The organism is Pseudomonas sp. FW305-3-2-15-C-LB1, from assembly GCF_058787615.1.
On sequence record NZ_JBYSZX010000009.1, the window covers coordinates 165207 to 219947 of the forward strand.

The 54741-nt window shown below is 62.2% G+C and carries 54 protein-coding genes (1 of these 54 cut by a window edge); 33 read left to right on the forward strand and 21 right to left on the reverse strand.

The annotated features are described in order from the left end of the window. Both amn and AC3WP7_RS18975 read left to right on the forward strand, forming a co-directional pair. On the forward strand, window positions 1-1286 hold the 3' portion of the coding sequence (gene amn / locus AC3WP7_RS18970; protein ID WP_172963337.1) for an AMP nucleosidase. 187 nt of this gene lie to the left of the window's left edge; the window shows 1286 of its 1473 coding nt (coding positions 188-1473); the start codon falls outside the window, past its left edge; it ends in the stop codon at window positions 1284-1286. A 71-nt stretch (window positions 1287-1357) separates the two neighbouring features. Beyond that, window positions 1358-1993 (forward strand): pseudouridine synthase, encoded by a 636-nt coding sequence (locus AC3WP7_RS18975; RefSeq protein ID WP_071489914.1) that lies wholly within the window; start codon window positions 1358-1360, stop codon window positions 1991-1993. Here the strand turns inward: AC3WP7_RS18975 and AC3WP7_RS18980 are convergent. Beyond that, the gene (locus tag AC3WP7_RS18980) at window positions 1988-2197 is read right to left on the reverse strand and encodes a DUF2788 domain-containing protein (protein ID WP_025999909.1); all 210 of its coding nucleotides are present in this window, start codon (window positions 2195-2197) and stop codon (window positions 1988-1990) included. The two genes, AC3WP7_RS18975 and AC3WP7_RS18980, sit on opposite strands and share 6 nt — an antisense overlap. A 199-nt stretch (window positions 2198-2396) precedes the next feature. Then, window positions 2397-2876, reverse strand: coding sequence for an Lrp/AsnC family transcriptional regulator (locus AC3WP7_RS18985; RefSeq protein WP_003194418.1), 480 nt, complete (start codon window positions 2874-2876; stop codon window positions 2397-2399). A 397-nt stretch (window positions 2877-3273) separates the two neighbouring features. On the opposite strand from AC3WP7_RS18985, the gene AC3WP7_RS18990 reads away from it, so the two are divergent. Beyond that, window positions 3274-4302 (forward strand): DUF6515 family protein, encoded by a 1029-nt coding sequence (locus AC3WP7_RS18990; RefSeq protein WP_102592435.1) that lies wholly within the window; start codon window positions 3274-3276, stop codon window positions 4300-4302. On the opposite strand, the gene AC3WP7_RS18995 is transcribed toward AC3WP7_RS18990, so the two are convergent. Together AC3WP7_RS18995 and AC3WP7_RS19000 are read right to left on the reverse strand one after the other, a co-directional pair. Continuing rightward, a complete protein-coding gene (locus AC3WP7_RS18995; RefSeq protein WP_102592434.1) occupies window positions 4299-5192 on the reverse strand; it encodes a cation diffusion facilitator family transporter in 894 nt (297 codons plus the stop codon). The two genes, AC3WP7_RS18990 and AC3WP7_RS18995, sit on opposite strands and share 4 nt — an antisense overlap. A 9-nt stretch (window positions 5193-5201) precedes the next feature. Continuing rightward, entirely contained in the window at window positions 5202-5621 is a 420-nt protein-coding gene (locus AC3WP7_RS19000) for a polyribonucleotide nucleotidyltransferase (RefSeq protein ID WP_071489917.1), read from the reverse strand. Between the two features lie 124 nt (window positions 5622-5745). On the opposite strand from AC3WP7_RS19000, the gene hrpB reads away from it, so the two are divergent. Further along, the gene (gene hrpB, locus AC3WP7_RS19005) at window positions 5746-8256 is read left to right on the forward strand and encodes an ATP-dependent helicase HrpB (protein WP_102592433.1); all 2511 of its coding nucleotides are present in this window, start codon (window positions 5746-5748) and stop codon (window positions 8254-8256) included. A gap of 122 nt (window positions 8257-8378) precedes the next feature. On the opposite strand, the gene AC3WP7_RS19010 is transcribed toward hrpB, so the two are convergent. Beyond that, window positions 8379-9467, reverse strand: coding sequence for an endonuclease/exonuclease/phosphatase family protein (locus AC3WP7_RS19010; RefSeq protein ID WP_102592432.1), 1089 nt, complete (start codon window positions 9465-9467; stop codon window positions 8379-8381). Window positions 9468-9507: 40 nt separating this feature from the next. Further along, window positions 9508-10167 (reverse strand): DUF7847 domain-containing protein, encoded by a 660-nt coding sequence (locus AC3WP7_RS19015; RefSeq protein WP_093514403.1) that lies wholly within the window; start codon window positions 10165-10167, stop codon window positions 9508-9510. Between the two features lie 175 nt (window positions 10168-10342). Here AC3WP7_RS19015 and AC3WP7_RS19020 point away from each other — a divergent pair, with 175 nt between their 5' ends. The 3 genes from AC3WP7_RS19020 to AC3WP7_RS19030 all read left to right on the forward strand — a co-directional run bounded on the left by AC3WP7_RS19020 (window position 10343) and on the right by AC3WP7_RS19030 (window position 12312). Continuing rightward, a complete protein-coding gene (locus AC3WP7_RS19020) occupies window positions 10343-11080 on the forward strand; it encodes a DUF2076 domain-containing protein (protein ID WP_068932002.1) in 738 nt (245 codons plus the stop codon). Between the two features lie 118 nt (window positions 11081-11198). Beyond that, on the forward strand, window positions 11199-11675 hold the full coding sequence (locus AC3WP7_RS19025) for a LabA-like NYN domain-containing protein (RefSeq protein ID WP_025858209.1): 477 nt from the start codon (window positions 11199-11201) through the stop codon (window positions 11673-11675). Between the two features lie 25 nt (window positions 11676-11700). Beyond that, complete coding sequence (locus tag AC3WP7_RS19030) at window positions 11701-12312, forward strand: 3'-5' exonuclease (RefSeq protein WP_092248204.1); 612 nt, start codon at window positions 11701-11703, stop codon at window positions 12310-12312. 91 nt (window positions 12313-12403) lie between these two features. Here the strand turns inward: AC3WP7_RS19030 and AC3WP7_RS19035 are convergent, their stop codons facing one another. Beyond that, complete coding sequence (locus AC3WP7_RS19035) at window positions 12404-12700, reverse strand: DUF6124 family protein (RefSeq protein ID WP_093529661.1); 297 nt, start codon at window positions 12698-12700, stop codon at window positions 12404-12406. A gap of 490 nt (window positions 12701-13190) precedes the next feature. On the opposite strand from AC3WP7_RS19035, the gene AC3WP7_RS19040 reads away from it, so the two are divergent. Further along, window positions 13191-13757, forward strand: a complete 567-nt coding sequence (locus AC3WP7_RS19040; protein ID WP_093529663.1) for a hypothetical protein — start codon at window positions 13191-13193, stop codon at window positions 13755-13757. Beyond that, window positions 13747-14010, forward strand: coding sequence for an acyl carrier protein (locus AC3WP7_RS19045; RefSeq protein WP_093529665.1), 264 nt, complete (start codon window positions 13747-13749; stop codon window positions 14008-14010). The genes AC3WP7_RS19040 and AC3WP7_RS19045 overlap by 11 nt, the downstream gene beginning before the upstream one ends. An 88-nt stretch (window positions 14011-14098) precedes the next feature. On the opposite strand, the gene AC3WP7_RS19050 is transcribed toward AC3WP7_RS19045, so the two are convergent. Next, window positions 14099-14560, reverse strand: coding sequence for an Lrp/AsnC family transcriptional regulator (locus tag AC3WP7_RS19050; RefSeq protein WP_058427742.1), 462 nt, complete (start codon window positions 14558-14560; stop codon window positions 14099-14101). Window positions 14561-14720: 160 nt separating this feature from the next. Between AC3WP7_RS19050 and yedA the strand changes: the two genes are divergently transcribed. Together yedA and rhlE1 are read left to right on the forward strand one after the other, a co-directional pair. Next, entirely contained in the window at window positions 14721-15617 is an 897-nt protein-coding gene (yedA, locus tag AC3WP7_RS19055; RefSeq protein WP_092248213.1) for a drug/metabolite exporter YedA, read from the forward strand. A 48-nt stretch (window positions 15618-15665) separates the two neighbouring features. Then, entirely contained in the window at window positions 15666-17000 is a 1335-nt protein-coding gene (gene rhlE1, locus AC3WP7_RS19060; protein ID WP_102592431.1) for an RNA helicase RhlE1, read from the forward strand. Between the two features lie 121 nt (window positions 17001-17121). Here the strand turns inward: rhlE1 and AC3WP7_RS19065 are convergent, their stop codons facing one another. Both AC3WP7_RS19065 and AC3WP7_RS19070 read right to left on the reverse strand, forming a co-directional pair. Further along, window positions 17122-18348, reverse strand: a complete 1227-nt coding sequence (locus AC3WP7_RS19065) for a TIGR03862 family flavoprotein (RefSeq protein WP_102592430.1) — start codon at window positions 18346-18348, stop codon at window positions 17122-17124. A gap of 166 nt (window positions 18349-18514) precedes the next feature. Then, on the reverse strand, window positions 18515-19435 hold the full coding sequence (locus AC3WP7_RS19070; protein ID WP_102592429.1) for a histone deacetylase family protein: 921 nt from the start codon (window positions 19433-19435) through the stop codon (window positions 18515-18517). 75 nt (window positions 19436-19510) lie between these two features. Between AC3WP7_RS19070 and AC3WP7_RS19075 the strand changes: the two genes are divergently transcribed. The 3 genes from AC3WP7_RS19075 to AC3WP7_RS19085 are packed head-to-tail and all read left to right on the forward strand — an operon-like array spanning window position 19511 to window position 21584. Then, entirely contained in the window at window positions 19511-20080 is a 570-nt protein-coding gene (locus AC3WP7_RS19075; RefSeq protein ID WP_071489928.1) for a GNAT family N-acetyltransferase, read from the forward strand. 38 nt (window positions 20081-20118) lie between these two features. After that, window positions 20119-20988, forward strand: a complete 870-nt coding sequence (gene tesB, locus AC3WP7_RS19080; protein ID WP_102592428.1) for an acyl-CoA thioesterase II — start codon at window positions 20119-20121, stop codon at window positions 20986-20988. Continuing rightward, window positions 20985-21584 carry an HAD family hydrolase gene (locus tag AC3WP7_RS19085; protein ID WP_102592427.1) on the forward strand — a complete coding sequence of 200 codons (600 nt, stop codon included), beginning with the start codon at window positions 20985-20987 and terminating at the stop codon, window positions 21582-21584. Before tesB ends, AC3WP7_RS19085 begins: the two co-directional genes overlap by 4 nt. Window positions 21585-21683: 99 nt before the next feature. Here the strand turns inward: AC3WP7_RS19085 and AC3WP7_RS19090 are convergent, their stop codons facing one another. The 3 genes from AC3WP7_RS19090 to AC3WP7_RS19100 are packed head-to-tail and all read right to left on the reverse strand — an operon-like array spanning window position 21684 to window position 24016. After that, the gene (locus tag AC3WP7_RS19090) at window positions 21684-22658 is read right to left on the reverse strand and encodes a hypothetical protein (protein WP_102592426.1); all 975 of its coding nucleotides are present in this window, start codon (window positions 22656-22658) and stop codon (window positions 21684-21686) included. Next, complete coding sequence (ypfJ, locus tag AC3WP7_RS19095; protein WP_092248227.1) at window positions 22659-23546, reverse strand: KPN_02809 family neutral zinc metallopeptidase; 888 nt, start codon at window positions 23544-23546, stop codon at window positions 22659-22661. A gap of 53 nt (window positions 23547-23599) precedes the next feature. Next, window positions 23600-24016, reverse strand: a complete 417-nt coding sequence (locus tag AC3WP7_RS19100; protein WP_071489932.1) for a membrane lipoprotein lipid attachment site-containing protein — start codon at window positions 24014-24016, stop codon at window positions 23600-23602. A 184-nt stretch (window positions 24017-24200) separates the two neighbouring features. On the opposite strand from AC3WP7_RS19100, the gene AC3WP7_RS19105 reads away from it, so the two are divergent. Next, window positions 24201-25079, forward strand: coding sequence for a DMT family transporter (locus AC3WP7_RS19105; protein WP_071489933.1), 879 nt, complete (start codon window positions 24201-24203; stop codon window positions 25077-25079). Between the two features lie 13 nt (window positions 25080-25092). Here the strand turns inward: AC3WP7_RS19105 and AC3WP7_RS19110 are convergent, their stop codons facing one another. Continuing rightward, complete coding sequence (locus AC3WP7_RS19110) at window positions 25093-26427, reverse strand: MFS transporter (protein ID WP_092248230.1); 1335 nt, start codon at window positions 26425-26427, stop codon at window positions 25093-25095. Between the two features lie 219 nt (window positions 26428-26646). Here AC3WP7_RS19110 and quiC point away from each other — a divergent pair, with 219 nt between their 5' ends. Continuing rightward, window positions 26647-28548 (forward strand): 3-dehydroshikimate dehydratase QuiC, encoded by a 1902-nt coding sequence (gene quiC / locus AC3WP7_RS19115; RefSeq protein WP_102592425.1) that lies wholly within the window; start codon window positions 26647-26649, stop codon window positions 28546-28548. A 78-nt stretch (window positions 28549-28626) separates the two neighbouring features. Then, window positions 28627-29268 (forward strand): TetR/AcrR family transcriptional regulator, encoded by a 642-nt coding sequence (locus tag AC3WP7_RS19120; RefSeq protein ID WP_033897904.1) that lies wholly within the window; start codon window positions 28627-28629, stop codon window positions 29266-29268. A gap of 138 nt (window positions 29269-29406) precedes the next feature. Here AC3WP7_RS19120 and AC3WP7_RS19125 read toward each other — a convergent pair whose 3' ends face one another. Next, on the reverse strand, window positions 29407-30255 hold the full coding sequence (locus AC3WP7_RS19125) for a shikimate dehydrogenase (RefSeq protein WP_092248235.1): 849 nt from the start codon (window positions 30253-30255) through the stop codon (window positions 29407-29409). Next, window positions 30252-30701 carry a type II 3-dehydroquinate dehydratase gene (gene aroQ, locus AC3WP7_RS19130; RefSeq protein ID WP_010206717.1) on the reverse strand — a complete coding sequence of 150 codons (450 nt, stop codon included), beginning with the start codon at window positions 30699-30701 and terminating at the stop codon, window positions 30252-30254. Before aroQ ends, AC3WP7_RS19125 begins: the two co-directional genes overlap by 4 nt. Window positions 30702-30907: 206 nt before the next feature. Between aroQ and AC3WP7_RS19135 the strand changes: the two genes are divergently transcribed. The 9 genes from AC3WP7_RS19135 to AC3WP7_RS19175 all read left to right on the forward strand — a co-directional run bounded on the left by AC3WP7_RS19135 (window position 30908) and on the right by AC3WP7_RS19175 (window position 41559). Further along, window positions 30908-31429 carry an RNA polymerase sigma factor gene (locus tag AC3WP7_RS19135; protein ID WP_102592424.1) on the forward strand — a complete coding sequence of 174 codons (522 nt, stop codon included), beginning with the start codon at window positions 30908-30910 and terminating at the stop codon, window positions 31427-31429. Between the two features lie 63 nt (window positions 31430-31492). After that, window positions 31493-32491 carry a FecR family protein gene (locus tag AC3WP7_RS19140; RefSeq protein WP_093529671.1) on the forward strand — a complete coding sequence of 333 codons (999 nt, stop codon included), beginning with the start codon at window positions 31493-31495 and terminating at the stop codon, window positions 32489-32491. 150 nt (window positions 32492-32641) lie between these two features. Then, entirely contained in the window at window positions 32642-35299 is a 2658-nt protein-coding gene (locus AC3WP7_RS19145; RefSeq protein WP_102592423.1) for a TonB-dependent receptor, read from the forward strand. An 81-nt stretch (window positions 35300-35380) separates the two neighbouring features. Further along, on the forward strand, window positions 35381-36001 hold the full coding sequence (locus tag AC3WP7_RS19150; RefSeq protein ID WP_102592422.1) for a heme acquisition protein HasA: 621 nt from the start codon (window positions 35381-35383) through the stop codon (window positions 35999-36001). Window positions 36002-36163: 162 nt separating this feature from the next. Then, window positions 36164-37900, forward strand: a complete 1737-nt coding sequence (locus tag AC3WP7_RS19155; protein WP_102592421.1) for a type I secretion system permease/ATPase — start codon at window positions 36164-36166, stop codon at window positions 37898-37900. Further along, a complete protein-coding gene (locus AC3WP7_RS19160) occupies window positions 37897-39222 on the forward strand; it encodes an HlyD family type I secretion periplasmic adaptor subunit (protein ID WP_102592420.1) in 1326 nt (441 codons plus the stop codon). Before AC3WP7_RS19155 ends, AC3WP7_RS19160 begins: the two co-directional genes overlap by 4 nt. Continuing rightward, window positions 39219-40532: a TolC family outer membrane protein gene (locus tag AC3WP7_RS19165; RefSeq protein WP_102592419.1), complete on the forward strand. Its 1314-nt coding sequence runs from the start codon at window positions 39219-39221 to the stop codon at window positions 40530-40532. Before AC3WP7_RS19160 ends, AC3WP7_RS19165 begins: the two co-directional genes overlap by 4 nt. A gap of 134 nt (window positions 40533-40666) precedes the next feature. Then, a complete protein-coding gene (locus AC3WP7_RS19170) occupies window positions 40667-41095 on the forward strand; it encodes a DUF4160 domain-containing protein (RefSeq protein WP_093125823.1) in 429 nt (142 codons plus the stop codon). Further along, on the forward strand, window positions 41092-41559 hold the full coding sequence (locus AC3WP7_RS19175; RefSeq protein ID WP_093125831.1) for a DUF2442 domain-containing protein: 468 nt from the start codon (window positions 41092-41094) through the stop codon (window positions 41557-41559). The genes AC3WP7_RS19170 and AC3WP7_RS19175 overlap by 4 nt, the downstream gene beginning before the upstream one ends. Here AC3WP7_RS19175 and trmA read toward each other — a convergent pair. Beyond that, a complete protein-coding gene (gene trmA, locus AC3WP7_RS19180; protein WP_093125837.1) occupies window positions 41542-42621 on the reverse strand; it encodes a tRNA (uridine(54)-C5)-methyltransferase TrmA in 1080 nt (359 codons plus the stop codon). The genes AC3WP7_RS19175 and trmA overlap by 18 nt on opposite strands. After that, window positions 42618-43913, reverse strand: coding sequence for an NCS2 family permease (locus AC3WP7_RS19185; protein WP_058427718.1), 1296 nt, complete (start codon window positions 43911-43913; stop codon window positions 42618-42620). The genes trmA and AC3WP7_RS19185 overlap by 4 nt, the downstream gene beginning before the upstream one ends. 173 nt (window positions 43914-44086) lie before the next feature. Here AC3WP7_RS19185 and AC3WP7_RS19190 point away from each other — a divergent pair, with 173 nt between their 5' ends. From AC3WP7_RS19190 to AC3WP7_RS19205, 4 genes are all read left to right on the forward strand, one after another. Continuing rightward, window positions 44087-44533, forward strand: coding sequence for a DUF4879 domain-containing protein (locus AC3WP7_RS19190; RefSeq protein ID WP_102592418.1), 447 nt, complete (start codon window positions 44087-44089; stop codon window positions 44531-44533). Between the two features lie 96 nt (window positions 44534-44629). Then, window positions 44630-45136, forward strand: a complete 507-nt coding sequence (locus AC3WP7_RS19195; protein ID WP_071493627.1) for a (2Fe-2S)-binding protein — start codon at window positions 44630-44632, stop codon at window positions 45134-45136. After that, window positions 45133-46122: an FAD binding domain-containing protein gene (locus AC3WP7_RS19200; RefSeq protein WP_071489949.1), complete on the forward strand. Its 990-nt coding sequence runs from the start codon at window positions 45133-45135 to the stop codon at window positions 46120-46122. The genes AC3WP7_RS19195 and AC3WP7_RS19200 overlap by 4 nt, the downstream gene beginning before the upstream one ends. Then, window positions 46119-48302 (forward strand): xanthine dehydrogenase family protein molybdopterin-binding subunit, encoded by a 2184-nt coding sequence (locus AC3WP7_RS19205; protein ID WP_102592417.1) that lies wholly within the window; start codon window positions 46119-46121, stop codon window positions 48300-48302. The genes AC3WP7_RS19200 and AC3WP7_RS19205 overlap by 4 nt, the downstream gene beginning before the upstream one ends. Before the next feature lie 120 nt (window positions 48303-48422). Here the strand turns inward: AC3WP7_RS19205 and AC3WP7_RS19210 are convergent, their stop codons facing one another. Further along, entirely contained in the window at window positions 48423-49673 is a 1251-nt protein-coding gene (locus AC3WP7_RS19210; RefSeq protein ID WP_093125849.1) for an MFS transporter, read from the reverse strand. A 319-nt stretch (window positions 49674-49992) separates the two neighbouring features. On the opposite strand from AC3WP7_RS19210, the gene AC3WP7_RS19215 reads away from it, so the two are divergent. The 3 genes from AC3WP7_RS19215 to AC3WP7_RS19225 are packed head-to-tail and all read left to right on the forward strand — an operon-like array spanning window position 49993 to window position 52621. After that, on the forward strand, window positions 49993-51432 hold the full coding sequence (locus AC3WP7_RS19215; RefSeq protein ID WP_071489952.1) for a cytochrome ubiquinol oxidase subunit I: 1440 nt from the start codon (window positions 49993-49995) through the stop codon (window positions 51430-51432). A 1-nt stretch (window position 51433) separates the two neighbouring features. Further along, on the forward strand, window positions 51434-52441 hold the full coding sequence (gene cydB, locus AC3WP7_RS19220) for a cytochrome d ubiquinol oxidase subunit II (protein ID WP_092248277.1): 1008 nt from the start codon (window positions 51434-51436) through the stop codon (window positions 52439-52441). Between the two features lie 12 nt (window positions 52442-52453). Then, window positions 52454-52621 (forward strand): DUF2474 domain-containing protein, encoded by a 168-nt coding sequence (locus tag AC3WP7_RS19225; RefSeq protein ID WP_010206690.1) that lies wholly within the window; start codon window positions 52454-52456, stop codon window positions 52619-52621. A gap of 66 nt (window positions 52622-52687) precedes the next feature. Here the strand turns inward: AC3WP7_RS19225 and AC3WP7_RS19230 are convergent, their stop codons facing one another. Together AC3WP7_RS19230 and AC3WP7_RS19235 are read right to left on the reverse strand one after the other, a co-directional pair. Then, window positions 52688-53812, reverse strand: a complete 1125-nt coding sequence (locus AC3WP7_RS19230) for a methyltransferase (RefSeq protein ID WP_093529689.1) — start codon at window positions 53810-53812, stop codon at window positions 52688-52690. A gap of 160 nt (window positions 53813-53972) precedes the next feature. Beyond that, the gene (locus AC3WP7_RS19235; RefSeq protein ID WP_092248284.1) at window positions 53973-54683 is read right to left on the reverse strand and encodes a helix-turn-helix transcriptional regulator; all 711 of its coding nucleotides are present in this window, start codon (window positions 54681-54683) and stop codon (window positions 53973-53975) included. Window positions 54684-54741: the final 58 nt, after the last annotated feature.

Consider the following 54741-nt stretch of genomic DNA (forward strand, 5'->3'; position numbering starts at 1 on the left):
ACCACTGCCACGGCGAAGTCCCACAGACCACCCGGGCGTATGCCAAGGTTCAACTACCAGGAACCTACAGTGTCACCGTCACCCATCCTGCAGCGTTCCGTAAATACCTGCTGGAGCAACTGGTGCCGCTGATGCACGACTTCACCGTGACCGTGGAAGTCGGCGTGAGCCAGCAGAACATCCCGTACCCCTACGTGGTGGAGCAGGGCGATGAACTGGCCGGCTCCGGCGTTACCGCTGCGACCTTGGCTCGCGTATTCCCGAGCACCGACCTGTCGGCCGCCACCGATGGCATCGCCGATGGCTTGTACGACTGGGAAAACACCGACCCGCTCCCCCTGGCGCTGTTCGATGCGGCACGCGTGGACTTCTCCCTGCGCCGCCTGGTGCATTACACCGGCAGCGACTGGCGCCATGTGCAGCCGTGGATCCTGCTGACCAACTACCACCGGTATGTCGACCAGTTCATCCTGCATGGCCTGGAGCAACTGCGCAGCGACCCGCGCTTTATCCGCATGGTGCTGCCGGGCAACGTGGTGATCGACAAGAGCATGGATCACGGCGAGGCGTCGGCAATTGCCGCCGGTGTGGTGTGGCACCGTTACCAGATGCCGGCCTATCACCTGCAGGCCACTGATGGCCATGGCGTGACCCTGGTGAACATCGGCGTCGGCCCGTCCAACGCCAAGAACATCACCGACCACTTGGCCGTGCTGCGTCCGCATTGCTGGCTGATGATCGGCCACTGCGGCGGCCTGCGCCAATCCCAGACCATCGGCGACTACGTACTGGCGCACGCCTACATGCGCCGCGACGGTATTCTCGACCGCGTGGTGCCGCCGAACATCCCGATCCCGGCGCTGGCTGAAGTGCAGCTTGCGTTGCAGCAAGCGGCGGCTAACGTTACCGGCGAAAAAGGCGAAGAGCTGAAAAAACGCCTGCGTACCGGCACCGTGTTGACCTACGACGACCGTAACTGGGAACTGCGCTGGGCCCAGGAACGCCCACTGATCAACCTGTCCCGCGCCGTGGCCGTGGACATGGAGAGCGGCACCATCGCCGCGCAAGGCTATCGCTTGCGGGTGCCGTACGGCACCTTGTTGTGTGTATCGGACAAACCGCTGCACAGCGAAATCAAGCTGCCGGGTTCGGCCAACGCGTTCTATGAGCGTGCGGTCAGCCAGCACTTGAAGATCGGCATCGAGGCGGTGGACCTGTTGCGCACCGAACTCAACTCGCTGCACTCGCGCAAACTGCGCAGCTTCGACGAGCCGCCGTTCCGCTAAGCGGTTGGGATGGTCATTTAACGGTCAGGCCACTAGCATTGTCGGTCCTGACCGTTAGATGTTCCTTTGCCATGTCCCGTCCCACCCGTCCCGATTCGCGCCGCCCTGGCGTGAAACCCCCGTATTCCGCTGCGCGGCGTGTCGCCAAGGCGCCTCCGGCCGAACCGAAGTTGATCCTGTTCAATAAACCGTTCGATGTGCTGACCCAGTTCAGCGACGAAGGCGGCCGCGCGACGCTCAAGGATTTCATCGATATTCCCGGCATCTACCCGGCGGGCCGTTTGGACCGTGACAGCGAAGGCCTGCTGCTGCTGACCAATGACGGCCAGTTGCAGGCACGGATTGCCGATCCCAAACACAAGCTGGCGAAAACCTACTGGGTGCAGGTGGAAGGCGAACCCACCGAAGAACAGTTGCAACGCCTGCGCAAAGGCGTCGAACTGAACGACGGCATGACCCTGCCCGCCGAGGCTCGGCAGTTGGATGAGCCCGAGCTGTGGCCGCGCAACCCGCCCGTGCGCTTTCGCAAAAGCGTCCCGACGCACTGGCTGGAACTGGTCATTCGTGAGGGGCGCAACCGACAGGTACGGCGCATGACCGCTGCTGTCGGTTTGCCTACTTTGCGCCTGGTGCGCGTGCGGATTGGCGATTGGTCGATCGACGGCCTGGACCAAGGCCAGTGGAAGGAAGTGCCGGCGCGCTTATAACGCGCCGGACTCGATCAGGCCGATCACCACGCTCTTGATGATGAACGCGGCCACGCCCAGGCCCAGCACGAAGAACAGAATGAACGAGCCAAAGCGCCCGGCCTTGGACTTCTTCGCCAGATCCCAGACGATAAAACCCATGAAAATGATCAGGATCGTGACCAGGCCGGTCATCATCCATTCTTCGAAGAGGGCGGGGTCGATGTTGTTCATGGGGGATTTTTCCGACAGGGCAGGCGGGCAGTATACGGCAGCGTTACCGACGCAACATTGACCTGGATCGAAGTGCAATCCAAATGTGGGAGGGGGCTTGCCCCCGATAGCGGTGGTTCAGTTGATAAATAACTGACTGACACTCAGCCATCGGGGGCAAGCCCCCTCCCACATTTGACCTTCACCGATCTTAAGTGCGCAGGTGGGTCAGGGGCAGTTCGGTGCTGTTCAATACCTGATTGAGCACAAAGCTCGACCGCACGCTGGTCACACCTTCGATGCGGGTCAAATGCCCCAGCAGCAATTTCTGGTAGTGGTCCATGTCCGGCACCACCACCTTCAACTGATAGTCCGCATCCATCCCCGTCACCAAACTGCATTCCAGCACCTGGGGCAGGGTGCGGATCGCCGCCTCGAAGTTCTCGAAACGCTCGGGGGTGTGGCGGTCCATGCCGATCAGCACGTAGGCGGTCAGGCTCAGGCCGAGCATCTTTCGGTCGAGCAACGCGACCTGGCGGGCGATGTAGCCGTCATCCTCCAGTTGCTTGACCCGGCGTGAGCAGGGCGACGGCGACAGGCCGATGCGTTCGGCCAACTCCTGGTTGGAGATCCTCGCGTCGCGCTGCAATTCCGCCAAAATACTCAGGTCGTATCGGTCAAGCTTGCTCATTGGGTTGGCCTTTGTCGTAACTATTGCGGCGAATTATCCATGAAGGGTTAAAAATTGCGCAAGCACTGTTTATTGACGCAATCTTCGCAATCATCTGTCGGGCGCCTACGGGTATCTTTATCAACAGAATCACCGCCTGGACAACAGTCCACAGCAGCCCGCCCAATCAGGCTCGCTGCGGCCGCTACCCCAGCAGGGTTGAGCCGGCCTCCAGGCTGCACACTGTCCACAAGACGGCGTGAGGTGAGCCAACGTCAAAAGCGTTGAGCCAGGACGAAGTTCTCAAGGGGTGGCCGACGGGTCACCCCTTTTCTTTTGCCTGCTGATAACCTGTGCGAGAACCGGGCCTGGCTTTTCCAGTCTCATGGACAGGCCCTAATCCGCAGTGAGGAATAGCATGAAGCGCATCTGGCGTATGGCAGGTGTAGGTTTGCTGGTGGTCACCGTTGGCGCCCAGGCAGTGGCCGACGAACGTGACAACGGGCCGCGTGGTGAAGGCGGTGGTCAGCATGAAAGAGGGCCGGAGGGCGGACGGCCAGGGGGCAATGAACAGCCGCGCCCGCAGAGCAACCCGCCACGGCCGGAAAACAATCAGCCGCGCCCGCAGAATCAGCACTTTGATCGCGGCGTCCAGAACGGAGGCGGCCAATGGCAGGGACGTCCCCAGGGCAATGAGCAGGGTCGGCCGGTGCAACCCCCACCGCCACAACCGTCGAACAGCCTGCCGATCCAGGGCCGCCCCGACACCGTGCGCCAGACCCAGGAGCCCCGTCAGGGCTACTACCGCGACATCCCGCGCCGCAATGACGGCAATCAACACTGGGAAGCCGGCGGCCCCGGCTCGCGTCCCGGCGACAACCGCTGGCCAGGGCGCCCCGACGGCCACGGCAATGGCTGGGGCCCAGGCCCGCAACATCGCCCGGGCTATGTGATCGACCGTTTCCCCGACCGCAACTACCGTGTGCCTTACCGTGGCCAGGATTACTTCTACTCCGGCGGCTATTGGTATCGCCCGCAAGGCCCGCGTTATGTGGTGGTGACGCCACCGTACGGCATCCGTGTGCATTACCTGCCGGACTACGCGCGTGAAGTGTGGGTGGGTGGCGCGCTGTTCTTCCTCGCCGCGGGTGCCTATTACACCTACGAAAGCAGCTCCCAGCAGTACGTGGTCGTGCAACCACCGACGCAGGTGCCGCCGCCGCCCGCGCCGCAAGGCAATGGCTATGATGTGGTGGCATATCCCACCAACGGCCAGTCGCCGGCCCAGGTGCAGCAGGACGGTTATGACTGCTATCGCTGGGCGGTGCAGCAAAGCGGTTTCGACCCGCAGCAAGTGACCTACGCCCCCGACCCTGCAGTGGTGCAAACCTATCGCCAGGCCCAGGGCAACTGCCTGAGCAGTCGCGGCTATCAGGTGCAGTACTAGGGTTTATTGCCCGTGACCACTTCCCGTGGGTCGGCGTGCACCAGCACTTCGGCACGCGGGTAGGCTTTGTGAATGGCATCGGCGGCCTGGTCGCTGATGCCGTGGGCCACTGACAGCGTCAATTCCCCCGGCAATTCCAGGTGCAGCTGTACGAACCAGTGGCTGCCGGAAATCCGCGTGCGCAAATCATGGGCGCCCAACACTCCGGGCACACCACGGGCCAGTTCCAGCATGTGCTGGCTGACCTCCGGCGGCAGCTCCTCGTCCATCAGTACCGCAAAACTTTCCCGGGCGATCTGGATCGCGCTCCACAAGATATAGGCGGCAATGCCCAGGCCGAACCAGGCGTCCACCTGGTGGTAGCCAAACCCTGCCAGCACCAGCGCCACCAGGATGCTGCCGTTGAGCAGCAGGTCCGAGCGATAGTGCAGTGAGTCGGCGCGCACGGCGTTGGAGCCGGTTTCGCGGATCACCCGGTGTTGCAGCATCAACAAGGCCACGGTCAGGACCAGGGAAAACATAATCACGCCAATGCTCAGCCACGGTGCGCCGACCGGCTCCGGGTGTTGCAGGCGCTGGTAGGCCTGGAACGCGATCAACACCGCACTGCCGCCGATGAATAGCGCCTGGGCCATGCCGGACAGCGACTCAGCCTTGCCATGCCCATAGCGGTGATCGTCATCGGCCGGGCGCAAGGCGTAGTGCACCGCGAGCAAATTCAACAGCGAGGTCACGCCGTCCAACAGCGAATCGGTCAAGCCGGCGAGCATGCTCACCGAGCCGCTGAGCCACCAGGCGATGGCCTTGGTGATAATCAGCGCACAGGCCACGCCCACCGAAGCGCGGGTGGCCAGGCGCAAGAGCCTGGCGTGTTCGGGACTGCTGGTCATGGACGGTCCTTATGCGGCGGGTTGCAGGCCCAGGGACGCGAGTTGCTGCACACTGCCCTTGAACTGGATCATGCGCGGGTCGTCCAGCGGCAGGCTGCGGCCGGTTTCCTTCTGGATGATGCTTTGCAGCTTGGCATTGTCGACCTTGCCGTCGGCGCCAATGGCGTCGTGGAGTTTGGCCGGGTCGACCTGGGCAGTCTTGCCCGGTTCGAAATAGATGGCGCCGGTGGCGAAGTCCACGCCGAACGCGATCAGGCCGGGGATCACATAGAACAACAGGCCCACGGCGTCGAGCACGGCAATGGTCGGGTCGATCTTGCCGTCGATCTGGCCACGGCGGTCGGGGTAGAAAATCGACCCGCAGGCGGTGAGTTGGCTCAGCAGGGTGACGGCGAGGACACCGCCGATGACACGGGAAGCGATACGCATGGGGACTCTCCTGAACACGGTGGATACGCGACTATATAGCAACGGCCTTACAGCAATGGCCTTGAGACCATCGTCGGCATTCGGCAGTTCGCCGTTATACTCGCCGCTCTGCTTTGGAGCCAGTATGAATTCGTTGCCGATCGATGAAGTTTTACCCGCACTGCGTGACGCCTTGGCGAATCGCCATGAAGCCGTGCTGGAAGCACCGCCCGGCGCCGGTAAAACCACCCGTGTGCCTTTGGCGTTGTTGAACGAGCCCTGGCTGGCCGGACAGACCATCCTCATGCTCGAACCCCGCCGCCTGGCCGCCCGTGCCGCGGCCGAACGCCTGGCCAGCGAGCTGGGTGAAAAGGTCGGCGAAACGATCGGCTATCGCATCCGCCTGGACAGCAAAGTCGGCCCTGACACCCGCATCGAAGTGGTCACCGAAGGCATCCTCACCCGCCGTCTGCAGGACGACCCGGCGCTGGACGGTGTGGGCCTGTTGATCTTCGACGAGTTCCACGAGCGCAGCCTCGACGCCGACCTGGCGCTGGCCCTGAGCCTCAACGGCCGCGAACTGTTTCGCGATGAGCAACCGCTGAAGATCCTGCTGATGTCCGCCACTCTGGAAGGCGAGCGTCTGGCCAGCCTGCTGGATGACGCGCCGATCCTGCGCAGTGAAGGCCGCATGTTCCCGGTGCAGATGCGCTGGGGCCGCCCTTATCAGCCCGGTGAATTCATCGAACCGCGGGTGGTGCAAACCATCCTCGAAGCCCTGCACGACGAAACCGGCAGCGTGCTGGTCTTCCTGCCAGGGCAGGCAGAAATTCGTCGGGTCCACCAGCAACTGGCCGACGTCCTCGGCGAGCGCCCCGATGTGCTGTTGTGTCCGCTGCATGGCGAGTTGGACCTCAACGCTCAACGCGCCGCCATCGACCCGGCGCCCGCCGGTAAACGCAAAGTCGTGCTGGCGACCAACATTGCCGAGACCAGCCTCACCATCAACGGCGTGCGCGTGGTGATCGATGCCGGGCTGGCACGCGTACCGCGTTTCGACCCGGGCAGCGGCATGACTCGCCTCGACACCCAGCGTATCTCCCGCGCCAGCGCCACCCAGCGCGCCGGTCGGGCAGGGCGCCTTGAGCCGGGCGTGTGTTATCGCCTGTGGTCCGAAGACCAGCATGAAGGCCTGGCTGCCTACGGCAGTGCGGAAATCCTCGCCGCCGACCTGGCGGGCCTGGCCCTGCAGCTGGCGCGCTGGGGCGTTACACCCAATCAATTGGTGTGGCTGGATGTGCCGCCGACCGCCGCGTATGCCCAGGCCCAGGATTTGCTGGTGCGCCTCGGTGCGTTGAATGACGACACACTCACCGCCCACGGCCAGAAAATGGCCGAACTGCCGGCCCACCCGCGTATCGCCCATCTGCTGTTGCGCGGGCAGGACCTGGGGCTGGCAAGCACCGCGTGCGATGTCGCCGCGCTGTTGGGCGAGCGCGATATCTTGCGCGGCAGCGGTGCGGACTTGCACAGTCGCTTGGCGCTGCTGTCCGGTGAAGAGCGCTCGCGCGGTACGCAAGGCGGCGTGCAACGGGCCAGGCAGTTGGCCCGGCAATACCGCGGCTATTTAAGAGGGCAGGCGACTCAAGCAGTGGCCGACCCCGATCATCCGCGCTGGCTCGGCGCCTTGCTGGCACTGGCCTACCCGGACCGCGTTGCCCAGCAACGTCGCCCGGGCGGTGCCGAGTACCGCCTGGCCAACGGCCGCGCGGCGCTGTTCGCCGAGGCCGATAGCCTGATGAAACAACCCTGGCTGGTCATCGCCGACCTGGGCAGCCGCCAGGGCCAGCGTGAAGAGCGCATCTACCTGGCGGCGGATTTTGACCCGGCGCTGTTCGACACGGTGCTTGCCGAACAAGTGCGCAGCGTCGATCAACTCGACTGGGACGAGCGTGAAGGCGTGCTGCGCGCCGAGCGCCAACGCAAAGTTGGTGAGTTAGTGCTCAGCCGCGAACCCCTCACCGGCCTCGATGAGTCCGCGCGCAGTCAGGCACTGGTCAACCTGGTGCGTCGCAAAGGCCTGGAACTGCTGCCGTGGACGCCGGAACTGCGCCAATGGCAGGCCCGCGTCATGCTGCTGCGTCACCTTGACGCCGGCAAAACCAGTGAATGGCCGGATATCAGCGACAGTGCCTTGCTCGCCAGCCTCGAACACTGGCTGATGCCCTACCTGGGCAAAGTGTCGCGCCTGAGCCATTTCGCCAACCTGGATATCTCCAGTTTCCTGCACAACCTGCTGCCGTGGCCGCTGCCCCAGCGTCTCGATGAACTGGCGCCGCAGCATGTGAAAGTGCCGTCGGGCTCGTCGGTGCGGCTGGACTACAGCGAACAGCCACCGATCCTCGCGGTGCGCTTGCAGGAGTTGTTCGGGCTGGCCGACACCCCGCGCATTGCCGGTGGGCGCCAGGTGGTGAAGCTGCACCTGCTGTCCCCGGCGCGACGGCCGGTGCAGGTCACCCAGGATCTGGCGAACTTCTGGCGCAGCACCTACGCCGAGGTGAAGAAGGATCTGAAGGGGCGCTATCCCAAGCATTACTGGCCGGATGATCCGTTGGTGGCCGAGGCAACAGCGCGGATCAAACCCCGCAAGTCGTAACACCACAGGGTCCAAATGTGGGAGGGGGCTTGCCCCCGATAGCGGTCTGTCAGCTAGAGAGGTATTGGCTGGCACACTGTAATCGGGGGCAAGTCCCCTCCCACATGGGTTTGTGGTGTTGGTTATGGCGCGGCCGGTAGCAGGAACCGGGCGATCACCGGCAGGTGGTTGGATATCCGCAAGGTGTCTTCCTGCCGCACTTTCGCCTCGACCCGCTTGATCCGTGGGCTGTAGAACAGGTAATCCAGCGTGCGGTCCGGCCCGTCCACGCTTGGGTCGTTAGGGAAGTGCGTCAGCCACTTCTCACGGTCGATGCCGCTGGATTGGCTGTTGCTCGGGACCATCGGGTATTTGTCCCACAGCAGATGCAGCTCGCTGTCCGGCGAATACTGCCCGCGCTTGCCGGCGTCCAGGCGCAGGAATTGGCCCAGGGGCAGCAGGTTGAAATCCCCGCCGATCAGCCAGGGCGTGCCGCGCCCTTCGAATTTATCCAGCAGCTTGACCGTGGTCTGTACTTGTTCCAATACCGCGCTGCGCCCTGGGGCGTCACCGTCCAGGCGCGTGTTGAGCACCGCCAGTTGGCCGCCGTCGCTCAGGGGCAGGTAAGTCAGCAGCAAGGCCGGCTTGGGCTGGAACTGGCGGCTGAGGATGTTGGCCTCGGACGCCGGCAATTGCAGGCGTTCGGCGTGTTCGATCTGATAGCGGCTGAGTGTCGCGAGCTTGCGGCCGACGCTGCCGAAGATATGCCAATCGGGCACGAAGTCGGCTTTCCAGTCGAAGGCCTGGGCGCTGCATGGGTACAGGTCGACCAGGCGTTCCTGCAGCAGGGCCAGTTGGTCCTGATAGTGGGAAGGCTTGGCTTTTTCGTCGAGCTCCTGCAAGAGCAGGATGTCGGGTTGTTCGTCGCGGATCACCCGCGCCACTTCGTCAAGGCTGGCGGCCATGTCTTCCACGGTAGGCCGATCATCCGGGCCGCTGCCATCGGCCGTGTCGTACCAGAACACGTAGTTCTTGCCGGCCAGGTATTGCACGTTCCAGGTCATGACCTTGAGCGCCTGCCCCGGCAGCAGCGTGGGCGCACGCGGCGCAACGCAACTCACCGGCAGGGTTTCCTTGGGCTCGGGACGCCAGGTCAGGCTGTAGACCATGGCTGCAAACAGCCCCGCGATGATCAGCAGGCTCAGCAAGGTGATGCGCAATAAACGGGTCATCGGCTCGGCTTATAGCGTTTCAGAAGTGGCACGGAGCATATCACCGCGCGTCGGCATCGCCACCGATCAGCATGAATAAACGGAACAGTACCACGCTGGTAAACAGCTGCAGGAAGCTGTGGGCGCTGTCCAGTAACAGGCCCAGCAGCGGCGCGGGCGCGGGGTAGGCCGCTACGCTGGCGCCCTTGAGCAGCCACAACGGCGTCATCACACACAGCAGGCACACCAGGATCCTCCAGAAATGCCCACGGCTCAGGCGGAAACTTTCCTTCATCGCCTCCAGCGCTGGCATGCCGCGCAGCACCAGCAGGTACTCGGCAAACGCCAGCACCACCATCAGCCACAGGCCCGGCAGGAAATACAGCGACAGCCCCAGCAGGATCAGCAGCGTGCTCATGGCCGTCAGCAGGGCAAAGCGCGGCCACAGGGTCAAGGCCATGGCCCAGACATCCTTGGTGCGCGGCGATTCGCCACGGGTGCGGGCATCCAGAAACAGGATCAAGGCCCCGGTGTACAGCGGGTACACCAGCAACCCCACCACCACGCTGTAGCCGGGGAATGCATCCTCGCCCACCACGTGATTCAGCACCTGTTGCAGCAGGGCTTCGAAAATCACCAACGGCAAGCACAACTGGACGATGGCGCCCAAGTTGCGTTGGGTGAAACGGAAAGAGTCGCGCAGCACGTCTAACGGATTCATCAAGTTCATCGCAGGCCTGAAAGCAAGGGCAACACTTTAACCGATCATCACCGGCGGTGAGCAAACGTAAACCTTGAGTAAAGACCATTGAAACAACTCGTAACACCCCCATAACTAGAGCGGCGCCTGATGACAGGCACACCACGATTTCTACCGGCAATCTAACGAGGTCGCCATGAACAGCGAAGAGCAAACCCTGATCGATGGACTGTTTTCACGGTTGCAACAAGCCGAAACGGACTCAGCCCCCCGCGACGCCCAGGCCGAAGCGCGGATCAAGGAGCACATGACGCGCCAACCGGCGGCCGGGTACTACATGACCCAGTCGATCCTGGTGCAGGAACATGCGCTCAAGAGCCTCGACGCGCAGAACAAGCAGCAGGCGCAGCAGATCCAGCAATTGCAGGATGAACTGCAGAGGGCCAAATCCGCGCAGCCTGCTCCGGCGAGCAGCGGCGGTTTCCTGTCGAGCATCTTTGGCGGCGGTGGTTCCCGTGATCAGCAGCCGGCTCAAAGTGCACCGCCTTCTTCTGGTGGCGGCTGGCGCGAACCGGCGCGGCCTGGGTTCAGCCAACCTGCCCCGCAGCAGAATTATCAACAGCCTGCTCCAGCCGCTCCGGTGGGTAGCGGTTTCCTCGGCGGCGCGATGAAAACCGCAGCCGGCGTGGCCGGTGGTGTATTGCTGGCCGAAGGCATCAGCAGCCTGTTCAACCACAATTCGCAACAGCCGCAAGTCGTGGAAGAAATTATTCGTGAGGAGCCAGCGCCTGCCAGTGACAACGGCAACTGGGGCAATGATGACCAGAAGTACGCCGGCAACGACAGCTGGGGCAGCAACAATTCGGACAGCTTTGCCGACAGCGATTATTCCGACGATTCTTCCTCCTTCGGCGACGACGATTCCTTCGTCTGACCTACCTTGGCCCGGGGCGCTGCGTCGCCCCGGTCTGATTTTTCCCGGCAACCCTCTCGCGGCTGGCATACTTGCACCCTTTCCGGGCCCTGGCGCCTGGCTGTCATGAGGAAGTGCGGTGAAGAAAATTGCAGTGTTCGCCGATGTGCAAAACCTCTACTACACCGTCCGCCAGGCCTATGGTTGCCACTTCAACTACGCCGCGCTGTGGGCTGACATCAGCGCGCGCGGGCAGATCGTCGAGGCGTACGCCTATGCCATCGACCGTGGCGACAGCAAGCAGCAGCAATTCCAGCAGATCCTGCGCAACCTGGGCTTCACGGTAAAACTCAAGCCCTACATCCAGCGCAGCGACGGCTCGGCCAAGGGCGACTGGGACGTGGGCATCACCCTCGACATCATGGACGCCGCCGACCACGTCGATGAAATTGTGCTGGCCTCCGGCGACGGTGATTTCGACATGCTGCTCGACCGGGTTATCCACAAGCATGGCGTCGAGGCCGTGGCCTATGGCGTACCGGGGCTGACGGCCAATTCATTGATACGCGCCGCCAGCCGCTACGTGCCGATCGAAGGCGCTTTGTTGCTTAAATAGATCTTCAGATGGAGTTGGAACAGGTTTGGAACGTATAGCGGTCATCGACTTTGAAACCACCGGCATCACCCCGAGCAGCCGTTGCCGGGCCACGGAAATCGCGGTGGTCATCCTTGAGCGTGGCCAGATCGTGGACCGCTACCAGAGCCTGATGAAAACCGGCGTGCACGTGCCGGCGTTTATCGAACAACTCACCGGCATCAGCAACGCCATGCTGCGCAGCGCGCCGCCGGCGGAGCGGGTGATGAACGAGGTCAATGAGTTCGTCGGGACTACGCCGCTGATGGCGCACAACGCTGCGTTCGACCAGAAGTTCTGGGATTACGAATTGGGCTTGATCCGCCGCACGCGTTTGCAGAAGTTTGCGTGTTCTCTGTTATTGGCGCGACGCCTGATGCCGTCGGCGCCAAACCATAAGCTCGGCACGTTGAACGCCTTCGCTCAACTGCCCCACACCGGCCAGGCTCACCGCGCGCTGGCGGATGCGGAGATGGCGGCCAACCTCACGGCGCACCTGGCCCAGGAGCTGCGCCGTACCCACGGCTTGCGCGAACTGTCCCACGACCTGCTGTGCACCTTGCAGAAAGTGCCGGCGGCGAAGATCAATGAGCACTTGAAGAAGCATCGCGGGTTCTGACCTCGCCACACGCTCCAGAACACTGGGCTCTGAATGTGAAACTCAACATGTGGGAGGGGGCAAGCCCCCTCCCACATGGGTTCTGCGGTGTTTAGCGAGGCTGCACACAGGCCAACGCCCGATCCACTACACCCTTGGCCATCTCCACTAAATGCATCACGGCCCGCTGTTGCGCCTTCATCGCTTCACTCGACGCGTGCGCCGTCTCCACCGCGCAATGCAGCAAATCTGCCGCATGGGCCAGGGCCTCTTCGAAACTCAGGTTGTCGTTCGGGGTGAAGGTGGGCGCATCCGGGGCGGACGCTTTGAGGTAGTAGTCGATGGCGCGGCGGTTGAGCAGGGCGTCTTCGCTGAGGAAGCATGGTGGGTCGGGGGTTACTTTGACCATGGTGAACACTCCTTGCTGGGAAGAAGTCGACACCCTTCGCTTGCACGCGAATGAGGGTGGCAACTGTACGTAGGTGTGCAAGACCGGGGCAAGGAGCTAAACCCAGCAGACCCGAAGGTCTCCCACGCACAGCCGCCATAACGGGCGAACGCCAAGCATCAAGCTGGGCATTAAGCTGTAGGTTTATTTGTGGATTCTGCTTGCCGTCGGACTTGCACGTCCGTTCACCGAACATTCGATGAAGCAGCGAGACTAGCTACCTGATCCGACGGAAACAAGGCCGTCGGATTCTCTCGGAAACGTCCTTCAAATGAAAGAGATGGGTCTTGCTGGCCATTGAAAACCTGGCTTTTGAAGGCGGGTTTCTGAATGGTCAGTAGGCAGAATCCTAGTGCTGCGTAGGACCCTTCTGTTTTTCCGCTTCATTCGCCTACCACCTCTTTTTGCGACCTACCATCCCGCCTGCCATTTACGTACAGGGATTACAGGCATGCGGGAAAGCGATCTTCATACAGCGATCATGAGAAGTCACCTCGAACTCGGGTTAAATCGTATTGATCTAGGCTCAACCTCTAGCCTGGCGTTTCATTTGGGTAACTCGATGACAAGCTGTCCTGCGGTCATGGCACTGCCGAACTCCCCAGGTATTAGCAGCGGCGGCAGTTATCACCTGCTTAAACCCATTTATGCCGATTCGACGGGTCCAAACACCACGGCTGAGGACCTCTGGAAATGCACTCAGGAGCACTATGGGTTGACGGCAGCAACATTTGTCACCGCGTCGGCAGGCATACCAATCAGCAAAATAGCCGTGGGTACTTGGGTTCACGTGGGTTCAAGCAAAACGACAAACCTGGCTAGCCTCATTGGCATGCGCTTTTTCCCTCGCACGCTAATCAGGCAGCCCACAATGGCTAGGATGGCCAAGGCAACGTTTGGCACAGTCCGGGTATTTGGCATTATCGGGCGAGGTATTCCCTTCGTTGCTGCAGGACTGGCCGTCTTTGATTTAATCAGTATTGGTAAGTGTGCCTATGAGGCAAGAAATGGACGGTAATCTGACCAGGGCCGAGATCAGCGAAAAGGTGATTCAACTGTTCGTCGACATCATTGGCTTCATCGACCGAAGCCAGGTGACGGAACAAACGGATTTCATCCGCGACTTCAAGATTATTGATGACGACCTGACCTGCTTCGTCATGCAGATCAAGTGGCAATTCAATCTGCAAGCCACTCAGGCGGATTGGGATCACATCACCACGATCAAGCAGATTGTCGATTTGATTGTTGAGCGCTCAAGTCTGCTTTGATGCAACTGACGTCATCGCAGGCAAGCCAGCTCCCGCCGTTGGAATGCATTTCAACTGTGGGAGCTGGCTTGCCTGCGATGGCGGCGGTTCAGCCACCATTTTTCCCATTGCCCTCCAACTGCCCCAACGGCACCCGCCTCTCTATCGCACTCGACAAAATAATCGAGGTCTTGCTGAACCCGAACTTCGCGATCCGGTTGATCAAATTCTCCAACTCCGGCATCGACCCCACCGCCGCCTGCATGATCACGCACGGGTCGCCGGTCACCCGATGGCATTCTGTCAGCTCGGGAATTTCCGCCAGCGCGTCGTACACCTTCTGACTGCCATGATTGGTCAACCGCAGTTCAATCACGCACTGGATCGGCAACCCCACCTTGGATAAATCCACCTTGGCCTGATACCCGGTGATCACCCCGCTGGCCTCCAATTTGGCCACGCGCTCGGCCACGGCAGGGGCGGAGAGGTTTACCGTGCGGGCCAGTTGCGCGTAGGACGCGCGGCCGTCTTCGAGCAGGGCGCTGAGGAGCATGCGGTCGTATTTGTCCATGATAAGGCTCCGGTTACGCGTGACTTTCGAAAGCACGGTTTATAGCCTTCACAACCATGCTTTGAAAAGTGTAACGGCGTTTTAAACAGGTTTTGTAACTTATGTTTAACGACCTGTCTTTTTAGAATAAGCCTCCCATCTCCTGCCATAGAGCTGCCCAATGCCTGGCCCACGTCGCTTTCCCTTACCGTTGATCGCCGCTTTTTTTGCGCTGTATGTGATCTGGGGGTCCACCTATCTGGTGATTCGCATCGGCGTTGAGTACTGGCCGCCGTTGTTGCTGGCGGGGATTCGGTTTTGCACGGCGGGGGCGTTGATGTATGGCTTCCTGCGCTGGCGTGGGGTGCCGGCGCCGACGTGGCCGCAGTGGAAAGCAGCCGGGATGATTGGTCTTTTGCTGCTCACCGTGGGCAACGGCGGTGTCAGCGTGGCGGAACACATGGGGGTGTCTTCCGGCGTGGCGGCGCTGGCCGTGGCGACGGTGCCGTTGTTCACCTTGCTGTGTGGGTATTTCTGGGGCGCGCGCAACACTCGCTTGGAGTGGGCGGGGGTGATTCTGGGGATCATCGGCATCGCCATGCTCAATATGGGCAGCACGTTGCAGTCGAGCCCGATGGGTGCTGTGTTGCTGTTGGTGGCGGCGGCTTCCTGGGCGTTTGGTTCGGTGTGGAGCCGGCAATTGCCGTTGCCCCAGGGCGCGATGGCCAGTGCTGCGGAGATGCTGGTCGCCGGTGTGGCGCTGTTGTTCGTCAGCGCGCTATCCGGTGAACGCCTGCAGGCCGCGCCGCCGCTGGAAGGCTGGCTGGCCCTGGCCTATCTGACGGTATTCGGCTCGATCATCGCCTTCAATGCCTACATGTACCTGCTCAAGCACGTACGCCCGGCGGCGGCGACCAGCTATGCCTACGTCAACCCGGCGGTGGCGGTATTGCTGGGGATTGTATTCGTGGGCGAGACCATCGGGCTGGAAGAAGCCCTGGCGATGCTGGTGATCATTAGCGCCGTCCTGCTGATCAGCCTGCCCCAGTGGCGCAAGCCCAAGCCGGAAATAAGGTAAACTGCGGCGCATTGCGACCTTGCGCTGAATTTTTCCTACGGTAAACACATGACTTTCGCCACCCTTGGCCTGATCGAACCTTTGCTGCGCGCCCTTGAGACGCTTGGCTACCAGACCCCGACGCCGGTGCAGGCGCAAGCCATTCCGGCAGTGCTGGCCGGTCGCGACCTGATGGCCGCGGCCCAGACCGGCACCGGCAAGACCGCCGGTTTCGCCCTGCCGCTCCTGCAACTGCTGACGATGGAAGGGCCGAAAGTCGCCGCCAACTCGGCGCGTGCGCTGATCCTGTGCCCGACCCGCGAGCTGGCCGAGCAGGTGCACGCCAGCGTCGCCGAGTACGCCCAACACCTGCCACTCACCACCTACGCGGTGTACGGCGGCGTGAGCATCAACCCGCAGATGATGAAGCTGCGCAAGGGCGTCGACATTCTGGTCGCCACGCCCGGTCGCCTGATCGACCTGTTCCGCCAGAACGCGCTGAAGCTCAACCAACTGCAAACCCTGGTGCTCGACGAAGCCGACCGCATGCTCGACCTGGGCTTCTCGGAAGAGCTGGCGAACATCTACCGCATGCTGCCGAAAAGGCGCCAGACCCTGCTGTTCTCCGCGACCTTCTCCGATGACATCCGCCTGCTGGCCGGGCAGATGCTCAACGACCCGCTGAGCATCGAAGTCAGCCCGCGCAACGTTGCTGCCAACACCGTGAAGCAGTGGATCGTGCCGGTGGACAAGAAGCGCAAGCCGGAGCTGTTTGTGCACCTGATGCGCAAAGGCCGCTGGAAGCAGGTGCTGGTGTTCGCCAAGACCCGTAACGGCGTGGATGCGCTGGTGGATAAGTTGCAGGGCCTGGGCATCAATGCCGACGGCATCCATGGCGACAAGCCTCAAGCGACCCGCCAACGTGCGCTGGACCGTTTCAAATCCAGTGAAGTGCAGATCCTGGTAGCCACTGATGTGGCAGCCCGTGGCCTGGACATCGAAGACTTGCCGCTGGTGGTCAACTTCGACTTGCCGATCGTGGCTGAAGACTACATCCACCGAATCGGCCGTACCGGGCGTGCGGGCAATACCGGTGAGGCGATTTCCCTGGTGTGTGCCGATGAAGTGAACATGCTGTCGGCCATCGAGATGCTCACGCGTCAGACCTTGACCCGCAAGATGGAGCCGGACTTCGAACCGGAGCACCGCGTGCCGGACACCGACGTCAGCGGGCAGGTGGTAAAGAAGCCGAAGAAACCGAAGAAGCCTAAAACGTCCGGTGGTGGCGGTAAGCGCAACCTGGGCAAGTGGGTGGACAGCGGTGAAGTGACGCCGGCGGAGCCTTCGATCAAGCCGGTGCGCAAGGTGCCGGTGTTCAATACCGGGCCGCGCAAGAAGAAGTAAGTTTTTCAGCGCGGCTGATGGCCTCATCGGGGGCAAGCCCCCTCCCACACTTTGATTTGTGAATACAGTCAAATGTGGGAGGGGGCTTGCCCCCGATGGCGGCTTTGAATTCACCGCAATCTCAGCGATTGAGCCACTCCAACATCCCCCGCCCAGCCGCCCGGCCGCTGGCAAAACACCCCGTCAGCAAATACCCCCCGGTCGGCGCTTCCCAATCCAGCATCTCCCCCGCACAAAACACTCCCGGCAACTGCTTGAGCATCAAGCGCTCATCCAGCGCCTCAAACGGCACGCCGCCTGCGGTGCTGATCGCTTCATCCATGGGCCGGGTCTTCACCAGGAGCAAGGGCAGCGCCTTGATATCCACCGCCAACTGCGCCGGATTATTGAAGTGGTCAGCCGGCGCCCACTCGCGCAGCAGTGCGGCTTTCACCCCATCCAACCCCAATTGACTGTGCAGATGCTTGCTCATCGAGCGCGAACCACGCGGCTTGGCCAGGGCAGCCAGGACCTTGTCCAGCGGCTTGCTCGACAACAGGTCGATATGCACGGTGGCCGCACCGTCGCGGTTGATCGCTTCTCGAATCGGCGCGGCCAGCGCGTAGATCAAGCTGCCTTCGATGCCGGTAGCGGTGATCACGCATTCGCCCAGCCGAGGCTTGTCGTCCCCCAGCCCGATGGCGACGTTTTTCAACGGCGCGCCAGCGAATTTGCTGACCATCAATTCGCTCCAGGCCGACACCTCGAAACCGCAGTTGCTCGGTTGCAGCGGGGCGCAGGGCACGCCGCGATCCGCCAGCAACGGGAGCCACGCACCGTCCGAGCCCAGGCGCGACCAGCTGCCGCCGCCCAGCGCCAGCAGCACGGCATCGCTGCGGACCGTTTTTTCGCCTTCGGGGCTGTGGATAAGTAAGTCGCCCTCGGCATTCCAGCCTACCCAACGATGCCGGGTGTGGATAACCACGCCCTGGTCGCGCAGACGCTTGAGCCAGGCGCGCAGCAGCGGGGCGGCTTTCATATCTGTAGGAAACACTCGGCCCGAGCTGCCGACAAAGGTCTTGATCCCCAAGCCATGAATCCACTCGCACAACGCCTCGGCCCCAAAACTACGCAGCAGTGGCGCCATGTGCGGCGCACGTTCGGCATAGCGCGACAGAAACGCCGGGTACGCCTCGGAGTGGGTGATGTTCATGCCGCCCACGCCGGCCAGCAGGAACTTGCGCCCCACGGACGGCATGCCGTCGTACAGGTCCACCCGTACGCCTGCCTGGCTCAGGACTTCGGCGGCCGTCAATCCGGCAGGGCCGCCGCCGATGATGATGACGTGTGGGGGAGGGGTATCGGGCATGGGCTGCGCTCGCATAAATTAGCCGAGCATTCTACCCGACGAGAGTGAAAACGCCTGATCAAAAAACGTACAGCTTCCTACAGGCCTTATGATTAGTAGCTCTCACACGCTTACACTCAAGTTATCCACAGGTGGTTCCACAGGCATTGTGGGTAACGCCCACAGTTCAGTGACAACCTGATGACGTCCATACCCGTTGCGCACTGTGGTGCAGAATACCGTGGCGGCGGGCCAGGGCCGGGCGGTCCTTGCTGTAGCCGCCGCCGATCACGCCCATCACCGGGATGTCGCGGCCCAGGCAATGGCGCATCACGCTTTCATCGCGGGCGGCGACGCCTTGGTCTGTCAGCTTGAGGCAACCGAGGGCGTCGTCCTTGTGCACATCGACGCCGGCGTCGTACAGCACCAGGTCCGGCTGGTAGAGCGGCAGCAGGTAGTTGAGCGCGTCGTCCACCACCTTGAGGTAGTCGGCGTCGCCCATGCCCATCGGCAGAGGGATGTCCCAGTCACTCTGGGCCTTGCGCGCGGGGAAGTTCTTTTCGCAGTGCAGCGACACGGTGATGGCGTCTGGCGTGTCGTGGAGGATGCGTGCCGTGCCATCGCCCTGGTGCACGTCGCAATCGAAGATCAGCACGCGGTTGACCCGGCCACTGGCCAGCAGGTAATGGCTGATCACCGCCAGGTCATTGAAGATGCAGAAGCCCGCCGGGTAATCGTAGTGAGCGTGGTGGGTGCCGCCTGCAAGGTGGCAGGCCAGGCCGTGTTCCAGTGCTTGCTCCGCTGCCAGGATGGAGCCACCGACCGCGCGCACGGTGCGCCGGGCCAGGGCTTCGTTCCAGGGCAGGCCGAGGCGACGTTGGTCCTCGCGGGACAACTCGCCGCCCATGTAGCGTTCGATATACCCAGCGTCATGGGCCAGGGCCAGAATCTCTGGCGGGCACAGCTGCGGGCGCAGCAGTTGGCTGTCCTCGGTCAGTCCGGTGGACACCAGGTGGTCGCGCAGCAGGCGGAACTTGTCCATGGGGAACCGGTGGTCCGCCGGGAACTCGGGGCTGTAGTCATCGTGGTAGATCAATGGCAGAGGCATGGGATTTTCTGACGGGAACCTGCGACGCATCTTACCCGCGTTGTACACTCACGCACATGGCAAGGGAGGGGACCCATGGAGCCGATACTCGAATTGGAAAGCGCACGCCTTTTGTTGCGCCAATGGCGCGACAGCGACCTGCCGGACTTTGCGCGCATGTGCGCCGACCCGCAGGTGATGCGTTATTTCCCGGCCACACTGAGCCACCTGGAAAGCGCCGCGTTGATCGGGCGGATTCGTGGCCACTTCGCCGAATACGGCTTTGGCCTGTGGGCGTTGCAACGCAAGGACACGGGGGAATTCATCGGTCTCACCGGGTTGCTGAATGTCAGCTTCGATGCCGACTTTACCCCGGCGGTGGAAATCGGCTGGCGCCTGGCTCGCGAACACTGGGGCCTGGGCTATGCCAGCGAGGCCGCGTGGACCGCATTGCGCTGTGGTTTTGATCGTCTGAACCTGGACGAGATTGTCGCCTTCACCACCGAATCCAATCTGCCATCACAAAAAGTCATGCAGGCCATCGGTATGCATTACGATCCCCAGGCAGATTTTGAACACCCCAAGGTCGCAGCCGATGACCCGCTGCGCCATCATGTTTTGTACCGCATCACCCGCGCCCAATGGTTGGACACGCTGCACGGATAGGCAGCCCGGAATGCCCGATAGATTTTAGGAGTTGCTCTATGAGCCAAGTATTGGAAGATCTGGTGGACCTGCTGACCCTGGAGCCGATCGAGGAAAACCTCTTTCGCGGCCGCAGCCAGGACCTGGGTTTTCGCCAACTGTTCGGCGGCCAGGTGCTCGGCCAGTCGCTGTCGGCGGCCAGCCAGACCGTAGAAGAAGCGCGGCATGTGCATTCGCTGCACGGTTACTTCCTGCGCCCCGGCGACGCGAAATTACCGGTGGTGTACTCGGTGGACCGCGTGCGGGATGGCGGCAGTTTCAGCACGCGTCGCGTGACCGCGATCCAGAAGGGCCACCCGATCTTCACCTGCAGTGCATCCTTCCAATATGACGAAGAAGGTTTTGCGCATCAGAGCACCATGCCGGTGGTAGTCGGCCCGGAAAACCTGCCGTCGGAGCTGGAACTGACCCAGCAACGCGCGCACCTGCTCCCCGAGCACATGCGCGACAAGCTGCTGTGCCCCAAGCCGATCGAAGTGCGCCCGGTCACCGAGAAAGACCCGTTCAACCCGCAACCGTCCGACCCGGTCAAGTACGTGTGGTTCCGCGCCGACGGCGCCCTGGCCGATGCACCGGCGCTGCACAAATACCTGCTGGCCTACGCCTCGGACTTCGGCCTGCTGACCACTTCGCTGCTGCCCCACGGCAAAACCGTGTGGCAGAAAGACATGCAGGTCGCCAGCCTCGATCACGCGCTGTGGTTCCACGCCGACCTGCGTGCCGATGACTGGTTGCTCTACGCCATGGACAGCCCGTGGGCCGGCAATTCCAGGGGGTTCTCCCGAGGCAGCGTGTACAACCGCGCCGGGCAACTGGTGGCCTCGGTCACCCAGGAAGGCCTGATTCGCCATCGCAAGGATTGGGCATGAGCCTGACAGAGGTTAAACATTGGGTGTTCGACATGGACGGCACCCTGACGGTGGCCGTGCATGATTTCGCGGCCATTCGCGTGTCCCTGGAGATTCCACCCGAAGACGATATCCTCACGCACCTGGCGGCGTTGCCGAAGGAGGTTGCGGCGGCCAAGCATGCCTGGTTGCTGGAGCACGAGCGTGAGCTGGCGTTGGAGTCGGTGGCCGCCGAAGGCGCGGTAGAACTGGTGCGCGAACTGGCCGGGCGTGGCTATCGCCTGGGCATCCTGACGCGCAATGCGCGGGAGTTGGCGCATATCACCCTGGACGCGATTGGCCTGGCGGACTGTTTTGCCATGGAGGACGTGCTGGGGCGTGACGATGCGCAACCGAAGCCGGATCCGGACGGCCTGCTGAAACTCGCGGCGGCGTGGGATGTGGCGCCAAGCGAGATGGTGATGGTCGGTGATTACCGCTTTGACCTGGACTGCGGCCGGGCAGCGGGGACGCGAACGGTGTTGGTGAATCTGCCGGAGAACCCGTGGCCGGAGTTGGCGGATTGGCATGCATCGGACTGCGCGGTGCTGCACCAGATGATCCAGCCCAGACAATAGAGATCAACTGTGGGAGGGGGCTTGCCCCCGATAGCGGCGTATAAATCAGCACATGTGTAGTTGGCAGACCGCAATCGGGGGCAAGCCCCCTCCCACAGGTTATGGCGTGAACAGTACTTTCTGGCCCTCGGGCGACGTAAACATCCCATCCCCGTTATGCCCCACTCCCGGCACTTCCACCAGCGTGTGACTCAACTGCGGGTGCCGCTGCTTGAGGTAGTCAAAATAGTTGTGCCCACGAATCAGGCGGTACGCGCCCTGGGTCTCGGCGGCGCAGCTTTTGTCCAGCGCCGGGTGGTTCGGGTCGGTGTCCTGCTGGCCCAGCAGGTAGGTGATATTGCGTGACACGTAAGCCTGCTCCAGCTGTTGGGCGCTCTGGCCCTTGGCGTAGTCGGGCAGGTCTTGCAGGCCGTACTTCCAGTCGTTGAAGCCTGGGCAACTCGCCGTGTCGAACTTCACTGGGCGTTGTGGGGTGAAGTAGGCGTAGGACGAAGGGTTGGCCACCACGTAACGCAGGCTGATGCCTTCGGTTTGCAGCAGCGGATGGTCGTGCCCGGTGAGGGCGAAGCGCTGCACCACCTGGCCGCCACCGGAGTGGCCGGCCACGACGATTTCCTTCAGCGCCGGGAACAGCGTGCGGTTGCCCAGGTGCTTGATGATCTGGTCGAGGACGCCGTAGGAACTGATGTGTCCCGGACCGGTGGAGGGTTCGCCGGCCATCCAGTCATTGCCGTTCCAGCGCAGTACCTGATTGTCCAAGTGGTTGCGCTTGACGTCGGACGCATTCAGAAACTGCGGCGCAATCACCAGTGTGTTGGCGCTCTGGCCTGCGTGCTCGGCGGCGTCTTCGGCGCTTTGCAGGTAGGTTTGCGCATTGCGCAGGCGGCCGTGCACGATGATCAATGCGCGGGTGACCTGGGGCAGTGGCTGGCGCCAATCCTGGCTCAAACCGAGGCTGAGATCGCCGGCCTCCAGGTGGAAACGATGGGGGCTGACGTCCTTGACGCCGTGTTCGGCGGCCCAGGTTGAACACGTGACTAACAAGCCCAGCAGCCATCCCAAGCGTTTATTCATTTAAAGACTCTTGGCGGTAAACGTGTCGCATTGAGTGATCTGGCCCTGGGCGAAGCCGGTCTTGAACCAGCGAACCCGCTGTGCCGAGGTGCCGTGGGTAAACGAGTCCGGCACAACACGCCCCTGACCCTGTTGCTGCAAGCGGTCATCGCCAATGGCGTTGGCCGCGTTCAGTGCTTCTTCGATATCGCCGGGTTCCAGCCAGTTGAGGCGCTTTTGCGCACGGTTGGCCCACACCCCGGCGAAGCAGTCGGCCTGCAGTTCCTGGCGCACCAGCAGTCCGCCATCACCTTGCATCGGCCGACCCTGCTGGCGTGCGGCCTGGATTTTCGACGAGATGCCCAGCAAGGTCTGCACGTGATGCCCGACTTCGTGGGCGATCACGTAGGCCTGGGCGAAATCACCGGCGGCCTGGAAGCGCTGCGACATTTCCCGGAAGAAATCCAGGTCCAGGTACACCTGCTGGTCAGCCGGGCAATAGAACGGGCCGCTGGCCGAGGTGGCTCCCCCGCAGGCGGAATTGACCCGGCCACGGAACAGAATCAGTTTCGGATTCTTGTAGGCCAGGCCGTTTTCCTGGAACACCTGGCCCCAGGTGTCTTCGGTATCGCCCAGCACGGCGCGGACAAAGTCCGCTTGCTCGTCGTTGGCCGGCGGCGCCTGACGTGTCTGCGTACTCACCGAGGGTGCCTGTTCCATCTGGCCGGTCAGTTGGCCGAGGATCTGCAACGGGTCCTGGCCGGTCAACCAGCCGATGCCGACAATCAGCACGATGGCCGTGAGGCTCAGACCCTTGCCGCCCCCAAAGCGCATACCGCCCCCACCACCGCCGCTGTCATCGCGGGCGTCGACCACGTTGTCGCTGCGTCGGCCTTTTTTCCATAGCATGGGGCAATCCTCTTGGTGAACGGTCCTACATTAATTGGGGAAGAGTATGGCCGTTAATCGCGGCAATAGCCTTCGCCGGTATCGACAATCAGGCAATCCTTTTTATCCGCCAACCATTTCAAACCGGTGGCTTCGCCGTCGCCGGCGCTCAATTGCTGGGGGCCGTCCGGGCGGGTAAAGGCGATGCCGTCTTCGTTGGCTTCACCTTTGAAGGTGCCGGAGTCGTCGTCATCAAGGCCATATTTCATGGTCAGAATGTAGTGACCACGGCCAATACTGTCGTCCTTGGCGATGGTGAGGTAGAGGCCTTCTACGCCGATCCACTTGCCGAGCCATTTGTCGGTGGGCGGCGTTGCCGGCACCAGGGTGGCCTGCACGGACGCCGGTGCCGGCTTGGGGGCTGGCTGCTCTTGCTGGTTGCACGCGGTGAGCAGGGCAAGGGCAGACAGGACAAAGAGGATTTTTTTCATAGCAGCAAGGCCTTGATTAAAAAGTGTGCAACACGGCGGTCAACGTGCAGCGTTGGACTCGAATCCCGTGATTTAGTGCGCTGTTCGCACGGTGTTTGGTTATGCTCTAGGGGCAGACGCAGGCCCGGCTGCTAGATTACCGGGTTGAGTGCCACGCGTTCAGCTCGCCACGCAAGAGAATTCCATGACTGTCAGCACCCCCCTTTCCGGCGTCAACCACCCCTTCAAAGGCATTTTGCTGATTGTACTGGCGACGTTCCTGTTCTCCAGCCATGACGCCTTGTCCAAATACCTGGCCGGGTTCTACCCGATCGTGATGGTGGTGTGGGCGCGTTACCTGGTGCACACCCTCTTGATGGCCGGCATCTTCCTGCCGCAATCGGGCTTGCGCGTGCTGCGCAGCAAGCGGCCGGGGATGCAGGTGGTGCGGGCGCTGTGCCTGTTGGGCACCAGCCTGTTTTTCACCTCGGCGCTGCACTTCATCCCCCTGGCGGAAGCCACGGCGGTGAACTTCCTTGCACCGATCCTGGTAACGGCGCTCTCGGTGCCGCTGCTCGGCGAACATGTGACGCGTGGCCAGTGGCTGGCGGTGATCTGCGGGTTTGTCGGGGTGCTGGTCATCATCCACCCGGGCGGCGAACTGTTCACCCCGGCGGTCTTGTTGCCCCTGTGTTCGGCGCTGTTCTTCTGCTTCTACCAACTGCTCACGCGCATTCTCAGCCAATACGACACGCCCACCACCAGCAACTTCTTCGCCGGCCTGTGCAATACCTTGGTGATGAGTGCGATGGTGCCGTTCTTCTGGCAAGTGCCGACGCTGTGGCACGGCGTGTTGATGCTGGCCCTGGGCACCTGCGGGATGACCGCGCATTTGATGCTGACCCAGGCGTTCCGCTTCGCGGCACCGGCCTTGCTGGCGCCGTTTGGCTATTGCCAGATCGTGTTCGCGGGGTTGTTGGGCTGGCTGGTGTTCAACCACACCCCGGACCTGACCACGGTGGTCGGTATCGGGGTGATCTGCATGAGTGGGCTGGCCGCTGCCTGGCAGCAGCGGCGCCGGTAGCTGAGACGGTAGATCAAACGTCCACGGTAGGGATCTTGCGCGGCGCCATGAAGTACATCCAGGTCAGCGCAATGAAGTACATCGCCGGGATCAGGGTGAACAACACGGTGTAGTTGTTGTTAGTGACCGTCAGGATGTGGCCGACGATCTGGGTCATGAACATGCCGCCGATGGCCGCGCACATGCCACCAAAACCGAACACCGTGCTCATCATGTGCTTGGGTGTGTAGTCCATCACCAGGCTCCAGATGTTGGCGGTCCAGGCCTGGTGTGCGCCAATCGCCAGGGAGATGGCAAACACCGCGACCCACAGCTGGCTGGAACCGGCGGCCATGATCACGCCGACGATGCAGCAGGCAAACAGCAGCATCGACAGCAGCCGCGCCTTGATCGAGTTCATGCCTCGGCCGATCAGGAACGACGACAGAATCCCACCCCCCACGCTGCCGAAGTCGGCGGTCAGGTAGATGATGATCAGCGGGATACCCATCTGGGTCACGTTGATGCCCAGGTTGTATTGCTGGTTCAGGAACGGCGGCAGCCAGTACAGGTAGAACCAGAACACCGGCGCCGTCATCGAGTAGGCGAGGGCGAAGGCCCAGGTGCCACGCATGCGCAGGATGCGGCTGAAGGGCACGCGGGGTTGTTCCGGTTCGACTTCCTGTTGCACGTAGTCCAGTTCGGATTGTTTGACGGTGGGGTGGTCTTCCGGGTTGAAGTACTTCAAGCCCCAGAACAGCAGCCAGATCCCGCCGAGCGCCGACATGCACAGGAACGCCGCCTGCCAGCCCCACACGTGCAGGATCAACGGCAGCAGCATCGGCGTCATCATCGCACCCACGTTGGTGCCGGCGTTGAAGATACCGGTGGCCACTGCCCGTTCACCGGCCGGGAACCACAGGCGCGTGGTCTTGACGCAGGCCGGGTAGTTGGCGGCTTCGGTCAGCCCGAGAATGAAACGACAGACCATGAAGCCCACCGCCGAGGTGGCCAGGCCGTGGGCGCCGGTGGCCAGGCTCCACAACAGGACCGCGCAGAAGAACACGCGTTTCACACCGACCCGGTCGATCAAGCGGCCCTGCAGCACAAAGCCGATGGCGTAGCCGACCTGGAACCAGAAGTTGATGTTGGCGTAGTCCATCGCCGTCCAGCTCATCTCTTTGGCGAGGATAGGCTGCATCACGCCCAATGCGGCGCGGTCGATGTAGTTGAGGGTGGTGGCGAAGAACACCAGGGCCAACATGCCCCAGCGCGTTTTGCCCACGGCCAGGGCGCCGCGGATCTTGTCGCCGATGCCGGCGTGCGGTGTGCCCGGGCGGTCGGCCAGGACGGAGTTTTGCAGAGGCATGAGGTCGTACCCGTTTTTTGAAATTTTTATGGTGTGTTCTGGGTCTTGTTACTGAATCGATGGTGCGCAGCGGCTAAAAAATCGTCAATTCGCCAAAACGGCTTTGTGTTCGATAATCGCACCAAAAACTAACCGGTTCGTACATTTTAATTGCTGTGAACAGTTTAGCGGCCAATAATTTGCCGTAAACAAGACGCGCCTAAATGCCGGGAGTCGCCCATGCAACGCTCCATTGCCACCGTTTCCTTGAGCGGAACCCTGCCGGAGAAACTCGAAGCCATCGCGGCCGCCGGGTTCGACGGCGTAGAAATCTTCGAAAACGATCTGTTGTATTACGATGGCAGCCCCCGTGAAGTGAGGCAAATGTGTGCCGACCTGGGCATTGCCATCACCTTGTTCCAGCCGTTTCGCGATTTTGAAGGCTGCCGTCGAGACCGCCTTGCACGCAACCTGGAGCGCGCCGAGCGCAAATTCGACTTGATGCAGGAACTGGGCACCGACCTGGTGCTGGTGTGCAGCAATGCCTCCGCCGATTGCGTGGGCGACGAGCGCATTTTGCTCGATGACCTCGGCCTGCTCGCCGAACACGCCGGCCGCCGTGGCTTGCGCATTGGCTATGAAGCGCTGGCCTGGGGCAAGCATGTAAATACCTGGCAACAGGTGTGGAACCTGGTGCGTCAGGTCGATCACCCGAGCCTTGGTGTATTGCTCGACAGCTTTCATACCCTGTCCCTCAAGGGCGACCCAAGCGCCATCGCCGAGATCCCCGGCGACAAGATCTTCTTCGTACAAATGGCCGACGCGCCGATCCTGGCCATGGACGTGCTGGAGTGGAGTCGGCACTTCCGTTGCTTCCCCGGCCAAGGCGAATTCGACCTGGCTGGGTTCCTCGCGCCGATCATCAAGAGCGGCTACACCGGGCCGCTGTCCCTGGAAATTTTCAACGACGGCTTCCGCGCCGCGCCCACCCGTGCGAATGCGGCGGATGGCCTGCGCTCCCTGCTGTACCTCGAAGAGAAAACCCGCGAACGCCTGAAGCAGGAAGCGCCGGCGCAACCGGTCGAGATTCTGTTTGATACCCCGCCTGCCAGCGAATACGACGGCATCGAGTTCCTTGAATTTGCCGTGGACGAGAGCCTTGGCGCCAAGCTCACCCACTGGCTGGAACGCCTGGGGTTCGTCAAGGCCGGGCAGCATCGCTCCAAGAGCGTGAGCCTGTTGCGCCAGGGCGATATCAACCTGATCCTCAACTGCGAACCCTATTCGTTTGCCCACAACTTTTTCGAGGCCCATGGGCCGTCGCTGTGTGCCACCGCGATTCGGGTCAAGGACAGCGCCAAGGCCCTGGAGCGGGCGGTGGCATACAAAGGCCAGCCGTATCGCGGCCTGGTCGGGCCGAATGAGCTGGAGCTGGCGGCGGTACGTGCGCCGGATGGCAGCCTGATTTACCTGGTGGATCAGAGTGAAGGCGGGCTGTACGACACCGACTTCAACCTGCAGCCCGGCGTGTCATCCAGCGGCGGCTTGCTGCGTATCGACCATATGGCCATGGCCCTGCCAGCCGACAGCCTCGACAGCTGGGTGCTGTTCTACAAGAGCCTGCTGGATTTCGAAGCCGATGACGAAGTGGTACTGCCCGACCCTTACGGCCTGGTGAAAAGCCGCGCGCTGCGCAGCCGTTGCAGCTCGATCCGTCTGCCGCTGAACATCTCCGAGAACCGCAACACGGCGATTTCCCACGCGCTGTCGAGCTATCGCGGCTCGGGTGTGCACCATATCGCCTTCGACTGCGCGGATATCTTTGCCGAAGTGCGCCGCGCCAAGGAGGCCGGTGTGCCGCTGCTGGATATCCCGCTCAACTACTACGACGACCTGGCGGCGCGTTTCGATTTCGACGATGAATTTCTCAGTGAGCTGGCGTACTACAACGTGCTGTACGACCGCGATGCCCAGGGCGGCGAGTTGTTTCACGTCTACACCGAACCCTTCGAAGGGCGGTTTTTCTTCGAGATCATCCAGCGCAAGAACGGTTATGCCGGCTACGGTGCGGCCAACGTGGCGGTGCGCCTGGCCGCCATGGCCAAATCGCGCAGCGGTGCGGTGCGCCAGGCACGTTTATAACGACGGTTGCGGTGCTTTCTTTCGGGGAGCGTCGCGGCCCATAATCACGGCCTGCATAACACTGGCCGTGAGCGCACCATGACCACCGAGGCACCTCGCAAGAGTCGTAAGAACAATCCGGAAAAGACCCGCGAAAACATACTCCAGGAAGCCATCGTCGAGTTTGTCCAGCAGGGCCTTTCCGGCGCTCGCGTGGACGCGATCGCCGAGCGTATCCACACCTCCAAGCGCATGATCTATTACTACTTCGGCAGCAAGGAGCAGTTGTATGTCGAGGTGCTGGAGAAACTCTACGGCGACATCCGCAACACCGAGACCCGCATGAACCTCACGGCCCTGGAGCCGCGTGAAGCGATCCGGCGGCTGGTGGAGTTCACCTTTGATCACCATGACCAGAATGTGGATTTTGTGCGCATTGTCAGCATCGAAAATATCCACAATGCCGAGTACGTGAAGCGCACAGACACCATCAAGGCGATGAACAGCAAGATCCTTGAAGGGTTGGGGGAGACCTTGCGCCGTGGCGCCGAGCTGGGCTTGTTCCGGGAAGGGCTGGAACCGTTGGACGTGCACCTGCTGATCAACTCGTTCAGCTTTTACCGGGTGTCCAACCGCCATACCTTCAGTGAGATTTTTCAGATCGACCTGTCGGATGAGGCGGTTAAACAGCGGCATCGGGACATGATTTGTGATTCGGTGATGCGTTACCTCCAGGCCTGAAGTCTCAGGTTGGAATGCATTCAAAATGTGGGAGGGGGCTTGCCCCCGATGACAGTGGGTCAGCTACAGATAAGCTGGCTGATCCACCGCTATCGGGGGCAAGCCCCCTCCCACATTTGGATTTTTATTCCAACTCAGTCAGGTATTCATGCTCTTGAAGTGCGCCAGCATGCGCTGCGCATCCGGCACTTCCCCACAGAACAGCTCAAACGCCTTCACCGCCTGAAACACCGCCATGTTGCCGCCATCCAGGGTGCGACAGCCCAATGCGCGGGCATCGCGCAGCAGTTCGGTTTCCAGCGGGAAATACACGATTTCCGCCACCCACAGGTCTGCCCTTAGCAAAGCGGCGGGCACCGGTGTGCCGGGCAGCTTGGCCATGCCCATCGGCGTGGTGTTCACCAGCCCATCGGCCTCGGCCACGGCGTTTTCTACGTGGTTGCCCACTTGGGCGCGCCCTGGGCCGAAACGTAGCGTGAGGTTCTCAACCAGGTCGCGGGCACGGGCGGGGTCCACATCGAAAATACTCAACTGTTGCACTCCCTCGGCCAGCAGCGCATGTGCCACTGCGGCACCTGCACCGCCGGCGCCCATCTGCACCACGCGTTGGCGGGCGACATCACTCAAGTTGCGCCGGAACCCTTCGGCAAATCCAAGGCAATCGGTGTTGTGGCCGATGCGCTTGCCGTCCTTGAACACCACCGTGTTGACCGCGCCAATGCCATGGGCCTCGTCGGAGAGTTCATCGAGCAGCGGTAGGATAGCCTGCTTGCACGGGTAGGTAATGTTCAGCCCGGTAAAGCCCATGAGCTCGGCGGCGCGCAGCAGATCGGGCAAGGCGTCGATGCCCAACTGCCGGGGCTCAAGGTCGATCAGGCGGTACAAGTAGCGCAAACCTTGGGCATCGCCTTCCTGTTCATGCAGCGCGGGCGTGCGGGAAGCCTGGATGCCAGCGCCGATCAGGCCGGCGAGGATGCGTGTTTTCATCGGGCCGATCCTTTGAGCAACTGGCTGAAGTGTTCCAGCGCCAAGTGGTAGCCGTGGCTGCCGAACCCTGCGAGCACGGCCTTCGCGATGGGTGACACAAAGGAGTGATGACGGAACGCTTCGCGGGCATGCACGTTGGAGAGATGCACTTCGATCACCGGCACTTCACTGGCCACCAGCGCATCACGGATCGCCACCGAGGTGTGGGTCCAGGCCGCCGGGTTGATCACGATCCCGGCGCAGCGGGCGCGGGCGCCGTGGATCCAGTCGAGCAGTTCGCCTTCATGATTGGTCTGGCGGAATTCGATTTTCAGGCCCAGCTGTTCAGCGCTGCGGCCGCACAAGGCAGCCACATCGGCCAGGGTTTCATGGCCGTAGGTAGCGGGCTCGCGGGTGCCGAGCAGGTTGAGATTGGGACCGTTGAGCACCAGCACGATAGGCGGCATGGGGTGTTCTCCACATTTCTTGTTAGTTGTGCAGATAAAATGTACTGAATGGTTAATTTGGTCAATTGATGGCGGCGTATGTGTTCGATTATCGAACCGTTAATCAAGCCGTTCATAACGGCGGATCAGATTAGATATCAATTGAAAATCATTCTCGACAACGCTTAAGATGCCCGCCTGTTTCCTTAACATTCCAGGGAGTCGGTTTGTCGGACGTGGATCTCAAAGGCCTGTTTCTCAAGCATGCCGATGCCTTGCGCGGGTATCTGGCGCGCAAGGTACGGGACCCGCAGTTGGCCGCAGACCTGGTGCAGGAGAGCTTCCTGCGCCTGGCGGAAAAACCGGCGGGCGAGCGCATCGACAACTCCCAGGGCTATCTCTATCGAACGGCAAGCAATCTGCTGATCGACCATATTCGCCAGGAAGCGCGGCGCAAGACTGACTCCGTGCCCCATGAGGCGCTGGCCGAGATTGAAGATGACGTGGCTGGGTTGGAGGTTCAGGCAATGGCGCAGCAACAGCGACAGGCATTGAAGCAGGCACTGGCGGAGTTGCCGGAGCGCACCCAGCAGATTTTCCGCCTCAACCGCATCGAAGGCATGACCCACGCCCAGGTCGCCCGGCACCTGGACATCTCTGACAGCTGCGTCCAAAAGCACCTGGCCAAAGCGTTGGCCTACGTGATGCAACGCTTGCAGGAAGGCGAGAGGGCAGCATCCGACGAATGAATTACCGAAAAACGCCCGTTCACTCGTCACAGCGTTATATAACGAAAAATTCGAGATTCACACGTGAATAGCCAGGGTCCGCAGCAGCACAGCATTACCGAGGCGGCCGCCGAGTGGGCGGTGCGCCTGCACGCCGGTGCCCTGACCGAACAGGAGCAGGCCGAATTGCGGCATTGGATCGCCTGCGACAGCCGCCACGAAGCGGCATTGCGTTTTGCCGAACAGACCTGGGCGGCACTGGGCGAGGTGTACAAGGAACCGCCGGTGAACCGCCAGCGCCCGTCGACGGCGACGCAGCCTGCGCGCGGGACCAGGCGGCGCCGGCCATGGCAACGTGCGGCGGCCGTCGCGCTGGTCGTGGTGGTAGCCGGTGTCGGCTGGGTGCGTGGTCCGGACTTGTTGCTGCACATGCAGGCCGACTACATCACCGAGAAAGGCGAAGTGCGCACCGTGCACCTGGCCGATGGCAGCAAGGTCGAGCTGGATTCCGCCAGTGCCATCCGCCTGGATTACGACAGTGTGCAACGCCGCATCAGCCTGCTGCAGGGCTCGGCGATCTTTGATGTGGCACCGAAGGTGGGCGAGGAAACCCGACCGTTCGTGGTGCAGAGCGCCGGCGGGCAGACCCGGGCGCTGGGCACGAAGTTTGTGGTGGAGCGCGAGGGCGACAGCCAGGCGTGGACCGGGGTGTTGGAACACAGTGTCGAGGTCACGCTGCAAGCCATCCCGAAAAAAGGCCCGGCCGACAAAGTGGTCAAACAAGGCCAGGCCGTACGCTACAGCACTCAGGAAGGCATCGTGCCTTTGGATCAACTCGACGTCGCGCGCGCCACCAGTTGGCGACGCGGTGTGTTGATCTTTGATCGCCAGCCGTTGGCCAATGTCATCGAACAACTCAACCGCTACCGTCCCGGGCGCGTGGTGTTGACTGACTCGGCCCTCGGCGAGCGTGAAGTCAGCGGCGTGTTCCGCCTCGACATGCTCGACACCGCCCTTGCCACGCTGACCCAGGAACTGCAGGTGCAACGCCTGGACCTGGCTGGCCTCAGCCTGATCTATTGATGACCCGGTGGGGGCCTGCTCCCACCGCCTGAAATCCCCCTTCCTGAAAAACTTTCAAAAAACCTTACTGACTTCCTGCGCGTCGCACGTCTTGCTAGGTGAGAAGCATTCGCATAAACAAGAAAACGCTCAGCGCAGGGAACAACAGAAATGTCAGCACTCAACAAGGGGCGTATCACCGCAAGCCGGTTAGCCCTGGCCATCCACTTGGGCCTGTTCGCCGCTGTGGCTCCGGTATTCGCTGCTCAGTCTCAGGCGAATGCTGCACGCCCTGCGGTGCTGATGCTGGATATCCCCGCGCAGTCCCTGGGCAGTGCTGTGCTGGCATTCGCCGACCAGGCCGGCCTGCAAGTGCTGTTCGACAGCCAGCGCCTGGCCGGTTTGCAGAGCACGGCCGTGAAAGGGCAATACAGCGTGCAGGAAGGTTTGGCGCGTCTGTTGGGGAATGCGCCGGTGGAGTATCGCTTCAATGGCGAACGCCAAGTCACCCTGACCCGCGTCGAGCAGAGCGGCGCCGCGTTGGCACTGGCGACCACCACGATCACCGGCCTGCACCCCAACGACTGGGTGTATTCATCGCCACGGTCGGTGAGTGTGGTCGGGCGTGAACAACTGGATCGCAACCCACCACGGCATGCCGCCGAGATGCTCGAAGAGGCGCCGGGCGTCTACTCGGCGGTCAGCCAGCAAGATCCCGGTTTGTCGGTGAATATTCGCGGCATCCAGGACTACGGCCGGGTCAACATGTCGGTGGACGGCATGCGCCAGAACTACCAGCAAAGTGGCCACCAGCAACGCAATGGCACGCTGTATGTCGACCCGGAATTGCTGTCGGAGGTGGTGATCGAAAAGGGCGCCACGTCCACGATGGGCGGCGCCGGGGTGATCGGTGGTGTGGCCAATTTTCGCACCGTGGAAGCCGCCGACCTGCTCAAGGGCGGCAAGGAAATCGGTGGGCGCATCCGCTTGACCACCGGGTTGGGTGGGCGCAGCAACGGCACGCATTTTATCGGCAGTTCGGCGTTTGCCGTGGGCACCGATGTGTGGGACATGTTGGTGGCTGCCAGTGAACGTCATCTCGGCGACTACAAACCCGGCACCCGGGGCAGCATCGGCGAGTTGCGCACCGGCAGTTCTTTCCTGCCGGCCAGTGAAGACCGGATCAAAAACTCCACCGTCGAGTACACCGGCTCGGTGATGCGTTCGCGCCTGCTCAAGCTGGGTCTGAACCTGCCGGTGGATCAGCGTCTGCAATTGAGCTACCTGACCACCGAGGTCGACTACGACGACGTCAACATGATGACCGCCGAAAAGGCCCAGCTGTGGGAGAAGCTCGGCAGCAGCAATGTCACGGCGCAGAACTTCGCACTGGACTACAGCTACACGCCGGACAACCCGCTGATCGATTTCAAGGCCAAGCTCTACTACGTCGACACCCGCAATGACCAGACCACACTGACCCGTGGCAGCAGCAAGGGCTACGACGTTACCTACCAGACCAACACCTATGGTTTGCAGGCGCAGAATATCTCGACCTTCGCCTTGAGCGAGCTGTCGGTGATCAAGGCCAACTACGGCCTGGAGTTTTTCTACGACAAGGTCCGGCCGGATTCCAATCAAATGGTGGCCGCCGATTCGGCGGTGACGGCCTCGGCGGCGGAAAGCATCACGCCCAGAGGTGACCGGGCGATGGGCAGCCTGTTCGCGCGCCTGGACTACGACTACGACAACTGGCTGAACCTCAATGCCGGGTTGCGTTACGACCGCTATCGGCTGCGCGGCGAGACCGGCCTGAACACCCGTACCTTCATCATCGGCACCACGCGACAGATCGGCTTGCCCATGACTTATGACGTGGATCGGGAAGAGGGGCACTTCTCGCCGACCTTCGGCCTGTCAGTCAAGCCCGGCGTGGATTGGCTGCAACTGTTCGCCACGTACGGCAAGGGCTGGCGCCCTCCGGCCGTCACCGAAACACTGGTCAGCGGCCGGCCCCACGGCGGCGGTTCGGAGTCGATTTTCCCCAACCCGTACTTGAAGCCCGAGACGTCCACGGCCTGGGAGGTCGGCTTCAACGTGCTCAAGGAAGACCTGCTGTTCGCCGAGGACCGCGTGGGCATGAAGGTGTCCTACTTCAACACCCGCGTGGATGACTTTTCCTATATGGCCCTGGGGGTGCAGCCGCCCGGTTATGGCATCGCCAATATCGGCAATGCGGCGTATGTGAACAACCTGGAAACCACCCGTTTTCGCGGCCTGGAGTACCAGTTGGATTACGACGCCGGGTTCGCCTACGGCCAGTTCAACTACACGCGCATGCTCGGCAGTAATACGTTCTGCAGCAAGACCGCGTGGCTGGGTGGTGTCACCAAGATCCAGAAAGGCCCGGGCAGCCGAGCGCCGGTAGACGCGATGGTGCCGGACGACGTGGCCAATGCGGGGCAGAGCTGCAGCGCGATCCTGGGCTCCTCCGAACACATGCCGATGGACCGCGGCACCGCGACGCTGGGCGCACGCTTGTTCGAGCGCAAGTTGGATGTGGGGGTTCGTGCGCGCTACAGCGGCGGTTACTACGTCAAAGGTGGCGCCGGCGTGACCACCTCGCAAACCGGCGTCTACCCGGCTGACTGGAAGCCCTACACCGTCTATGACCTCTACAGCAGCTACCGCGCCACCGAGCAGTTGACCCTGCGCCTGGCCATGGAAAACGTCACCGACCGCGCCTACCTGGTGCCGCTGGGCGACGTACTGGCCTTCACCCTCGGGCGTGGGCGCACCTTGCAGGGCACCGTTGAATATCAGTTCTGACCGATTTTGCCCAGTGACGGGCAAAACCACAGCAGGCACTGGCTTGCTGCGGATATACCACCCCATGACTTGGAGTTTTGCATGAGCATTTCTATTTCATACAACACCGCCTACGCCGCGAACACCGTTGCCGAGTACTTGAGCGACTGGTCGGCTTACTTTGGTGACCTGAACCACCGTGAAGGGTCGGTCAAAGAGGGTTCGAATACCGGTGGTTTCAATCCTGGCCCGTTCGACGGCACCCAATATGGCGTGTCGAGCACCGTCAGCAATGCCGCGGTGGTGGCCAACGGCGACCTGCATTACACCTTGTTCAACCCGCCGTCGCACACCTTGTGGGGTTCGATCGACTCGCTGGACCTGGGCACCATTCTGACGGGCGGCGCTGCCGGCGGTAGCTACGCCCTCGCCGAGCAGGAAGTCAGCTTCGCCAACCTGGGCCTGTCGAGCCTGCAGTCCGAAGGCCGCGACGGCCAGGTGCACAAAATCGTCTACGGCCTGATGAGCGGCGACAGCTCGGCACTGGCGTCGGCGATCGACTCCCTGCTCAAGGACATCGACCCAAGCCTGTCGATCAACTCGACGTTCGACCAACTGGCCGCTGCCGGTGTGGCGCATGTGGACTCGGCTGCTGTCGCCGCCTCCGACGTGGCGCTGGTGGGCGTACAAGACGTGCCTCAGGACTTCGCGCTGGCCGCTTAAGCAAAAAAGCGAATGGAAGATCGCTCTCCCATTCGCCGCATGACACACCGCCGTCGCCCAAGCCTTCTATCTCTTCAGCGACGGCGGTGCCGAATTCTGCGCAGCGTCGTACAGCCTGTCAACGCGACGGCGCTGCCCGCTCAACCCTTTGAGAATCCCCAGATGCGCCACGCCGGCAACGAAACCCTGGCTGCCCTCACGGCCTATAAAAGTGGCTTCTTCAACATCGGCCTGTTCTCGGCGGTGATCAACCTGCTGATGCTCGCCCCGGCGCTGTACATGCTGCAGGTGTACGACCGGGTGCTGGCTTCGGGCAACCAGATGACCCTGCTCATGCTGACGCTGATGATCCTTGGCTTGTTCGGCCTGATGGGCGCGTTGGAGTGGGTGCGCAGCCAGGTGCTGATCCGTCTCGGCACGCAGATGGACATGCGCTTGAACCAGCGGGTGTACGACGCCGCGTATGAAGCGCAACTCAAGGGCGGCACCCAGGCGGCCGGCCAGGCGTTGCATGACCTGACCACGCTGCGTCAGTTCGCCACCGGCCAGGCGTTGTTCGCGTTTTTCGATGCGCCGTGGTTTCCGGTGTACCTGTTGGTGATCTTTCTGTTCCACCCCTGGCTCGGGCTGTTGGCGCTGGTCGGCGCAGTGCTGTTGATCGTGCTGGCGTGGGTCAACCACCACGTCAGCCAGGCCCCGATGGCCCTGGCCAGCCAACTGTCGATCAGCGCCAGCCAGCAAGCCACGGCTAACCTGCGCAATGCCGACACCATCGAAGCCATGGGCATGCTCGCCACCTTGCGCGCGCGTTGGTTCGGCCAGCACCAGGCGTTCCTGGCGCAGCAGAACCTGGCCAGTGAAAAGACCGCGACGGTCACCGCCTGGTCCAAGGGCGTGCGCCTGGCATTGCAGTCGCTGGTGCTGGGCCTGGGCGCGTTGCTCGCGGTGCAGGGTGACATCACGCCGGGGATGATGATCGCCGGTTCGATCCTCATGGGCCGCGTGCTCAGCCCCATCGACCAGTTGATCGGCGTGTGGAAGCAGTGGGGCTCGGCGCGCCTGGCGTTTGATCGCCTGTCACAGATGCTGGAGGCCAACCCGGCCCGGCCCGAACGCATGAGCCTGCCGGTGCCCAAGGGCCAACTGAGCGTCGAGCAAATCAGCGCCTGCGCCCCCGGCAGCCGCCGACCGGCGCTGGCCAACCTGGGTTTCAGCCTGGCGGCGGGCGAGGTACTGGGGGTGATCGGGCCGTCAGGCTGCGGCAAATCCACCCTGGCCCGGATCCTGGTGGGCGCCTGGGCGCCCTTGGCCGGCAAGGTGCGGCTGGACGGTGCCGACCTGGCCCTGTGGGACAAGCAGCAACTGGGCCCGCACATTGGCTACCTGCCGCAGGACATCCAGCTGTTCGCTGGCAGCATCGCGCAAAACATCGCGCGGTTTGCCGAGGTCGACGCGGACAAGGTCCTCGCCGCCGCACAAATGGCCGGCGTGCATGAGCTGATCCTGCAACTGCCGCAAGGCTACGACACGCCGTTGGGCGAAGGCGGCGCCGGGCTGTCCGGTGGCCAGAAACAGCGGGTCGGCCTGGCGCGTGCGCTGTACGGCCTGCCTGCGCTGATCGTGCTGGACGAGCCCAACGCCAACCTCGACGAAGTGGGCGAACAGGCCCTGCTCCAGGCCATCGCCCAGCTCAAGCAACAGCGCCGCACGGTGATCCTGATCACCCACAAGCCCAACGTACTGACCCTGACGGACCAGTTGCTGATTCTCAAGGACGGCCAGTTGCAGGCCTTCGGGCCGACGGCCCGCGTGTTGGAGGCACGGCAGAAACCGGCAGCGAGCAAGCCAGTGTCGACCCTGAACATGAGTTACCGCTTTGGTGAAGGAAAACAGGCATGAGCCAGAGCAAACCCGTGCTGATCAGTGACGCGCCGAACAATGTGCTGGCGCTGGATGATAAAAAATATTCGCGCCTGGGTTGGCTGCTGGTGCTCGGCGGTTTTGCCGGGTTCCTTGGCTGGGCAGCGTTGGCGCCTTTGGACAAGGGTGTTGCGGTGCCGGGCAAGGTCATGGTCTCGGGCCATCGCAAGACGGTGCAGCACCCGGCCGGGGGGATCGTGGAACGCATCGAGGTGCGCGACGGTGATGTGGTCAGCGCCGGCCAGGTCCTGCTGCGTTTGAAAGAAACGCCTTTGCGCGGGCAGATGCAGTCCCTGCGCAGCCAGTACCTGGCATCCCTGGCCAGTGAGGCGCGCTTGAGTGCCGAAAGCGAAGGGCTGGCGGCGATCAGCTTCGGCCCCGAGCTGCTCAACGATCCCGAGGCGACGGGCACGCTGAGCCTGCAACGGCAACTGTTCCAGAGCCGGGCCCAGGCACTGGCCACCGAGCAACAAGGCCTGCGCGAAACCATCGCCGGCGCCGAGGCGCAGTTGCGTGGCACGCGGGATTCGCAAGCGAGCAAAGTCCGGCAGCGGGTGGCGTTGAATGAGCAACTGCAAGGCCTGCGCGAGTTGGCGCGTGACGGTTACATCCCGCGCAACCGCCTGCTCGACAGCGAGCGCCTGTACTCCCAGATCGACGGCGCCATCGCCGAAGACGACGGGCGCATCGGCCAATTGCAGCGCCAGGTGATGGAACTGCGCCTGCGCATCCGTCAGCTTGGCGAAGACTTCCAGAAAGACCTGCGCGGCCAGTTGGCCGAGACCCGCACCCGCAGCGACGACCTGCGCAATCGCCTGGCCTCGGCCGAGTTCGAACTGGCCAACAGCCTGGTGCGAGCGCCGGCGTCGGGCGTGGTGGTGGGGTTGGACGTGTACACCGAAGGTGGCGTGATCAAGCCCGGCCAGGCGTTGATGGACATCGTGCCCCAGGGCGAGCCCTTGCTGGTGGAGGCGCGGGTGCCGGTGCAGATGGTCGACAAAGTGCATCCGGGCTTGCCGGTGGAGTTGATGTTCTCGGCGTTCAACCAATCCACCACGCCACGGGTGGCCGGTGAGGTGACGCTGGTTTCGGCGGACCGCCAGGTCGATGAGCGCACCGACGAGCCGTATTACACGCTGCGTGCCCAGGTCAGCGCGGCGGGCATGCAGCAACTGGACGGCGTGCAGATCCGTCCGGGCATGCCGGTGGAAACCTTCGTCAAGACCGGGGAGCGCTCGATGCTCAACTACCTGTTCAAACCGTTGATGGATCGCACCCACATGGCGCTGGTGGAAGAATGAAGGCGCTGCTGTTTACCTTGTGTTTGGGGTGTACCTCGGCGCACGCCTTGGGTTTGCTGGATGCCTACGACCTGGCCCTGCGCAATGACCCGACCTTTCAGGCCGCGATCCAGGAGCGTGAAGCCGGTGAAGAAAACCGCGTGATCGGCCGCGCGGCGCTGTTGCCGAACCTATCGTGGAGCTACAACAACTCGCGCAACGAATCCGAAGTGACGGCGGGTGATGTCACCAGTGACCGTGACTACCGCAGTTACGCGTCGACCCTGACCTTGCAACAACCGCTGCTGGATTACGAGGCCTACGCGCGCTTTCGCCAGGGCACCGCCCAGGCGTTGATGGCCGATGAACGCTTTCGCGGCAAGAGCCAGGAGCTGGCGGTGCGGGTGCTCAATGCCTACAGCCAGGCTTTATTGGCCCAGGAGCGAATCGAGCTGAGCCGCGCACAGAAACGTGCGTATGCCGAGCGCCTGCAACTCAATGACCGCCTGCTAAAAGGTGGCGAAGGCACGCGTACCGATGTGCTGGAAACCCAGGCGCGCCTGAGCCTGGCCCAGGCCGAAGAGATCGAATCCCAGGATGCCCAGGACAGCGCCCTGCGCGAGTTGGAAGCCATCGTCGGCCAACCGTTGCAGATCGAAGAACTGGCGCCACTGACGCGCCAATTCGAGATCCCGCCGCTGGAACCCAACCGTTTCGAAACCTGGCGCGAACTGGCCATGGCCAACAACCCGGAACTCCAATCCCAGCACCACGCCCTGGACGTGGCCGCCTATGAAGTGGAACGCAAACGCGCCGGGCACCTGCCCAAGGTCAGCCTGTACGCCACCAGCCGCCAGACCCGCTCCGACTCGGAGAGCAGCTACAACCAGAAGTACGACACCAACACGGTCGGCATCCATGTCAGCTTGCCGCTGTTTGCCGGTGGCGGCGTGTCGGCCTCTACGCGCCAGGCGGCTAATCAACTGTCCCAGGCCCAATACGAACTGGACGCGCAAACCTCGGCCACGCTGGTGGAGTTGCGCAAACAGTTCAACCTCAACACCAGCGGCGCGGCCAAAGTGCGTGCTTATGAAATGGCCGTCAGCTCTGCCACGGCTTTAGTCGCTGCGACGAAAAAGAGTGTGGCCGGCGGTGAACGGGTCAACCTCGACGTACTCGACGCCGAGCAGCAACTGTTCACTGCCCGCCGCGACCTGGCGAATGCGCGGCATGCGTATCTGCTGGCGAGGATTCAGTTGAAGTATTACGCGGGGTTGCTGAGCGAGCAGGACTTGCGGGCGTTGGCGGGGTATTTCCAGCCCTCGGCATAAGTGGTTACAACCCGGCATTCGCCGGGTTTTTTGTGCTTACTAATCTGTGAATCAGCTTCGGGAAATGGGGCCGGTTGTCGGGTGACAGGGGAAAATTGTTACTTGGCGGAAAATAACCTAACGGATGGGTTACGATGAGAGTAGGCAATTACAAAGGATATGTGATTTCGGTGTTTATCAGGGATGAGCATTGCCCGCCCCATGTGCATGTGCGGGGGAAGGAATGGGATGCGCGTTTTCGTTTCAGCTTTCTGGACGGGGACGTGGAGTTGTGGGACGTAGAGCCTGAGCGGCGGCGGCCACCCATGGCGGTTTTGAAAGAAATACGCTGGGCGATCATGCAGCGGCATTACTTGGCGCGGGCACGTAGGCTCTGGTGGGAATACCTGCAAACGGTCTGCCTGGAGAATCATTCCTGGGATTGGGAGGCCGGTGAGTTGGTGCCAGGGTTGGTTATTCGACGTGGAGTCCACGTCATCGCAAGTGCTCGGCACGATGTCGTAGCGCAGAGGACAATTTTGAATCTGGTAAGAGCACCAGACTGCGTGGGGATTGATCTATGAAAATCGTAAAAGCCAAAGTTGTACCCTATAAACCGCTCACTGAGGCCGACGTCGAAAAGGCGATAGCCCGAGGGCGCAAGACACGGCACCTTTATGCCCGTGCCAGCGCTGTGCGTTATGAAGACAACTGCATTTCCATCGGCTTCATCGACGGTAGTCGCATTGTACTGCCGGTAGCGGGTCTGCCCGAGTTCGCAGGGTTTTCCCTGGAGGACTTTGAGCAACTGGAAGTCGGCTTTGGCGGAAAGGCGCTGTGCTGTGAGGCCCAAGACCTGGATGTTTCGATCACGGGCCTGATTGCCACCAGCAAACCCCTGATGGACCTGGCGATCAGCCTGGTTGCTTCGCGCAACGGTCGCAAAAGCAGCGCCGCCAAAGCCGCCGCCGCTCGCGCCAATGGCAAGAAGGGCGGGCGGCCGCGCAAGAAGGAACCGGAGGACGTCGAGTTACCGCCGAGTCAATAACACCCCGGATTCCATATGGTGCGTCCACGGAAACTGGTCAAACATCGCGCATTTCGTAATCTTATGCGTGTCATGCAGTTGCGCGATGTTCGCCGCCAACGTCTCCGGGTTGCAGGAGATGTACAGGATGTTGTCGAAGCGTCGGGTCAGTTCGCAGGTGTCCGGGTCCATGCCGGCGCGCGGTGGGTCGACGAACACGCTGCCGAATTCGTAGCTTTTCAGGTCGATGCCGTGCAGGCGGCGGAACGGGCGCACTTCGTTGAGGGCTTCGGTGAGTTCTTCGGCAGAGAGACGCACCAGCGTGACGTTACCCACCGCGTTTTCATCGAGGTTGCTCAGGGCCGCATTCACCGAGGTCTTGCTGATTTCGGTAGCCAGCACGTTGCGCACGCGCGTCGCCAGGGGCAGGGTGAAGTTGCCGTTGCCGCAGTACAACTCCAGCAGATCATCCGGGCGATCGCCCAGGGCGTCGTAGGCCCAGTTGAGCATCTTCTGGTTCACCGTGCCGTTGGGCTGGGTGAAGGCACCTTCGGGCTGGCGATAGCTGAAGGTGCGCCCGCCGACTTCGAGCTTTTCCACCACGTAGTCATGGCCGATCACATCGCGCTTGCCCTTGGAGCGGCCGATGATGCTGACATTCAAGTCGGCAGCCAGCTGGTTGGCGGCGGTGTGCCAGTGCTCGTCCAGCGGGCGGTGATAGCACAGGGTGATCATCGCGTCGCCGGCCAGGGTGGTGAGGAACTCCACCTGGAACAGCTTGTGGCTCAGGGCGGCACTGGCTTGCCAGGCGGCCTTGAGCTGCGGCATCAATTGGTTGATGCGCTGGCTGGCGATGGGGAACGCTTCGATCAGGATCGGCGTGCGCTTGTCGTCCTGGGAGAACATCGCGTAGTGGCGTTCACCGCCTTCGCGCCACAGGCGGAACTCCGCGCGCAGGCGGAAGTGCTGCAGCGGCGAGTCGAAGACCTGCGGCTCGGGCGCGTCGAACGGTGCCAACAGGTCACGCAAGCGCGTGACCTTGTCTTGCAGTTGAGCGGTGTAGCGTGCGGCGTCAAAAGTCATGCGTTGAACCAGCCCAGCTTGATCACGAACAGAATCGACAGAATCACCAGCGCCGGGTTCAGCTCACGGTAGCGGCCCGAAAGCAGCTTGATGGCGGTCCAGGCGATGAAACCGAAGGCGATGCCGTTGGCGATGGAGTAGGTGAAAGGCATTGCCAGGGCGGTGATCACCACCGGCGCTGCTACGGTAATGTCGTCCCAGTCGATTTCGGCCAGGCCCTGGGTCATCAGCACTGCCACGAACAGCAGGGCCGGCGCGGTGGCGAAGGCTGGGACGCTGGCGGCCAGTGGCGAGAAGAACAACGCCAGCAGGAACAGGATCGCGACCACGATGGCGGTCAAGCCGGTGCGGCCGCCGGCGCTCACGCCCGCCGCCGACTCGATGTAGCTGGTGGTGGTCGAGGTGCCGAGCAGGGAGCCGGCCATGGCGGCGGTGCTGTCGGCGATCAGCGCACGGCCCATTTTTGGCATGTGGCCATCCTTGCCCATCAGGCCGGCACGCTTGGCCACGCCGATCAGGGTGCCGGAGTTATCGAACAGGTCGACGAACAGGAAGGCGAAGATCACGCTGACCAGGCCGATATCCAGCGCGCCCTTGATATCCAGCTGCAGGAAGGTCGGGGCCAGGGACGGTGGCATCGACGTGACGCCGCCAAAAGGCGTGACGCCCAGCAGGATGGACACGAGGGTCACCGCCAGGATGCCGATCAGCACCGCGCCGCGCACGGCCAGGGCTTCCAGGGCCACGATCAGCACGAAACCGAGGGTGGCGAGAATTGGTGCCGGTTGTTTCAAGTCGCCCAGGCCCACCATGGTGGCCGGGTTGCTGACCACGATGCCGGCGTTGTGCAGGGCGATCAAAGCCAGGAACAGGCCGATACCGGCGGCAATCGCCGAGCGCAGGGGCAGGGGGATGGCGTTGATGATCCACTCACGGATACGGAAGATCGACAACAGGAAGAACAACACCGCCGAAATGAACACCGCACCCAGCGCCACCTGCCAGGTGTGGCCCATGTGCAGCACCACGGTGTAGGTAAAGAAGGCGTTGAGGCCCATGCCCGGCGCGAGGGCGATCGGGTAGTTGGCGATCAGTCCCATCACGGTCGAGCCGATGGCGGCCGCCAGGCAGGTCGCGACGAACACCGCGCCCTTGTCCATGCCGGTCTCGCCGAGGATGCTCGGGTTCACGAACAGGATGTAGGCCATGGCCAGGAATGTCGTGATGCCCGCGAGGATCTCGGTGCGCACGTTGGTGTTGTGTGCCTTGAGTTGAAACAGCTTTTCCAGCATGCCTGCTCCCTGTGACGCTCTGTGGCGTCGTGATTTGTTGACCTCTAAGTCAAAGCACAAACTGCGCCAAGCGCCTTTGGTTTCAGAGAGGATCGGAAAAAGCGGCGCATCATACCAGCAGCCGAGGCCTTGAGGCATACTGCGCCGACGTTTAAACCAAGGTCATCTGCAACATGAAAAACGCCAGCCCGTGGAGTCTAGCCCTGATCCCCTGTATCAGCCTGTTGCTCGGCGCAGCACCGGCCTGGGGCGCGACTGCACCGCCGTTGAGCGAAGTGCGCGTGTTCAAGGTTGAATCGGCGGCGTGCACGGAAACCATCCCCGAGCGCGCACAAAGCACGCAGATGTGCACGCACCGTGGGCCCACCAAGGTGTCAGTCATGGAAGTCGGCCTGGGCAACAACCCCATGGGCCGCTTTGATGGCGCAGAGCTCAATGGGCAGCGCACGGCGGTCTGCCAGGTCGGCAACATCAGCGAGGCCTGCAACGGGGCCGGCACACTGATGGGCTACATCTATGTATTTGACCTGAACGTGCAGGCCCAGGGCTGGTTCCAATACAGCAATTCCTCGATCAACCCCCCGCAGAACACCCTGACGACGCTGCTCAATATCCGCTGATCAATCACCTTGAACGCTCATTACCCCGGGAAGTCGTACCCCTGAGACGGCGATTTCCCTGAACGCCGCGGATGTCCACCAACCCGTGAGGTGTTTATGAGCGCAACCCCCAATGGCGCGGCGGCCCAACCGTTCGTCAGCCACTCGATACGCCTGAGCCTCAACGGCCAGGACCGCCAACTGGATGTATTGCCGTGGACCACACTGCTCGACCTCCTGCGCGAGCAACTTGACCTTGTCGGTAGCAAAAAAGGCTGCGACCACGGCCAATGCGGCGCCTGCACGGTATTGCGCGACGGCAAGCGGATCAATGCCTGCCTGACCCTGGCGGTGATGTGCGACGGCGCCGAGCTGACCACTATCGAAGGCCTGGCCGACGGCGACCAACTGCACCCGATGCAGCAGGCGTTTATCAAGCACGACGCCTTCCAGTGCGGCTACTGCACCCCCGGCCAGATCTGTTCCGCCGTGGGCCTGGCCAATGAAGGCCGTGCCCACGACACCGCGCAGATCCAGGAGCTGATGAGCGGCAACCTGTGCCGCTGTGGCGCCTACAGCAATATCCGCGATGCCATCGAGGAAGTCCTGGAGGGCAAACCATGAACCCCTTCCATTACAGCAGGCCGACCGGCGTACAGGAGGCCGTGCACCTCAGCAGCGCCGCATCGCGCTTTATCGCCGGCGGCACCAACCTGCTGGACCTGATGAAAGAGAACATCAGCCGCCCCGAACACCTCATCGACATCACCGGCCTGCCGCTGCATGACATTCAGCAAACGTCCAGTGGCGGACTGTTGATCGGCGCCCTGGTGAGCAATGCCGACCTGGCCTGGCACCCGTTGATCGAACAGCGTTACCCGTTGCTCTCCCAAGCCATCCTCGCCGGTGCCTCGCCGCAGCTGCGCAATATGGCCAGTACCGGCGGCAACCTGTTGCAGCGCACCCGTTGCTACTACTTCTATGACGCCACGGTACCGTGCAACAAGCGCGAGCCCGGCAGTGGCTGCCCGGCGCGCACCGGCTTGAACCGCATCCATGCGATCCTCGGTGCCAGTGAGCAGTGTGTCGCTACCCATCCTTCGGACATGTGTGTCGCCCTGGCGGCATTGGCGGCGCGGGTGCATGTCGAGGGCCGTGGCGGTGCGCGGATCATCGAGTTCGCCGACTTCCACCGCCTGCCCGGTGATACGCCGCAACGGGACAACCTGCTGGCCGACGATGAGCTGATCACCGCCGTCGAACTGCCTGCCGACAACCTGGCAAGCCATAGCAACTACCTGAAGATTCGCGACCGCGCCTCTTACGCCTTCGCCTTGGTGTCTGTCGCTGCAGCCCTTGAGCTGGACGGCGACCGCATCATTGATGCGCGCCTGGCGCTCGGCGGCGTGGCCCACAAACCCTGGCGCGACCGCGCGGTGGAAGCCGGGCTGATCGGCCAGGTTGTCAGCCGCGAAACCTTCAGCCAAGCCGCCGACGCCCTGTTGCAAGACGCGGAACCCTTGGAACACAACGGCTTCAAGATCAAGTTGGCGCGCCGGGGCATCATTCGTGCCCTGAGTGACGCCGCTGTTGCAGGAGAACGCCCATGACTGCCATCGGCAAACCCTTGGACCGGGTCGACGGTCTGCTCAAGGTTACCGGCCAGGCGCGTTACGCCGGTGAGTTTCCCGAGGAGGGCCTGCTGCATGGCAGCGTGGTGTCCAGTACCGTCGCCAAGGGCCGCGTGCTGCGTATCGACGCTTCCAGGGCGTTGGCGCTGCCGGGGGTGGTGGCGGTAATTGATCACCTCAACCGGCCAAGAATCTCCAGCTACGACGACGCTTTCCAGGACGACGACGCGGCCGATGGCTCGCCGTTCCGCCCGCTGTACAACGATCGCGTGCTGTACAGCGGCCAACCCCTGGCCTTGGTGATCGCCGACAACCTCGAATTGGCGCGGCATGCCGGCTCCCTGGTGGAGATCGAGTACGCAACCGAAGCCTTCGAAACCGACCTGCTGGCCATGCAGGAACAGGCCTATGCCTCGCCGCAAACCCCGCCCAAGCCGCGCGGCAACTTCCAGGCCGAGTGGAGCGGCGCCGCCGTCAGCCTGGACCTGCACTACAGCACGCCCGTCGAACACCACAACCCCATGGAGCCCCACGCCAGCACCGTGCTGTATCAGCCGGACGGCACCCTGCATATCCATGACAAGACCCAGGGCCCGCAGAACTGCCAAGCCTATGTGCAAAAAGTCTTCGGCCTGGATAAAAGCCAGGTGCGCATCTTTGCCGCGTTCGTCGGCGGCGCGTTTGGCTCAGGTTTGCGCCCGCAGTACCAATTGCCGCTGGCGGTGATGGCGTCCCTGGCGCTCAAACGCTCGGTGCGCGTTACCCTGACTCGCCAACAGATGTTCACCTTCGGCTACCGCCCGCGCACCTTGCAGCGTTTGCAGATGGGCGCGGCCGCCGACGGTCGTTTGCTCGCGCTGGGCCACACCGCTATCGGCCAGACCTCGCGCTTCGAGGATTTCAGCGAACATGTGGTGGAGTGGAGCGGCATGCTCTATCACTGCGACAACGTGCAACTGACCTACAACCTGGTGCCCCTGGACGTGTTCACGCCCCTGGACATGCGCGCACCTGGCGCAGCGCTCGGGGTGATCGGCCTGGAGTGCGCCATGGATGAACTGGCCTGCGCCTTGGGAATCGACCCGGTGCAACTGCGGCTGATCAACTACGCCGAGCGCAACCAGAACGAAGACAAACCCTGGTCAAGCAAGGCCCTGCGCGAATGCTACAGCGAAGGTGCCGAGCGTTTCGGCTGGAGCCAGCGTAACCCGGAACCGCGCAGCATGCGCGACGGTCGCCAGTTGATCGGCTGGGGCATGGCCGGCGGGGTGTGGGAAGCCATGCAGATGAAGGCCAGCGCCAAGGCGCGGATCGACGCGCAGGGCAAGCTGACGGTCAGCAGCGCCACCACCGATATCGGCACCGGCACTTACACGGTGATGACCCAGATTGCGGCGCAGGCCAGTGGCGTGGCGGTCGAGGACGTGGTCTTTGTGTTGGGCGATTCCTCATTGCCTACCGCACCGCTGCAGGGCGGCTCGTTTACCGTGTCTTCGGTGGGCACGGCGGTGCAGCAGGCCTGCGAAGCGTTGACCGGCAAACTGCTGGTCATTGCTCGGCAGACTTACCCGGTCTTCACGCAGGCCGAATCCGTACGCTTTGAAGACGGCCAGTTGCATACCGGTGACGTGAGTGTGTCGTTGGCGCAGTTGGTCAAGGACAGTGGCGAAGACGCGCTGGAGGTGCAGGTCGACAGCGAGCCCGACAAAAAACGCGAGGGCTATAGCACCGCGACCCATTCGGCGGTGTTTGTGGAAGTCCGGGTCGACGAAGACCTGGGCACCATCAAGGTCAGCCGCGTGGTCAGTGCGATTGCCGCCGGGCGCGTGGTCAACCCCAAGATGGCCCGCAGCCAGATTCTCGGCGGGGTGGTGTGGGGCATCGGCATGGCCCTGCATGAGGAAACCCAGACGGATCATCAGTTGGGGCGCTTCATGAATCACAGCCTGGCCGAGTACCACATCCCGGTGAACGCGGACATCGGCGAGATCGACGTGGTGTTTGTCGAGGAGCATGACGAGATCGTCAACGCCCTGGGGTCCAAGGGCGTGGGGGAGATCGGCATTGTCGGTGTTGCGGCGGCGGTGGCGAATGCGATTTATCACGCCACCGGCAAACGGGTGCGGGAATTTCCCATCACCCTCGATAAGGTGCTCTGACACGCTCTAGCCAGCACTGGTTATCAAGTGTGGGAGGGGGCTTGCCCCCGATGGGGGGTGTCAGTCAACGATGCTGTGACTGACATGGCGCTATCGGGGGCAAGCCCCCTCCCACATGGGTTATACGCTGGTTTTTTGAATAGGCTCTTCCACCGGCACGTGCATGCGGTCACGGTTGGCCAGGGTCGGGAACAGCTTGATCCACACGCCTGTTATCACCAGCGTACCGATCCCGCCCATGACCACGGCCGGCACGGTGCCGAACCAGTGGGCCGTGATCCCGGATTCGAACTCGCCCAACTGGTTCGACGCACCGATAAACAGGCCGTTGACCGCACTGACCCGACCGCGCATTTCATCCGGGGTTTCCAGCTGCACGAAGGACGCACGGATGACCATGCTGATCATGTCCGCCGCCCCCAGCACCACCAGCACCGCGAGGGAAAACCAGAAGGAGGTGGACAGGCCGAAGGCGATGGTCGCCACGCCGAACACACCGACAGCGGTGAACATCACGCGGCCCACATGGCGGTCCACCGAGAACCGCGCCAGCCACAGCGACATCAGCAACGCCCCCACCGCCGGCGCCGAGCGCAGCAGGCCCAGGCCCCAGGCGCCGGTCAGCAGGATGTCCTTGGCGAACACCGGCAACAGCGCGGTCGCACCGCCCAGCAGCACCGCGAACAGGTCGAGGGAAATGGCGCCGAGAATGTCCGGGCGGCTGCGGATAAACCGGATGCCGGCCAGCAGCGAATCCAGGGTGGCCTTGCCTTTATTCAATGGGGTCTGGCGGGCGGGCAGGTTGAGGGTCAGCACGCAGGCAATGAGGTACAGCACCACGGTAGGGCCATACACCCACACGCTGCCGAACGCGTAGAGCAAACCGCCGAGCGCCGGCGCGACAATGGTTGCCAGTTGCTGGGCCGACTGCGACGAGGCCACGGCGCGTGGGAACAGCGCGCTGGGCACGATGCTTGGCAGCAGTGCCTGGGTGGTGGGCATTTCGAACGAGCGCGCGGCACCCAGCAGGAAGGCGAGGATAAAGATCATCTCGCGGGTCACGTTGCCGGTCAGGCCGCCGATGGCCAGGCTCAGGGCAATCAGCGCCTGCACGGTCTGGCAGATGGCGGCCACCTTGCGTCGCTCATAGCGGTCGGCCACATGCCCGGTGTGCAGCATGAACAGTACGCGGGGTACGAACTCCACGAGGCCGACCAGCCCCAGGTCCAGCACATTGCCGGTCAGTTGGTAGAGGTTCCAGCCGATGGCCACGGTGAGCATCTGGAAGCCGCTGGCGGTGAAGATGCGCGCCAGCCAGAACGCGATGAAAGGGCGGTGGTGACGCAACAGCAACGCGGGTTCACTAGGCATCGGGGAATTCAGATCAGAGCCAAAGGAAGCGCCGAGATTATCATTAAGTTGTAACAGATAGTTGCAACAACTGAGCTGAGGCAGTCTGTCACGCGGCAAAAGACCACACAGTTCATTCCTGAAAATGGGACTACTCTTTCAGCAATGCTTGATCCAGATCAATGCCCGCCCGGGCATCGGCCTGGTGGCCTGCGGGCCAGATTCCCTACGCGGTTGGCTAAAAAAAGAAACGAATCGAAATTCGCCAGACTCCATATCCGTGGGGGCAGTGGGTGCAGGCTCCCGCCAGCAGCCGGTATTACCTGACAGAGGAAGACTTATGTTCGGTTTGGAGGCGCTCGATCTCGCCCGAATTCAATTTGCGTTCACCATCTCGTTCCACATCCTGTTCCCGGCGATCACCATCGGCCTGGCCAGTTACCTCGCGGTGCTGGAAGGCTTGTGGCTCAAGACCCACAACGACACCTATCGCGACCTCTACCACTTCTGGTCGAAGATCTTTGCCGTCAACTTCGGCATGGGCGTGGTGTCCGGCCTGGTCATGGCCTACCAGTTCGGCACCAACTGGAGCCGCTTCTCGGACTTTGCCGGCGCCGTCACCGGCCCGCTGCTTACGTACGAAGTGCTCACGGCGTTCTTCCTCGAGGCCGGTTTCCTCGGCGTGATGCTGTTCGGCTGGAACAAGGTCGGGCGCAACCTGCACTTCTTCTCCACCGTGATGGTGGCCGTGGGGACGTTGATTTCCACGTTCTGGATCCTTTCGTCCAACAGCTGGATGCAGACGCCCCAGGGTTTTGAAATCATCGATGGCCGTGTGATCCCGACCGACTGGTTCGCCGTGGTCTTCAACCCGTCGTTCCCCTATCGCCTGGCGCACATGGCCACGGCGGCCTTTGTGGCCACCGCGTTCTTCGTCGGCTCCTCGGCAGCCTGGCACTTGCTGCGTGGCAAGGACAACCCGGCGATCCGCAAGATGCTCTCCATGGCGATGTGGATGGCCCTGATCGTTGCGCCCATCCAGGCGGTGATCGGTGATTTCCATGGCCTCAACACCCTGAAGCACCAACCGGCGAAAATCGCCGCGATTGAAGGCCACTGGGAAAACATCGGCAACGAACCGACTCCGCTGATCCTGTTTGGCTGGCCCGACATGAAGGCCGAGAAAACCAAGTACGCGGTGGAGATCCCGTACCTGGGCAGCCTGATCCTCACTCACTCCCTGGATAAGCAAGTGCCGGCCCTCAAGGAGTTTCCACCGGAAGACCGCCCCAACTCGACCATCGTGTTCTGGTCGTTCCGGGTCATGGTCGGCCTGGGCTTCCTGATGATCTTCACCGGCCTGTTCAGCCTCTGGCTACGCCGGGGCGACAAGATGTACACGTCCAAACCGTTCCTGTACCTGGCGTTGTGGATGGGGCCGTCCGGCCTGATCGCCATACTTGCGGGTTGGTTCACCACCGAGATCGGCCGCCAGCCGTGGGTGGTCTACGGGCTGATGCGCACGGCGGACGCGTCCTCCGGGCATAGCCTGGCGCAGATGACCATCACCCTGGTGTTGTTCGTGGTGGTGTACTTCGCGCTGTTCGGCGCAGGCCTGGGCTACATGATGCGCCTGGTGCGCAAAGGGCCTCAGACCCACGAAGGCAGCGAGCCCACCCATGGTGGCCCGGGCCAGAAACGTACACCGGCCCGTCCGTTGTCCGCCGCCGATGATGGCAGCGACGACGATCACGCGCACATCCAGCACAAGGGGCATTGAGATGGGTATTGATCTTCCGCTGATCTGGGCCGTGATCATTATCTTCGGCATCATGATGTACGTGGTCATGGACGGCTTCGACCTGGGTATCGGCATCCTGTTTCCGTTTATCCCGGGCAAGACCGACCGTGACGTGATGATGAACACCGTGGCCCCGGTGTGGGACGGTAACGAAACCTGGCTGGTACTGGGCGGCGCAGCGTTGTTCGGTGCGTTCCCGCTGGCCTATTCGGTGGTGTTGTCGGCGCTGTACCTGCCGCTGATCCTGATGCTGATCGGGCTGATCTTCCGCGGTGTGGCCTTCGAGTTCCGCTTCAAGGCCAAGGACCACAAGCGTCATCTATGGGACAAGGCCTTTATCGGCGGTTCACTGGCCGCCACGTTCTTCCAGGGCGTGGCGCTGGGCGCGTTCATCGATGGCATCCCTGTAGTGAACCGCCAGTTTGCCGGCGGTTCGCTGGACTGGCTCACGCCGTTCACGATGTTCTGCGGCGTGGCGCTGATCGTGGCCTACGCGTTGCTCGGCTGCACCTGGTTGATCATGAAGACCGAAGGCCCGCTTCAGGAAAAAATGCACAACCTGGCGCGACCGTTGGCCTTCGTTTTGCTGGCGGTGATCGGCATTGTGAGTATCTGGACGCCGCTGACGCACCCGGAAATCGCCTCGCGCTGGTTCACCCTGCCGAACCTGTTCTGGTTCCTGCCGGTGCCGATCCTGGTGCTGGTGACCCTGTACGGGTTGTTCCGTGCCGTGGCGCGTAATGCGCACTACACGCCGTTCCTGCTGACGCTGGTGCTGATCTTCCTGGGCTACAGCGGCTTGGGTATCAGCCTGTGGCCCAACATCATTCCGCCATCGGTGTCGATCTGGGACGCTGCCGCGCCGCCCCAGAGCCAGGGCTTCATGCTGGTGGGTACGCTATTCATTATCCCGTTCATCCTGGGCTATACCTTCTGGAGCTACTACGTGTTCCGCGGCAAGGTCACCCACGAAGACGGTTACCACTAGGAGGGGCGTTCCATGTCCGGCAAACCTTCGTTGCACGAGATTGAACAGGCCGAGAAGCAGCCGTTGTGGCGGCGCCTGGGGTGGCTGGCGATGATCTGGACGGGCAGTGTGCTGGCCCTGTTCGTCGTGGCCAGCCTGATGCGCATGTTTATGAATGCGGCCGGCCTGACCACCCACTGACATCCCGATCCGGGCTTTGCGGCCCGGCTTTCCAGCCCTGCTTTTCGCCAGAGAAGCAGGGTTTTTTTATTTGCGCGCCTTGAGGATCACGAATTTTGGCGTGGTGGCGACTTGCTCGACACCCCGGAACAGGCGCGCCAGCTTGGTGTGATAACCGAGGTGGCGGTTGCCGACGATATAAAGGGCGCCGCCCACCACCAGGGCTTCCCGTGCCTGTTGGAACATGCGCCAGGCGAGGAAATCGCCGACCACCTGCTGCTGGTGGAACGGTGGATTGCACAGCACCACGTCCAGGGATTGCGGCTCTTGCCCCGCCAGGCCGTCGGCGGCACGCACGACCACATCGCGATCACCTAGGGCGGCTTGCCAGTTTTCGGCCGCCGATTGCACCGCCATGTAGGACTCGTCCACCAAGGTGTAGTGCGCTTCGGGGTTTTGCAGGGCGCTGGCAATCGCCAGTACGCCGTTGCCGCAACCCAGGTCTGCCACGCGGGCGCTGCCCAGGTTTTTCGGCAGGTGGGGCAGGAAGGCGCGAGTGCCGATGTCCAGGCCTTCGCGGCAGAACACGTTGGCGTGGTTCAGCAGTTCGATAGCCGGTGCGTCCAGGGTGTAGCGGGTGGGGTAGGGCGACACGGCAGCAGGGCGATCTTCAACGGTGGCGATCAGCAATCGCGCCTTTTTTACCGCGAGCGATGCGTGCATCGGGCCAATGTAACGCTCCAGCAACTCGCCCGCCGCCCGTGGCAAATGCTTGATCATCGCCCCGGCGATCACTTCGGCGCCTGGGGCCAGCTGGCCTTGCAAGCGAATCAGTTGTTCTTCCAGCAATGCCAGGGTTTTGGGTACGCGGATCAGCACCCGGTCGAACGGCCCGGTGGGGATATGGCTGGCCGGGATGAACGCAACGGCGTCAAACGCCTTGCCGTTGCGCACCAGGTTTTTTTCCAGGCCTTGCGCCGCCAGGAACGAATCGCCACTGGAGGTCAGTTGCACGTTGCCTTGAAGGCTGGCCGCAAGGGCGCCGAAGCTGTCATTGAGCACCAGCACCCGGGTTTGTGCGGTCGGCTGCTGTTCCGCCAAGTGGCTGAGCAGGTACTCGTCGGCGGCATCGAAGGCTTGCAGCGGATCGTTGTGTTGCTCTGGCTGGCGGATCAGATCGAGCTGGGCAAAGGGGCTTTCGAGCAGGGGCATGGCGGGGGAGACTCTGGGTAAACGATGGGTGTTCGACAGCGGTTGCCGAACCGTCTGAGTGAACCACGGGCGACACCCCGGAGGGGTCGCTCAGCACTCAGAGTGGGTGGTAAATGTTACGTTTTTTTCAGCGCGATTACATGCGGTGTTTCTTGGCCGGTTAAATAATCCCGGCCTGCGCGGCGCGAAGCACGGCGGCGATTTTGTTGTTGACGCCCAGTTTCTTGAGGATACTGCTGACATGAAAGCCTACCGTACGCTCGGACAAACAAAGTATGGCGGCGATATCTGCTGCGGTCTTGCCCATGCCAGACCACATAAGGACTTCCGTTTCCCTAGGGGTCAATTTGCTTGCAGGGTTGACGCTGGGTTTTTCGGCAAACTTCTGCGCCAGCACGGCATGCATGGCGTGGCAAAGCCATAGCGCCATTCCTGCTTTTTCATACAATTCTTCCGGGCTGATGTCACCTTTGCCACGGCTCAACGTCAGCATGCTGAAGACCCCCCGGAAATCATGCACGCTGATGGTCAACGCCTTGTGTACCTCCAAGGTAGCGGCCAAAGACCAAAGACTGGGCACGTCTTTGAATGTTTCCTCCTTCCAGACAAGGGGTAACACGCCCTCCCTACAATGTTTCACTACGGGGTCTACATCGAAGTAGTGCGCTTGGTGGTATAGATTTTTCCATTCAATTGGATAGTTCGTCAGTTCCACCGGTTTGTTTTCACCGTTGGTGAGTTGAGAACTCATCTTGAAGGAACAGTATTGGAAACCGAGTTCGTAGGCCTTGTTGATGGTCATTTCAAATACGCTGGTGACCTCGTCCTCACCTTCCAGCGAGTGGAGTCGTGTATTTCGCCAGTTAAGCATGGGTAAATCTCCATGGGGTCTCCGTGACTTGGGGTACGTCCTTTATCCCCAACGTTGC

What these genes read in the sequence shown, in the direction of transcription:
- AC3WP7_RS18975 (WP_071489914.1), top strand. Translation starts at nt 1,358, where the DNA reads ATGTCCCGTCCCACCCGTCCCGATTCGCGCCGCCCTGGCGTGAAACCC.
- AC3WP7_RS18985 (WP_003194418.1), bottom strand. Translation starts at nt 2,876, where the DNA reads ATGAGCAAGCTTGACCGATACGACCTGAGTATTTTGGCGGAATTGCAG.
- AC3WP7_RS18990 (WP_102592435.1), top strand. Translation starts at nt 3,274, where the DNA reads ATGAAGCGCATCTGGCGTATGGCAGGTGTAGGTTTGCTGGTGGTCACC.
- AC3WP7_RS18995 (WP_102592434.1), bottom strand. Translation starts at nt 5,192, where the DNA reads ATGACCAGCAGTCCCGAACACGCCAGGCTCTTGCGCCTGGCCACCCGC.
- AC3WP7_RS19000 (WP_071489917.1), bottom strand. Translation starts at nt 5,621, where the DNA reads ATGCGTATCGCTTCCCGTGTCATCGGCGGTGTCCTCGCCGTCACCCTG.
- hrpB (WP_102592433.1), top strand. Translation starts at nt 5,746, where the DNA reads ATGAATTCGTTGCCGATCGATGAAGTTTTACCCGCACTGCGTGACGCC.
- AC3WP7_RS19010 (WP_102592432.1), bottom strand. Translation starts at nt 9,467, where the DNA reads ATGACCCGTTTATTGCGCATCACCTTGCTGAGCCTGCTGATCATCGCG.
- AC3WP7_RS19015 (WP_093514403.1), bottom strand. Translation starts at nt 10,167, where the DNA reads ATGAATCCGTTAGACGTGCTGCGCGACTCTTTCCGTTTCACCCAACGC.
- AC3WP7_RS19020 (WP_068932002.1), top strand. Translation starts at nt 10,343, where the DNA reads ATGAACAGCGAAGAGCAAACCCTGATCGATGGACTGTTTTCACGGTTG.
- AC3WP7_RS19035 (WP_093529661.1), bottom strand. Translation starts at nt 12,700, where the DNA reads ATGGTCAAAGTAACCCCCGACCCACCATGCTTCCTCAGCGAAGACGCC.
- AC3WP7_RS19040 (WP_093529663.1), top strand. Translation starts at nt 13,191, where the DNA reads ATGCGGGAAAGCGATCTTCATACAGCGATCATGAGAAGTCACCTCGAA.
- AC3WP7_RS19045 (WP_093529665.1), top strand. Translation starts at nt 13,747, where the DNA reads ATGGACGGTAATCTGACCAGGGCCGAGATCAGCGAAAAGGTGATTCAA.
- AC3WP7_RS19050 (WP_058427742.1), bottom strand. Translation starts at nt 14,560, where the DNA reads ATGGACAAATACGACCGCATGCTCCTCAGCGCCCTGCTCGAAGACGGC.
- yedA (WP_092248213.1), top strand. Translation starts at nt 14,721, where the DNA reads ATGCCTGGCCCACGTCGCTTTCCCTTACCGTTGATCGCCGCTTTTTTT.
- rhlE1 (WP_102592431.1), top strand. Translation starts at nt 15,666, where the DNA reads ATGACTTTCGCCACCCTTGGCCTGATCGAACCTTTGCTGCGCGCCCTT.
- AC3WP7_RS19065 (WP_102592430.1), bottom strand. Translation starts at nt 18,348, where the DNA reads ATGCCCGATACCCCTCCCCCACACGTCATCATCATCGGCGGCGGCCCT.
- AC3WP7_RS19070 (WP_102592429.1), bottom strand. Translation starts at nt 19,435, where the DNA reads ATGCCTCTGCCATTGATCTACCACGATGACTACAGCCCCGAGTTCCCG.
- AC3WP7_RS19075 (WP_071489928.1), top strand. Translation starts at nt 19,511, where the DNA reads ATGGAGCCGATACTCGAATTGGAAAGCGCACGCCTTTTGTTGCGCCAA.
- tesB (WP_102592428.1), top strand. Translation starts at nt 20,119, where the DNA reads ATGAGCCAAGTATTGGAAGATCTGGTGGACCTGCTGACCCTGGAGCCG.
- AC3WP7_RS19085 (WP_102592427.1), top strand. Translation starts at nt 20,985, where the DNA reads ATGAGCCTGACAGAGGTTAAACATTGGGTGTTCGACATGGACGGCACC.
- AC3WP7_RS19090 (WP_102592426.1), bottom strand. Translation starts at nt 22,658, where the DNA reads ATGAATAAACGCTTGGGATGGCTGCTGGGCTTGTTAGTCACGTGTTCA.
- ypfJ (WP_092248227.1), bottom strand. Translation starts at nt 23,546, where the DNA reads ATGCTATGGAAAAAAGGCCGACGCAGCGACAACGTGGTCGACGCCCGC.
- AC3WP7_RS19100 (WP_071489932.1), bottom strand. Translation starts at nt 24,016, where the DNA reads ATGAAAAAAATCCTCTTTGTCCTGTCTGCCCTTGCCCTGCTCACCGCG.
- AC3WP7_RS19105 (WP_071489933.1), top strand. Translation starts at nt 24,201, where the DNA reads ATGACTGTCAGCACCCCCCTTTCCGGCGTCAACCACCCCTTCAAAGGC.
- AC3WP7_RS19110 (WP_092248230.1), bottom strand. Translation starts at nt 26,427, where the DNA reads ATGCCTCTGCAAAACTCCGTCCTGGCCGACCGCCCGGGCACACCGCAC.
- quiC (WP_102592425.1), top strand. Translation starts at nt 26,647, where the DNA reads ATGCAACGCTCCATTGCCACCGTTTCCTTGAGCGGAACCCTGCCGGAG.
- AC3WP7_RS19120 (WP_033897904.1), top strand. Translation starts at nt 28,627, where the DNA reads ATGACCACCGAGGCACCTCGCAAGAGTCGTAAGAACAATCCGGAAAAG.
- AC3WP7_RS19125 (WP_092248235.1), bottom strand. Translation starts at nt 30,255, where the DNA reads ATGAAAACACGCATCCTCGCCGGCCTGATCGGCGCTGGCATCCAGGCT.
- aroQ (WP_010206717.1), bottom strand. Translation starts at nt 30,701, where the DNA reads ATGCCGCCTATCGTGCTGGTGCTCAACGGTCCCAATCTCAACCTGCTC.
- AC3WP7_RS19145 (WP_102592423.1), top strand. Translation starts at nt 32,642, where the DNA reads ATGTCAGCACTCAACAAGGGGCGTATCACCGCAAGCCGGTTAGCCCTG.
- AC3WP7_RS19150 (WP_102592422.1), top strand. Translation starts at nt 35,381, where the DNA reads ATGAGCATTTCTATTTCATACAACACCGCCTACGCCGCGAACACCGTT.
- AC3WP7_RS19155 (WP_102592421.1), top strand. Translation starts at nt 36,164, where the DNA reads ATGCGCCACGCCGGCAACGAAACCCTGGCTGCCCTCACGGCCTATAAA.
- AC3WP7_RS19160 (WP_102592420.1), top strand. Translation starts at nt 37,897, where the DNA reads ATGAGCCAGAGCAAACCCGTGCTGATCAGTGACGCGCCGAACAATGTG.
- AC3WP7_RS19165 (WP_102592419.1), top strand. Translation starts at nt 39,219, where the DNA reads ATGAAGGCGCTGCTGTTTACCTTGTGTTTGGGGTGTACCTCGGCGCAC.
- AC3WP7_RS19170 (WP_093125823.1), top strand. Translation starts at nt 40,667, where the DNA reads ATGAGAGTAGGCAATTACAAAGGATATGTGATTTCGGTGTTTATCAGG.
- AC3WP7_RS19175 (WP_093125831.1), top strand. Translation starts at nt 41,092, where the DNA reads ATGAAAATCGTAAAAGCCAAAGTTGTACCCTATAAACCGCTCACTGAG.
- trmA (WP_093125837.1), bottom strand. Translation starts at nt 42,621, where the DNA reads ATGACTTTTGACGCCGCACGCTACACCGCTCAACTGCAAGACAAGGTC.
- AC3WP7_RS19185 (WP_058427718.1), bottom strand. Translation starts at nt 43,913, where the DNA reads ATGCTGGAAAAGCTGTTTCAACTCAAGGCACACAACACCAACGTGCGC.
- AC3WP7_RS19190 (WP_102592418.1), top strand. Translation starts at nt 44,087, where the DNA reads ATGAAAAACGCCAGCCCGTGGAGTCTAGCCCTGATCCCCTGTATCAGC.
- AC3WP7_RS19195 (WP_071493627.1), top strand. Translation starts at nt 44,630, where the DNA reads ATGAGCGCAACCCCCAATGGCGCGGCGGCCCAACCGTTCGTCAGCCAC.
- AC3WP7_RS19200 (WP_071489949.1), top strand. Translation starts at nt 45,133, where the DNA reads ATGAACCCCTTCCATTACAGCAGGCCGACCGGCGTACAGGAGGCCGTG.
- AC3WP7_RS19205 (WP_102592417.1), top strand. Translation starts at nt 46,119, where the DNA reads ATGACTGCCATCGGCAAACCCTTGGACCGGGTCGACGGTCTGCTCAAG.
- AC3WP7_RS19210 (WP_093125849.1), bottom strand. Translation starts at nt 49,673, where the DNA reads ATGCCTAGTGAACCCGCGTTGCTGTTGCGTCACCACCGCCCTTTCATC.
- AC3WP7_RS19215 (WP_071489952.1), top strand. Translation starts at nt 49,993, where the DNA reads ATGTTCGGTTTGGAGGCGCTCGATCTCGCCCGAATTCAATTTGCGTTC.
- cydB (WP_092248277.1), top strand. Translation starts at nt 51,434, where the DNA reads ATGGGTATTGATCTTCCGCTGATCTGGGCCGTGATCATTATCTTCGGC.
- AC3WP7_RS19225 (WP_010206690.1), top strand. Translation starts at nt 52,454, where the DNA reads ATGTCCGGCAAACCTTCGTTGCACGAGATTGAACAGGCCGAGAAGCAG.
- AC3WP7_RS19230 (WP_093529689.1), bottom strand. Translation starts at nt 53,812, where the DNA reads ATGCCCCTGCTCGAAAGCCCCTTTGCCCAGCTCGATCTGATCCGCCAG.
- AC3WP7_RS19235 (WP_092248284.1), bottom strand. Translation starts at nt 54,683, where the DNA reads ATGCTTAACTGGCGAAATACACGACTCCACTCGCTGGAAGGTGAGGAC.